The organism is Candidatus Poribacteria bacterium (genome assembly GCA_021162805.1).
Taxonomy (GTDB): domain Bacteria; phylum Poribacteria; class WGA-4E; order B28-G17; family B28-G17; genus JAGGXZ01.
The window spans coordinates 1-56930 of the sequence record JAGGXZ010000224.1 but is presented as its reverse complement, the minus strand read 5'-3'; the positions used below and the strand labels follow the sequence as shown (position 1 = coordinate 56930).

Here is a 56930-nt window from a genome sequence, read left to right as displayed (position 1 = left end):
CATATCGCTGTAAGGCAACAGTAGCGTTAGGTGACAAACCAAGACCCGCTGATAAACGTTAAAACGTTCAACGTTTGAACGTTCAACGTGTTTTCCTATCCCGCTTCATAGGGGATTGCGACACCACGGCCTCTACGCGCTTGTGGATGGGCTTCCGCGTGACAAACCAAGACCCGCTGATAAACGTTAAAACGTTCAACGTTTGAACGTTCAACGTGTTTTCCTATCCCGCTTCATAGGGGATTGCGGCGGGCATGGTCGAAGAAGAGAGATGTATCCGCTTGACATCGGAGGGGTTTTTAGGATAAACTTAATATCGCTTACAGGGTGCCGAGGTGTTGGAATTGGTAGACAAACCAGATTCAGGATCTGGGGGGCATTTCGCCCGTAGGGGTTCGAGTCCCCTCCTCGGCACCATTTTTTTTCTCCTCCTTTATCCTATATCTCCCCTTTCAGCGTCCGATCCGCTTACCCTCGTCTGCGTCGGAGATATTATGCTATCACGTGGAGTAGGCGATAAGATCGAATCGTTCGGCCCCACGTACCCGTTTGAGAGACTCAGAATCCTTTTGAGCTCAGCCGATATCACATTCGCAAACTTGGAATGTGTCATAAGCTCAAACGGCGATCCCATGCCCGAGAAGGAGATCAGATTTCGAGCCGTGCCTGAAGCGGTTGAGGGGCTGATGGAGGCTGGGATAGATGTCGTATCGCTGGCCAACAATCACTCCTTCGATTACGGTCGAAAGGCGTTGTTCGAAACGATGGATATACTCGCCCATTCAGGTATAGCCTATGTCGGAGCTGGGTTCGATGATCTCTCCGCATCCAGACCGGCGTATCTGTCGGTTAAAGGCTACAAGGTGGCTTTCCTCGCATACTCATGGGATTTCTTCCTGACGGTTAAGGCGGGGGAGGATAAACCCGGGGTAACCGTATTAGCCGAGGAGAAACTCAGGAAAGATCTGCTGATGGCGAGGAGATGGGCCGATCTGATCGTGGTCTCCGCCCATTGGGGATGGGAGTACGTCGATAGACCTACGCAGAGGGATAGGAAACTGGCTCGACTTGCTATCGATCTGGGGGCGGATCTGGTCGTCGGCCATCATCCACATGTCGTTCAAGGGGTCGAGCGATACAGAGGAGGGCTTATCTGCTACAGCCTTGGAAATTTCATCTTCGATCAACGCTCCCCAAGGACCAGGGAGGGGATTATCCTCAGATGTTCCTTCCAAGATCGAAGACTGGAAAGGGCTGAGCTCATCCCTATCGAAATAGATCCCAAGGAACACCGCCCATATCCGGCCATAGGTCTCAGGGCTTTCTCCATTCTCAGCAGGATCAAGAGGCTCTCTGGAAAGATGGGGACAGAGGTTATAATCTGCAGGGATAAAGGTCTAATTCCGATTGAGAAAGGAGATGAGGAAGCTGGAATATCTGAGGGAATTTCGCAGTGCCCAAGTCGTTAAGAGGCTTTCAGAGATCATACATGACCTCTCCTCATCGCTGAGGGAGAGAACCACGTTGATGGAAGTCTGCGGCACACACACGATGACGATCGCCCGGTTTGGGATCAGATCCCTCATGCCGGAGGAGGTCAGGTTGATCTCAGGGCCGGGGTGTCCGGTGTGTGTGACGCCGAACGAATATCTCGACAGGGCCATAGCGTTGAGCAGGCTTCCCGATGTGACGATAACGACGTTCGGCGATATGATGAGGGTTCCGGGATCAAGCTCCTCGCTTGAGCGGGAAAAGGCCTTGGGAGCCGACATCAGGGTGGTTTATTCCACATTGGACGCCTTAAAGGTGGCCAGAGACAACCCGTCGCGCAAGGTCATCTTTCTGGGAGTCGGGTTTGAGACGACGGCGCCGACGATCGCCGCAGCCATAAAGATCGCCTACCAGGAGGGACTGAGCAACTTCTACGTTCTCTGCGCCCATAAGATCATCCCCCCGGCTATGGAGGCGCTCGTCCAAACTGAAGATCTGGAGCTCAGCGGCTTTATCTGTCCCGGCCATGTGAGCACTATCATCGGATCGAATCCCTATAAACCGATCGCCCATAGATACCACATACCGTGCGTGATATCGGGATTTGAGCCGACAGATGTGATGCACTCGGTGGAGATGCTTCTACGGCAGATAGTTGAGGGCAGAGCCGAGGTGGAGATCCAGTATGATAGGGTCGTCAGGCCGGAGGGGAATCCGAAGGCATTGAGGCTTATGGAGGAGGTATTTGAGGTGTGTGATTCCAACTGGCGGGGTATAGGGGTGATCCCTTCGAGTGGACTCAGGATAGGGGGGAAGTTCTCCGAGCTGGACGCCGATCTGGCGTTTGAGGTCGAGGTCGAACCGACTAAGGAACACCCCGGCTGTATCTGTGGCCAGATCCTACGAGGCGTTAAGGAGCCGACGGACTGCCCTCTCTTCGGCAAAGCCTGCACTCCCCGCTCGCCTGTGGGGGCATGTATGGTCTCATCCGAGGGAACCTGCGCGGCATATTACAAATATGGGGTGATCCGATGAAAAGCGTGCTTCTAGGACATGGAAGCGGAGGAAGGCTCACACACGAGCTTATAGGCGATCTGATACTTAAAAAACTCCAAAACCCCATCCTGCAGAGGCTTGAGGATTCAGCCATATTCAGCTTCAACGGCATAAGATTGGCTTTTACCACCGACTCATATGTGGTCAAACCCATCTTCTTCCCCGGCGGAGATATCGGGAAGCTGGCGGTCTGTGGCACGATAAACGACCTCGCCGTAAGCGGTGCCGTGCCGAGATACATCTCCTGCGGTCTGATCCTGGAGGAGGGGTTCAGTATAGGGGATCTGGAAGGGATACTGGATTCGATGGCGAAGGTCGCGGCTGAAGCGGGGGTGGAGGTCGTGACGGGCGATACCAAAGTGGTCGAACGGGGCAAGGCTGACGGGATCTTTATCAACACCTCAGGAGTGGGATTCATCCCGGAAGGGATAAGGCTGGGTATGGAGGAGATCCGGGCCGGAGACCTCATACTTATAAACGGCCCCATAGGCGACCACGGGATAGCCGTGCTCTCCATGAGAGAGGGGATGCAGTTCGAGACGGAAATCATAAGCGACTGTGCCCCCTTGAACGGACTGATCACTCGACTTATCTCAGAGGTGGGAGATGTGATACGGTTCATGCGCGACCCGACCAGAGGAGGACTTGCCACGACGCTGAAGGAGATAGCCGAGGGAACGGGATTGGGCGTGGAGGCGGATGAAACGGCCATACCTATAAATGAGGCCGTCAGAGCCGCCTGTGAGATATTGGGACTGGACCCGATGTTCGTGGCTAACGAGGGGAAGGTGGTTCTGGTGATCGAGCCCGAATCGGCCCCAAAAGCATTGCAGATCATGAGAGAGCATCCGTTGGGAGCTGGAAGCGCCATCATCGGGGAGATAACCGCCGATCACCCCGGACAGGTGCACCTCAAGACAGAGATAGGAAGCAAAAGGATGATCGACATGTTGGTGGGCGAGCAGTTGCCGAGGATATGTTAGACCCTGAAAAAGGGTCAAAAAAGCTTACCCATGAGCCATCAGCATACTGAGGATCGCCGTCAGCGGTGAAGAGACGGCGGACATCGTTTCATCTCAGGTATTTATTCGCCATCCTGAACATCTCGAGGAATCCCGCTCCTGCCCCCAGGATCGTTCCGATCACAGCCCCCAGGGTCTCCTCGCCGAGCTTAACGCCGATGTATCTGCCTATCAGAAACCCTATGACCGTGGAGACGACGAGCACCATCCCTATGGTGCTCATCTCCCCGAAGGCCTTCCACCCCTCCCCCTGATTCTCACCCCGTCTCCTGAAGAACATCGTATCATCTCCTCTGCTCCTTTCACTTGGCCAAAATTATCGTCCCGACCTTGTACTGATCGCCGACTCTGATTTGATAGATGTATATGCCGCTTTCAACCACCTGTCCGTTCACCTTGCCGTCCCATGAGACTCTCCCCTCGCCCGTTTCATCCTTAAGCTCGACGATCAATCTGCCCCTGAGGTCAAAGATCTTCACCGAGAACTCCCCCTCAGCCCCTTCGATGGCCGCTGCCGAGAAGATCACCTTATTGAAGGCCGGATCGGATGAAAGAGGCGTGAACGGGTTGGGATACGGCTCGAGCAGAGCGTGTCTCTCCTGGAACAGCCTCTGCGACCTCAGCCCCACCTCGTCGACAGCCTCGACAGCGAAGACGAAGGATTTAACATGACGTGGTGGGGTGTGGAAATACTTGTATCCCTCCTCATCGCCGATCTGGGATCTTTCAAGGGAGGTTATGATCTGCAGGTCTGATCTGGAGGTTCCAAAGTAGAGGTTATATCTGACCACGTCCTCCGATCGACTGGCGGACCAGTATATCTCGAACCCATCCCTTGACTCCTTTATCTTGAAGTCAGCGGGTGGATATGGCGGGGAGGTATCCTCCTTGACGATCAGCTCGACCTTGTTGGAAGGCTGAGAGCGTATCAGCTCCGTCTTGAACGCTTCGACATGGTATATATGTCTCCCGGGGGGAACGTTAATCTCCTTCCACTCAACCTTCTCGCTTTTCGGGTTCGGCACCTGAGCTATCTTCTCGCCGTCCCGATAGACGTAATATCCGCGGACATCCGGGTCATCGGATCGTCTCCAGGTAAGCAGGACATCGTTCTCACCCCTGAGATCGAGCTGAGCGTTGAAATCGGCGGGCGGCGGCGGAGGGATGTTGGGTTTAACGGCGACGGCGAAGCTGTCGTTGTTATCCCTGCCGTCGGCATTGCCGGGTTTGACGAACTCCCCTATGGGTTTATCCTCGAAATTCAACAATAACACATCAAACACAACCCTCTGCGGAAGCTCATGCGGCGGGGTCTCGACCTTAAATGAGATCTCGGCATATGTGTTGACGTCCGTTATCAGCTCCGGCAGAATCACCCTCAACGAGATATCGTCCGCGATGGCCTTAACGCCTTTGATCTCCTTGCCGTTGAGTTTGACCGATTTTAGGTAATCAGACTTGACGGTGAACCCCGCCGGGATAAAGATCTGAATCGTCTTGATCTCCTCGCCCGGTTCAGCCTGAGATCTGTCTATGATGAGAGCGACCGTCATAACGGCACTTGAGCTGGCGAATACCACCCCCTCATCGTTCCCCTCTACGTTTATCTCACCGGTTGAGCTGACGGCGCCAAGAGAGAGGGACGATATCGCCAGAAAGATCGGAATTGCAAATATCAGCCCTTTCACCCTTCCCCTCCGTTAGAAGATGAAAGTTGATGATATCCTGTGGGAGGTGTTGTCCACCAGGTCCCCGATAACTGTCTGATAGGCGTAATCCAGGGTCAACCTCACACCTCCCAGTTTCAAATTCAATCCTCCTCCCAAGGAGAAGATAGTTCCCCCCTGCAGTTTGCCCCCGCAGTAGGCGTATCCGAACCTGACGGCCAGCATATCGCTCGGCCATGACTCCACACCCAGCCTTATCGTTGTATCGTTGGATCGCTGCGAAAGCTCAAAGTTCCCCTGGCTTCTGGAGAGCAGCTTCCCTATGAACTCCTGCTGCACCCCCGAGGCTATGGAGGAGAACTTATAAGAGATCGAGGCGCGGGCGATGACGGGCACCTGATCCTCACCCGAGGAGGAGACCGAAACGTCGGTCGGGATCACGTTCTGCAGCGAGATGCCGATGAAAAGCCCTTCAGACGGATTGACCGCCACACCGATATCACCCGTGAAAGCGGAGGCGGATGTCTTTGAGAAATAGGGGTTGGCCTTGATAGCCTCGTCCTCGAGATCATAACCCGTCCTCAGAAACTTCACCGCCAGTCCAAGGGCAAGATTGGAGGCGGGTTTAACGGCGTATCCGACCGAGATCATCCTCTCCGAATATACCCCCTTGGCATCTCCCAAGATCGAACCCCATAGTCCAAGGGAGGCGAGCTTCCCAAACGGCAGGGATATCCCGATGAACTCCGCCCGAACCAGATCGGCGAAAATGGAGGAGTGGGTCAGCCCGATCTGGATATCATCGGCGAAGCCCAAGGCGGCGACGTTGTTCGAGGCGGCCGTAAGCCCCCCGTCCACAAGCCCAGGCGCCCCGCCCATGCCCGCGCTTCTGGCATCAAAATCCACATCCTGAAAAGCGCCCTCCGAAGTCGAGACAAACATGAGGGCGAAAACGATAAGGATCAAGGGGAAGATCTTCGACATAACCTCACCTCGTTTCAGATCTGGATTCCGAAAAGCTTAACGGCGTTTTGCGTGGTGATATCGGCGAGTTTTCCGAACGGCATTCTCCTCAGCTCGGCCACCTTCCTGGCGACGAATTTCACATAGGCCGGCTCATTCCGTCTACCCCTCCTGTGTTGTGGTGCGAGCCAAGGGGAATCGGTCTCCACGAGAACCCTATCGATCGGCACCTTGGAGGCGACTTGTCTCAGATCGGCCGAGTTCGGATAGGTCACCGGCCCCGCTATCGATATGTAAAATCCAACGTCCAGACATCTTTTGGCCAATTTCCAATCGCCCGAAAAGCAGTGCATCACCCCCGAGATGTTCACCTTGAACACGTTTATATACCGTTCGAGCGTTATCGCCACATCCTCATGAGCGTCCCTATCGTGGATCACCACCGGCAGCCCCAGCTCTCCCGCGAGCTCCAGCTGTCTTTCAAAGGCATATCTCTGTTTTTCCCTCGGCGAGAGGTTCCTGTAGTAGTCGAGCCCTATCTCACCGATCGCCACCACCTTCTCCCTTCGAGCCAATTTCCTGAGCTCGTCGATCGTCCTCTCGTTGAATTCTTTGGCGTCATGGGGATGAACGCCGACCGTGGCGTAGATCTGTTCGAATCGGGAGGCCAGCTCCACGGCAAGACGGCTTGTTTGGAGGTTGAATCCGACCGCTATCATCCTCACCACATTGGCCTCCCTTGCCCGTTTGAGCACCTCATGGAGATCGTCTCTATAATCATCGAGTTGTAGATGGCAGTGTGTATCCACGAGGGCGCCGCTCATAGATCACCTCACCCTGGTGCCTGTGGGCACCTCTCTATCGACGGTGGCCACCGCACATCCCCTCTTGCCTACGGCTGCTAGGATCATCCCCTGCGATTCGATCCCACGGATGGTGGCCGGCTTCAGGTTCGCCACCATGATGATCTTCATCCCTATGAGCTCCTGGGGCGAATAATACTCGGCGATTCCGGCCACGATCTGCCTTTTCTCATGGCCGATGTTGACGACGAGCCTCAGGAGCTTATCTGTCCCTTCGACCTTTTCGGCCTCCAAAACCTCGGCCACCCTCAGATCGAGCTTACGGAAGTCGTCTATCGTTATGAGCTCCTCCTTTTTAGGCTGCCCTTTTGCCTTTTTCGCCTTTTCAGCCTTGATCCTCGGGAAAATCGGCTCCGGTTTCCCGAGGGGCGTGCCCGGTTTAAGAGCTCCCCAGGATTCGAGCGAGCTGTAATCCTCGTCCAGCCCCTTTAATCCGATCTGCTCCCTTATCCTCAGGGCCGATTCGGGCATGAAGGGGTATATCATCACCGATATGAACCTCAGTCCTTCGAGACAGTTATATATGATCGTCCCTGCTCGCCCCTTTGTATCTTCATTCTGAGCCAGCCGCCACGCCTCGGTCTGCTGGACGTATTTGTTCAGCCTTCGTATGAACTGCCAGATCGTCTCCAGGGCCTCATCGAAGGCCAGATCGTCCAGTTGCTTTGAGGATCGACGATGCGCCTCGATCGCCATTCCGATTATCTCTTCATCATGTTCCCCGGGGTGATCGTTAGGGGGAACGGATTGGAAGAACCTGCGGGCGAGATTCACCGTTCGATTAACCAGGTTGCCCAGGTCGTTTGCAAGGTCCGCGTTATAGCGGGTTATAAAGGCGCTATCGGTGTAATCGCCGTCCTTGCCGAAGCTGAACTCCCTCATGAAGAAGTATCTGACAGGGTCGACGCCGAACCTGTCCACCAGCTCGTCTATATCTATAACGTTTCCGGTGCTTTTGCTGAGCTTCTTCCCGTCCTTGGTCAGCCACCCGTGGGCGAAGATCCTTTCAGGTAGAGGGAGCCCTGCCGACATCAACAGTGCGGGCCAGATGATCACGTGGAACCTTATTATCTCCTTGCCTATCAGATGCAGATCGGCGGGCCAGTACTTGCGGAAGGTCTCAGGGTCATCGCCGTATCCGATGGCGGAGATATAGTTACAAAGCGCGTCCATCCAGACATACATGGTCTGTGAGGGATCTACGGGGAGCGGTATGCCCCATCGAACGGTGGAACGTGATATGCTGATGTCCTCCAGCCCCTCCCTCAGGACGCTTAAAACCTCGTTACGCCTGGATTCGGGCTGGATGAAATCGGGATTCTCCTCGATGTGTCTGAGCAGCTTATTCCTATACTTCGACAAGGCGAAGAAGTAGTTCTCCTCCTTGATCCATTCGACCGGCATATCGTGTATGGGGCATTTTCCGTCCTGTAGCTCCTTTTCCAGATAAAACCTCTCACACCTGGAGCAGTACCACCCCTCATAATGTCCCTTGTAGATATCCCCGGATTTATAGACCGCCTCAAAGAACTTCTGCGCGGCCTTGATATGTCTTTCGTCCGTGGTTCTGACGAAATAATCGTTGGAAATGCTCAACTTCTTCCAGAGCCTTTTGAACTCCTCGGCGATCATGTCGCAGTACTGCTTTTCGGGCATGCCGTGTTCCTCGGCCGTGCGCTGGATATTCTGTCCATGTTCGTCCGTCCCTGTGAGGAAGAACACGTCATCGCCTTTTAATCTATGATGTCTCGCGACGATATCGGCCGCCATTGTGGTATATGCATGCCCTATGTGCGGTCGAGCGTTGACGTAGTAGATAGGCGTTGTGATGTAGAACTTTCCTCTATTCATCTTCCAATCTCCTCGGATTATATCTCCATTTTCCCCTGATCGCTTCCGAGGCCTCTATTTTGACCTCGGTTTCGTCCTCAAGCCTGATCTTAAGGGTCTCCCTGAAGATGTCAACCTCCAGTACCTCCCCGACGCCGTAGGGCGTTTTGACCACTTCGCCCTGTCGAGGGAGGGATCTTTTGACATCACAGTACCAGTTGTCCTCGAATCTAAGGCAGCAGAACAATCTGCCGCACAGCCCCGATATCTTGGACGGTATGAGGCTGAGATCCTGATTTTTCGCCATTTTGATGTTAACCGCCTTGAACTGATCCATGAATAAGGAGCAGCAAAGGGGTCTCCCGCAAACGCCGCATCCACCCAAGAGCTTGGCCTCGTCCCTTACCCCGATCTGTATAAGCTCTATTCGTTTCCTAAAGGTTCTGGCCAGGTCCCTGACCAGTTCCCTGAAATCCACCCTCCCATCCGCCGTAAAGAAGAAGAGGATTTTATCGCCGTCAAACGTGTATTTCACCCTCGATAGCTTCATCGGCAGGTTGTGCTCTTTGATCTTCTGAAGGCAGATCTTAAATGCCCTTTTCTCGCTCACCCTGTTTTCGTGAGCCATTATCAGATCCTCGTCCGTCGCTTCCCTGAGCACTTTAAGCGCCCTGCCGCGGACGGAGGACCTGGGTATCGTCAACTTCCAGAGCGCCTCCCCGACATCTCCCCCATAGGGGCTTTCAACGACATACCAGTTTCCCACGTGCACTTCACACTCACCGATTTCGAAATAGGTCGAGTATTCCTCAGGCACCCTTATCTTGGCTATCTTTATCCCCTCATTCCTTTTAAACATCCCCTATCCCCCTCAGCCTGAGACATAGGACCTCCATGGCGAGCATGGCGTTGATGTTATGTTGGATCATGTCGCGGGTGAGCATAATCTCTCGCATCGCTTCCAATATGCGTCCTCTGGGGATCTTCTTGGAGATCTCCTTCAGCTCCTCCCAGCTTTCCGGGTGGGTGAGCTTATCAGACGTGACCCCCTCTTTGACGAGCATCAGATCCCTGTACCACGTAAGCAACCAGTCCAGCTTTTCGGGGTTGGAGCTCAGCTCATCGGCCATCTTAAAGATCTCTAAAATCTCCATTCCCCTGAGCACCTTGGGGATCTCCTCATCCTCGATCGAACCGGGATTTTCAGCCATTTTTAGAGCTTTCTCGATCCTACCCCCACATAGAAGCGCTATCCTGGAGGCCGTCGCCTCGCCGATCAGAAACCTCTCCTGAAGGGCCTTACTGATCGTCTCGCGAGGTATACGGTGGAATCTGAACAGTTGGCATCTGGAGAGAATGGTGGGCAGGATCATGCTCATGTCCGTCGCCACCAATATGAAGACCGTATCCGAGGGGGGCTCCTCAAGGGTTTTGAGCATGCTGTTCGCCGCCTCATCGGTCATCCTATCAGCCTTTAACAGAATAAAGACCTTATACCTCCCCTCCATCGCCCTGAAGGAGGCTCGCCTCTGCATCGCCCTTATCTGATCTATCTTCAGCCAGTTGCCGGACGGCTTTATCACCTGGACGTCAGGATGGTTGCCATCATCTACCTTCCTGCAGGAGATACAGGAATCGCACGAATCATCGGGAAGCTGGAGGCAGTTCAGGGCCTTGGCGAAGGTCACGGCTACGAGGCGTTTGCCGACTCCCTCCGGACCGGCGAAGAGATAGGCGCCTGCCACCTTCCCCGCCCTGATCTGTGACCTTAACATCTCTATTATTCTTCCATGTCCTATGACGTCTTTAAACACGCCTCGACCGCCTCCCTTATGAAGCGTTGGATTTCCTCCATGCTCCTGGTAGCATCCAGAACGAGAAACCTATCGGGATCGGATCGGGCTATCTCCAGATATCCTTCTCTGACCCGCCTGTGAAACTCCAAATTCTCTCCCTCAATTCTGTCCGTTTTTTTCGATGTCCTCACCCTTTTCAATCCCTCTTCGGGAGACAGGTCTAGGAGAACCGTCAGGTTCGGCCGAATTCCGCCCGTGGCCCAGTCGTTGAGCCTTTTTATCATCTCGATAGATAATCCCCTCCCGTAGCCTTGATATGCCACCGATGCATCGATATACCTATCACACACCACTATATGTCCCTTCTGTAGGGAAGGGCGGATCAGCTCGTCAGTGTGCTGTGCCCGTGAGGCCAAAAACAGCAATAGCTCCGCTCGGGGGGATATATCCAGGCCCGTCTCTATCAGTATGGATCGTATCCTCTCCGAAAGCTCCACCCCCCCTGGCTCGCGAGTCAGGATTACGTTTAATCCCTTTCCCCTGAGATATTCGACCAGTAACTTGGCCTGTGTGGATTTACCTGAACCTTCTATTCCCTCGAAGGTGATGAACATGCGTTTGCCTTTAAATCTCTTGGTTTCTACGGCTTCATTATATCATAAAGGGCGAGGAAATTGCAATTTTGCCCTGGAACATACAGAAATTCCCTATGTAGATTTACGAGAGCCGCCGGGAAAGCCCATCCTTTTAAGGGTGGGATGAAAGGCAGTCTGTGTACACCATCTTGCGTTCCCGCGTTATGCGTTATTGCGTTCGTTGCGTGAAAGAAAGAGCACGCAAGTAACGCAATATTAGAGGTGGGAGGGGGTCACAGGGTAGGAGAAGATCTTCCAGCGAGATCACCCTTCAAGGGGCGCTGTGGTTCGCGCCCCCTGATTGTGTCTCTCATTGATTATCGGCGATTAATCTTTATCTCACCCCATAATGTGGCGAGTTTATCCTTTGAGGAAACGCTCAGCGCCTTTTCGCTGAAGATCAGATCGCCGAACCTTGATGGCGTGTGGAAAGAGGGACCTGTCTCGCTCCATCCCGTCCAGATATCCACCCCGGAGACGATATGTCTGTTGAAATTCCATCCCCATGTCTTGCCAACCGGTGTCTCATTCACCTTGAGGTCTGTGAAGGCTATCTTCAGCTCCAGCACCCAGTAGGTATCCCCTATGGAGGTGGCGCTCTCCAAGCTCTTCGGCTCCCATGCGCTTTCCGCTCCACCGTTTTCATCGTCCTGCGTCACGTTGGCTGCGTTTATCATGATGTGGAAATAAGGTTTTGATCCGGCATGGTTTGGCTCGATGAAGAGTTCGTTCTCATCGTCCTTCCAAACGTTCTTATCGTGTCCCGGAGAAGCGGTCGTGATCTTCTTCGGATTCGGCTCTCCGTTCTTGAAGGCGACGTAGATGTAGGTGTCGTCGTATACCGCCCATGCTAGGCTGACATACTCCTCCTTCACCTTCCCCCCTGTGTTTATGTTCTCCAGCCTCACACTCGGTGCGAGCTTCCAGACGATATCGTCCAGCTTGCCATCGATCTTAGGAGGGCTTTTCGTCCTCATCGCCTCATAGACATAACCCGGTTCGTGCGCCGATGCGAGGGCACATATCGTAAATACCGCCAGGATGATAAGAATGTTGATCTTCCTCATGATTCTCCCCCCTTGGTTGATTTCGCAGGAACAGGGTATCCGGATCAACGAACATCCTGCTCCTGCTGAGCTTTACATTTACCGTGCCTCGATGCACGTCAGTAGTATACGATTATGTCGGTGTATACGTCAAGGGCATTTGCACAAAGGAATGTGGGGGATACTTGACATAAGCTCATTTTGTCGTTAAAATAAAAGAGACCAGCCGAAGTTCGGTTATCGTAATTCTCAGCTATGTTTCTTCCTGCCGCTAGGGTTTAGGAGATAAAACATAATACAGGGAGGTGATGCCGTTTGAGGCGGTCGCCGAGGTTTTGCGTTATGGGAGCGGGAAACGGCGGCCTGGCGATGGCCGGCCATCTGGCGATTATGGGATTCGACGTCATCCTTTGGAACCGAAGCGAGGAGAGATTAGAAGGGGTGAGGAAACGAGGTGGAATCGAGGTCATGGGAGCGATTGAGGGTTTCGGTAGAATCAGGACCGCCACAGCCGATGTAGAAGAGGCGTTGTCGGAATCGGACGTCGTAATGGTGGCGATCCCCGCCACAGGTCACGGCTACATAGCCAGGATATCGGCGCCCTATCTAAATCCGAATCAAATCGTCATCCTCAACCCTGGTAGAACTGGCGGAGCGCTGGAGTTCGTCAACATCCTGGAGAGGTTTGAGGCATCCGAGGGTGTTATAATAGCGGAGGCCCAAACTTTCCTCTACGCTTCCCGGACCGTAAACCCCTATAGGGTGATGATAAGAAGGATAAAAAATAGCGTTCCGCTGGCCGCTTTGCCGGCTTATCTAACTCCTCAAGTCTTAAGGGTTGTCAGAAAAGCTTTCCCGCAGTTCGTCCCCGCCGATACGGTGCTCAACACCAGCTTCAACAACATAGGCGCCGTTTTCCACCCGGCTCTTCTGCTCCTTAACACGCCAAGGGTCGAGCTCAGGGAGAAATTCGACTACTACACCGAGGGGGTAACACCATCTGTAGCTCGTGTGCTTGAGGAGATAGACAGAGAACGAGTCGCAGTGGCCGCAGCGCTGGGTGTGAGAACCTACACGGCCAGGGAGTGGCTTTATCTGGCGTATGACGTAGCGGGTAGAACGCTTTACGACGCGCTGCGAAAAAATTCGGCCTACGAGGGGATATCTGCACCGGATACCCTGAACCACAGATACATCACCGAGGATGTCCCCACAAGCCTTGTCCCCCTGGCCTCGATAGGGGAGATGTTGCAGGTTCCAACCCCTACCATCCGCTCCATCGTTCATCTCGCTTGTATCGTGCATGGCGTGAATTATTGGGAGATGGGTAGGACGGCCGAGACCCTCGGCCTGAAGGGACTTTCCATCCGGGAGATAAGACGCCTCGCCCTGGAAGGGCCTGATGCCGTAACCTCTTTCAAACTCGTGCTCCCTCAAGGCGAAAAGCCTTACGTCACGGCTACTGCCTAGCCCTCGACAAATCCTGATATGAAAGGGGGGATACTATGCCCGAAGGGAGACTTATACTGGGAGCGTGCTTAGGGGAGTGTGTGCACGTGGCGGGAATCCTCTCTTTCCTCCAGCTGGCAAGAGAGGAGGGATATCGGACTATCTTCATAGGCGCCGCCGTAAAACCTGAAAGGGTGGCGGAGAAGATAGAGGATACCAACCCCGCTATTGTGGCCATAAGCTACAGACTCAGTCCCGAAACGGGAGAGATCTGGCTGAGGAGATTAGCCCAGATTATCGAGGGGAAGAGGTTAAGGGAGAACAGGATATATGTCTTCGGTGGGACTGAGCCTGTGGCCCAAATAGCCAGAAACATGCATTTCTTCGACGTCGTCTTCGGGGGAAATACGAACCTGGAGGATGTTCTCTCCTTTCTCCGAGGTGAAAGGAGCCGTATGGTAAGGAGGTACCATGCCTCCACCCTCTTGGGCAGGATCGCCCAGAGGTATCCATATCCCCTTATCAGACATCATTTCGGCCTTCCGTCCTTCCAGGAGACACTTGAGGGAATCAAACGCATTGCTGAGTCGGAGGTTCTGGATATCATCTCGATAGCGCCCGATCAGGATGCTCAGGAGAACTTCCTACATCCCGAACGACAGGATCCATCGCGTAGAGGAGCGGGAGGTGTGCCGATAAGGAATGTAGAGCAGCTCAGGATGCTCTATGAGGCCTCCAGATGCGGAAATTATCCCCTTTTGAGGATCTACGCCGGAACGAGCGATCTTGTGGAGATGGCCCGTATATTCCTCGATACCATAAACAACTGCTTCGCCGCCATACCCATATTCTGGTTCAACAGAATCGATCGCAGAGGGCCGATGGAACTGGAGGAGTCCATAAGGGCACATATGGAGGCGATAAGATGGCATGCTGAAAGGGGGATTCCGGTCGAAGTGAATGATCCACACCATTGGACGCTCAGAGGTGCACATGATGCTGTATATGTGGCCGATTCATTCCTCAGCGCCTACATAGCTAAAAGGTTAGGCGTCAGGGATTATGTCATGCAGTTGATGTTTAACACCCCACCCGGCCTCTCCTTTAAGATGGATCTGGCGAAGATGCTGGCCGCCGTGGAGATGGTGGAGGCGCTCGAGGAGGATGATTTCACGGTGCATCGTGAGACGAGGGCGGGATTGATGAGCTTCCCGTCGGATCTGGATATGGCGAAGGGGCAGCTCGCCTCCTCAGTTATGCTTCAGATGTCCCTTAGACCTGAGATACTGCATGTGGTCGGATATTGTGAGGGCGACCACGCTGCAAAAGCAGAGGAGGTCATCGAAAGCTGCCGAATCGCCCATAAGGTGGTGGAAAACGCCATTAACGGCATGCCTGAGATGACCCTTGATCCCGACGTGCAGCGAAGAAAGGAGGAGCTGAAAGCCGAGGCAAAGGTGATATTGGGCGCTATAAAAAGGCTCGGCGAAGAACGATGCGATGACCCGTTCACGGATCCGAAGAACCTCGCCGATGCCGTGAGAACAGGTATTCTGGACGCGCCGCAGATTCTGCCATCAAAGGATACCAGGGGAAGTGTCCTGACTAAAATCATAGACGGTGCATGCTATGCCGTGGATGAGAACGGGAACATCCTCTCTGAGAAGGAAAGGGTGGGAATAATATGGAAAGAGATAAAGATAGAAGATATAATGAGCTCTTCGCGATATACTGTCGGATAATATACGATAGGATAAGGGACAGACAGGCTGAGGTCGATTTCCTGGACTGGGCGTTCCGAAGTCTCGCTCACAGGGAGGTGAATCTCGTCCTAGATATTGCCTGCGGCACAGGGAGGCTTGCCATACCTCTCAGGCGGCTCGGATATGATGTGATCGGTGTCGATTTCAGCTCCGCCATGCTCTCCTGCTGTCTTCAGGAGGGCGGAGATCTCCCGGTGGTCCGAGGTGATATGCGGTATCTGCCCTTCAAATCAGGAACCTTCGATGCCATGTTCTGCATGTTCAGCTCGCTCAATCACCTCAACGAAAACGATGAGATAGTCGCCGCCCTGAAGGGTTTCCATAGATCCCTCAGGCCGGGCGGGATTTTGATCCTCGATCTGATAAGCCCTTTCAAGTTCTTCAGGGTGGGATTTCAAAGCGAAGAGGTGCATAGAGGAAAAGGAGATGGCATCAGCGTCGAACGTAGATTGAAATACCGTATAGATGAGGTCAACGCCATATGGATTCAAACTGAACATGCCACTATAAAGATCGGATCGGAAACGCTGGAGAACAGAGAGGTTCATCATATAAGATTGCTGACGTATCCGGAGATACGATACCTGCTCGAAGGGACAGGATTTAAGGATGTGAAATGCTTCGGAAATTTCAGGGATAGGGAGATCGCCGCGGATAAAGCGGACAGGCTCATAACCGTCGCTCTTAAACCGAGGGAGGGATGAAATATGAGGATGATCATCTTCAGCTCTCAATTCCCCGAACTCTACGGCGGCAGCAGGCCAAAGGAGTATAAGAGAATGGCAAGGGCGCTGGAAAGGATGGATATCGAACCTATCCATAGATTTGTCACAACCCTGGATCGTCTGATCCGGGATATAGAGGAATACAAACCCGATCTGGTCTTCGCCGCCATAGATCATACCACCGATGAGGACGGAAGACAGAGGATAAGCCCCTTACTGGAAAAGATGAGGATCGCATATGTGGGGTCAAATCCCGATGGCCTGAACAACGCCCTTTCGAAGGTCAAAGCTAAGGAGATATGGGCTAGATATGGAATCAGAACGCCTCGGATCTTTAGACTCGAATCCGTCTCAGATATAGATGATATCCCTCTGGAGAGCTATCCTTTGATCCTCAAGCCGATTATAGGAGGAGGCAGTAGGGGCATAACGGAGGATAACGTGTTCTATACCGGGGAGCAGCTCAAAAGGAGGCTCGAAGAGCTCATCTCACAATCGAAATCGGGCCTGTTTGCTGAACGATACATCCACGGCAGGGAGTTCACCATATCGATAATGGGGAACGGAAAGGGGAAGATCATAGCACCCTCGGAGCTCGTTCCTCGGAGGGGGTCCAAGCCGATCGTTATAACGCATCGCATGAAAGAGGGAGCTCCTGGCACCAGACCGATTGAGCCCGAACCCCTTCATGATAAGCCGTTGAGGGACAGGCTGGCGGAGTTCGCCGAGCGGATGTACGACGCCTGTTCGCTGAGGGATTATGGCAGGGCCGATGTCATAATGGACGATGAAGGCAGATTATACGCCATCGAGATCAACGGCCAGCCGGTTTTCGAAAGCTACTATCTGACCGGTTTCAAGGGACTCGGCATGGATTATGAAGCTGTGGTGGCGGGCGTTATATATGCCTCGATCCGTAGATGGCGATCTGAAGGTATGGATCTGCCCGTGCCGTCTTCCCTGAAGGAAATACTCCCACCTGAGATTCTGAGGAGGCTTTCGAGGGGATGAAGGGCATCTGGGTTATAATCGCCAGACGTCTTATCAGACTGATCCCCACGATGTTCGGCGTGGCCTTCATCGTGTTCATGCTGATGCATCTCGCCCCTGGGGATCCCATAGAGCTGATGATAGGCGAGGCGGGACACGTCACGAAGGAGGAGATAGAGGCGCTCAGGAGAGAATACGGACTTGATAAGCCTCTGCACGAGCAGTTCGCCGCCTTTCTCCTCAACGCTCTGAGAGGCGATTTCGGCCGATCCTTCTCCGAGCAACAGCCCGTTATATCTCTCATAAAAAGCAGGCTACCGGCGACGGTGGAGTTAAGCCTTGCTTCCTTTCTGATAGCTGTGGTCATCTCCATCCCTCTGGGGGTTCTCTCCGCCGTGTATCGCGACTCCATTTTCGATAGGATCGTCACGTTTCTTTCGTTGGGTGGGATATCCTTCCCCAGCTTTTATCTGGGGCTTATCTTGATACTGATATTCGGCGTGGGCTTGGAGGTATTGCCGATTTCAGGCAGGAGCACCTTCGGCGCCGAACCACACAGGATCACCGGCCTCTATCTGCTTGACAGCCTTATCACGCTTGATGTAAGGGCCCTTCTAAGCTCGATCCGCCATCTGATCCTCCCGGCCATCACGCTTGGGGGAATAGCCGTGGCCGTCACGGTCAGGATGATAAGGGCGAACATGCTGGAGGTTTTGGAGCAGGATTACATCCGAACGGCCAGAGCCAAAGGCCTTCCGGAGTGGAAGGTGGTTATGAAACACGCCCTTAAAAACGCTCTGATCCCCACGGTGAGCGTGCTGGGCCTGCAGATAGGGGTGCTCTTAAGCGGCAACATGATCGTCGAGACGGTTTTCAGTTGGCCGGGGCTCGGATCACTGGCGGTTAACGGCATCTATGCCCGCGATTATCCACTCGTCCAGGGGATAGTCATGGTCTACGCTGCGACCTATGTGCTTGTCAACCTTGCGGTGGACATACTTTACATATGGCTCAATCCGAGGGTCGAGGTGACATGAAGGGGTATCACTGGAGAAGGCTTAAAAGGGATAAGGTCTGTCTGGCAAGTGGGATCATAGTCCTATCCTTCATCCTTATGGCCATCGCTGCCCCTCTGATAGCGCCCCATGATCCCAAGGACGGCGATCTCACACGAAGGCTCAAACCACCGGCCTGGATGGAGGGAGGAAGCTGGAGATATCCGCTTGGGTGCGATCAAATGGGGAGGGATATACTCTCCAGGATCATCTACGGCTCCAGGATCAGCATATTCATAGGCGTAACGGTGGTTATGATCGCCGCTGCCGTTGGGACGGTATTGGGACTGATCGGTGGATATTACGGGGGATGGATAGATACGATACTCTCGATGATCGTCGATATCCTCCTGGCCTTCCCGCTTCTGATCTTCTCCATAGCCCTGATGGCGGCTACCGGTCCGGGGATAAGAAATCTGATCCTCGCCCTCGTCTATAAGGAGTGGGTTCCGTTTTATAGGCTCGTGCGAGGGGAGGTCCTGGCCGCCAGGAAGATGGAGTATGTCGAGTCGGCCAGATCAATAGGCGCCGATGATCTCTACATCATATTCAGACATATCCTTCCGAACGTGCTGACGCCGGTGGTGGTTTTGGGCACGCTGGACGTGGCAAACGTTATTCTCTCAGAGGCCTCATTGAGTTTTCTCGGATTGGGCGTTCAACCCCCGACTCCTGCATGGGGATTAATGGTCAACGAGGGCAGGGCTCACATAATGACGGGATGGTGGATTTCCACCTTCCCCGGAGTGGCCATCGTTATCCTCGTTTTAACCTTGAACCTGTTCGGCCAGGGACTAAGGGAAGCCTTTGAGCCGAGATTGCGTAAAAGATAAATTCAATAAGGAGGTGTTCTAAGGATGCCTAAGCGTATCGCCGCTCTGATGATTCTATCATCCCTCCTCCTCTTCGTCGGTTGCGCTGGCGAGAAGGTAGAGGAACAGAGATTGGTTGTCGGAATATCCCAGACGCTCCCCACGCTCGATCCGGCCATGCATAGGGATAGGACCGTCGAGTCGGTCCTCAGGAACATGTTCGACTGCCTCGTGGCGAGGGATTCGAAGATGAACCTCGTTCCCCAACTGGCCGAGTCATGGGAAAAAGTCGACGACCTGACATGGAGGTTTAAGCTCAGGAGAGGGGTGAAATTCCACAACGGCGATCCCTTCACCGCTGAGGACGTGAAGTTCTCCATCGAGCGTGTGATAAAGCCCAACATGATAGGGGGTAGATCATCGCCACGTAAGGGATTGATCGCGCCCGTAAGTGAGGCTGTGGTAGAGGACGATCATACCGTTCTCATAAAGACCTCCAAACCATGGCCGATCTTGCCGGTTATGCTCACCTTTATCGAGATCGTGCCTGAAAAATATATCAGGGAGAAAGGGGACGATTACTTCGCCGAGCATCCTGTTGGAACGGGCCCGTTCAGATTCGTCGAATGGGTGAAGGGGGAGAGGCTCGTGATGAGGAGGTTCAAGGGTTATTACGGCGGATCGCCGCAAAGACCCCCTGTAGGTCCGGCAAAATTGGATACCCTGATATTCAAACCCATACCTGAATCCGCGAGTAGAATAGCCGCTTTGAAGGCGGGAGAATGCCACATAATCCAGAATCTGCCTCCACATATGGTATCTCAGATCGAGTCCGATCCCGGAACGAAGGTCTTATCGTGCGAGGGAACCCGATCCTTCCTCCTCGGCATGAACTGCACAAGGTCGCCTTTTAACAGCCTTAAAGTGCGTCAGGCGGTGAGCCACGCCGTAAACGTCGATCTCATCATCAGCTCTATCCTCGAAGGTATGGCCGTCAGGCTCTCCGGACCGCTCGTCTCCGTCGCCTTCGGATATAACGACCGGCTGAAGCCATACCGGTATGACCCCGATCTGGCAAGGAGGCTTTTGGAGGAGGCGGGATATAGGGACGGATTCGAGGTGGAGCTTGATACCGACAGCGATCTCAAGGAGATAGCCGAGGCGATAGCATCGGATCTGGCGAAAATAGACATCAGAGCAAAGGTGAGGGTATGGGAATGGGGCGTGTTAAAACCCCAACTGCAAAAACATGAAAGGGATCTCTTCCTCTTCAGTTGGGGTAACGCCAGCCTCGATCCGGTCGGCATACTGATACCGGTGTTCAAAACGGGCGGAAGGGGTAACTATATGGGATACTCCAATCCGAAGGTGGATGAACTCCTCGGGAAAGCTGAAACGGGAATGGACATGGAGAGGAGAAGATCCTACTTCCGCGAGGTGCAAAAGCTGATATATGACGATCTGCCGGTCGTTCCCCTCTACAGCCCCAAGGAGATATACGGAGTTAGACGATCGGTCAAAAACTGGACCCCGACGCCGGACGGAAGGATGGATATGCACGATGTCTACCTGGAAGGACGATAAAACTCTGCTTGAGGTGAAAGATCTAAGGACCTGCTTCTTCATCGAGGAGGGGGTTGTAAAGGCGGTGGATGGTCTCTCCTTCATCCTCAACAGAGGCGAGACAATGGCGCTTGTAGGTGAAAGCGGATGCGGGAAAACCGCAACTGCCCTTTCCATAATGAGGCTCCTCCCCCCTCCGGGCAGAGTCGTTGGCGGTGAGATAAACTTCGACGGCCGAGACCTGCTGAAACTGAGCCCTAAGGAGATGAGAGGGATCAGGGGGAACGAGATAGCAATGATCTTTCAAGACCCCATGACCTCGTTGAACCCCGTCCTTACGATCGGCGATCAGATGGTGGAGATGATCAGACTGCACAAGGAGGTCTCGAAACATGAGGCCAGGGAGATGGCCTTGGAGATGCTAGCTAGGGTGAACATACCCGACCCGCACATAAGGCTCGGCGAATATCCATATCAGATGTCCGGCGGAATGCGACAGAGGGTTATGATAGCTATGGGCCTCTCCTGTGATCCCAAGCTCCTGATAGCTGATGAGCCCACAACCGCTCTCGACGTGACAACTCAGGCGCAGATACTGGATCTGATGTGTGAGCTGCAGGAGGAATACGGCATGTCGATCCTTTTCATCTCACATGACCTGGGTGTGGTGGCCGAGATAGCGGATCATGTCGGAGTGATGTATGCCTCGAAGATGGTGGAGTGCGCTCCCAAAGGCGATCTCTTCCGTGATCCAAAGCATCCATATACCATCGGCCTGCTTAAATCGCGGCCTAGGCTGGATTACCCCGGTGGTGAGAGGTTGTACACGATCCCCGGAATTGTGCCCGATCCCCTGGATTATCCGCCGGGATGTAAATTCCATCCCCGCTGCCCTTACGCGGCGGAGAGGTGTAAGGCAGACGAGCCTGAGCTCAAAGAGATTGAGGAAGGACATATGGTGGCATGCTGGAGATATCATGATGGATAGATCGCTGCTGGATGTCATCGGACTCAGAAAGTATTTCCCCTTAAGAAGAGGGCTTTTCTCCAGGGTGAAGGGATTCGTGAAAGCGGTGGACGGCGTTACCTTTACCGTCAGGGAGGGTGAGGTTGTGGGATTGGTCGGGGAAAGCGGCTGCGGCAAAACCACGCTCGGCAGAACTGTGCTCCGCCTGATAGAGCCGACCTCCGGTGATATCCTCTTCAAGGGGAAATCCATCCTTAAACTGAAAGGAAAAGAGATGCGTGGGATGAGAAGACACATGCAGATGATCTTCCAGGACCCCTACAGCTCATTAAACCCTCGGATGACCCTGGGAGATCTGGTGGAGGAGGGGTTAAAGATTCATGGCCTCATGTCGGGAGAGGAGAGAAACAAAAAGGTGAGGGATCTGCTCGATAGGGTCGGCATCCCCTCCTCATATATCGATAGATATCCGCACGAGCTGAGCGGAGGACAGAGACAGAGGATCGCCATAGCGAGGGCGATAGCCTTGAATCCAAGCTTCATCGTCTGCGATGAGCCGGTTTCGGCGCTGGACGTCTCGATACAGTCCCAGATACTCAATCTACTCATGGAACTCAAGGAGGAGATGAACCTATCCTACCTTTTCATCTCACATGACCTCTCCGTTGTCAAACACATGTCGGATAGGGTTATGGTGATGTATCTGGGAGAGATTGTGGAATCGGCAAGGGCGGACGAGCTCTATGCTGAGCCGAAACATCCCTACACCCTTGCGCTTATGAGCGCCATACCGATGCTGGAACCCAACACCGGAAGGAGGAGGATACTCCTTCAAGGAGACCCCCCATCCCCGGTGAATCCGCCTGAAGGATGCCGGTTCCACCCCAGATGCCCTGAAGCGATGGATATCTGTAAGACAGTCCCGCCGCCCGATGTGGAGATATCCCCCGGACATAGGGTTAGATGTCATCTGCATGTGGTCGCGGGCTGAGGGTGTCTCCCCTGAAGGGGGAAGTTGACTAACGGACACGGTTTTTGTAAACTTCCCTATCGGGAAGATCAAGTCGAAACGCTCATATTATCGCTGAGTGTAGTGGGATGCAAAAACAGGTTAAGGTTTAGGTTGAGGTTAAGATGGTCAAGGGTCGAGGGTCAAGAGTCGAGAGACAAAAAAGGACTCTAGACTCTCGTCTCTCGACCTTAACCTCAGCCTTAACCTCTGATCGTGAAAGGGATAGGACGTTGATTGCTACCTAACTACACTCAAGGGAAATAAGAGCGAGTCGAAAAGGGCGAGGCTGGTGATGGAAGATGAGAAATCCGACATTTGAGGAGCTCCAAAAGGATCTGGAACGGCTGCGTGAAAAATACGGCGGTACCGTTCACTTCGGCTTCTATCCCCCCGGAGCCGCCGAGACCGGTGAAAAGGAGAAACAGGAGGAGAAACCGATACAGCTGAACTTCAACTTCAAGCCTAAGGACATAAAGGAATATCTCGATAGATACGTCATCAAACAGGATGAGGCGAAAAAGGCGTTGGCGATCGCCATATGTGACCACTACAACCATATCATGGAGTGTGAACGCGATCCCAGTTTGAGGGACGAGGAGTATTCAAAGCAAAATATAATCATCATCGGGCCAACCGGTGTGGGCAAGACCTATATGGTCAGGCTCATAGCCAAGTTGATCGGCGTCCCCTTCGTCAAAGCCGATGCCACGAAGTTCAGCGAGACGGGATATGTAGGCGGTAACGTGGAGGATCTTGTTCGGGATCTGGTCATACAGGCCGACGGGAACATCAAACTGGCCCAATATGGGATCATCTATCTGGATGAGATAGATAAGATCGCAACGGCGCCCAACATCATAGGCCGTGACGTCAGCGGCAGAGGTGTGCAGATGAACCTGCTCAAGCTCATGGAGGAGACGGAGGTGGACCTTAACGCCTTCTATGACGTGGGATCGCAGCTCAGGGCGATCGCCGAATTCCAACGCAAGGGCAAAGTCGAAAGACGGGTGATCAACACCAAGCATATCCTTTTCATCGTCAGCGGCGCCTTCACAAACCTCAAGGAGATAATCAAGCGAAGGCTGAATAAAAGGAACATCGGTTTCGGGGCGGATATAAAGTCGAGGGATGAGGAGGATGACTATCGATACCTCAGACAGGTGACCTCCCAGGATTTCATAGAGTTCGGCTTCGAACCGGAGTTCATCGGAAGGCTTCCCGTCCACGTGGTGTGCGAGGGACTCAACGAGGAGGATCTGTATCAGATCCTTAAAACCTCCGAGGGTTCGATAATAAAACAATACCGGCGGTCCTTCAAGGCATACGGCATCGAGGCCATCTTCTCGGACGAAGCGCTCAGGGAGATAGCCAGAGAAGCATATAAGGAGGGAACGGGCGCGAGGGGATTGATGACCGTGTGTGAGAGGGTGATGAGGGATTTCAAGTTCGAGCTTCCGTCAACCGATATCAAAAAGTTCGTGGTGACCGATAAGGTCGTGCGCGATCCTCAAGGGGAACTCAGTAAGATCCTATCCGATCCGGAATACAACGAGGAGATGGTGGTAAGGGAACTCCTCAAGAGCTATTCGACGGAGTTCTTCGATAAATACGGCATCACGATCTCGTTTGACGATGAGGCCGTGAGGAGGATCGCTAAGATCTCATCCGAGAGGAAGGCCGATCCGAACGATGTGTGTAGGGATATCCTCAGAGATTACGAATACGGCTTGAACCTCATCAAAAAGAACTCCGGCAGGACTGAGTTCACCATAACGGGGGAGGTCATAGAAGATCCGGATGGGACGCTGGAGAGGTGGATAAAGGAGTCCTATTCACATCGGGCGGGCTGATCACCCGCTTTATCTTCCTCTCCAGCTTCTCACGTCTTATCTTTACCCTTCTGCCGCAACCGAGACATTCAATCCCCACGTCCAGACCCAGCTTCCATACACGCCATTTCCTGCTTCCACACGGGTGCTCCTTTTTCATATAGAGGATATCACCTATCCTAAGCTTAAACGTCCTCGATGGAAGAGGTGATCTCATACCATCACCGGCCCGTTAAACCTGCTCATAGCCCGTTCTACCCCATCGGTCAGCATGAAAAGGACGGCGTCCGCCGCCCTTTTGACCGCCGTCGTGAGGATCTCCGCCTCCTGGGAGGTGATCTCCCCCAGCACATAGTCTATGAGATCCATATCATCCGGCCTGCCGATTCCTATCCTCAACCTGGGGAAATCCCGAGTCCCAATCGACTCGATTACAGATCTTACGCCGTTATGACCGCCATCGCTTCCCTTCGCTCTGATCCTCAAAACTCCGGGATCAAGGTTGACGTCGTCGAATATGACCAGCATCTGTTGAGGGGAAAGGTCGTATCTGTCCATGAGGGCTTTAACCGCTCTGCCGCTGGCGTTCATGTAGGTCATCGGCTTAATGAGTAAAAGGGGCTTATCCGCGGCTTCAACCTTATAAACTAAAGCCTCATCCTGAAGGATAGGGGAAGGAGGATCGAGCCTGCCGACGAGCTCATCGATCACCCTAAAACCCAGATTATGTCTGGTCATGGCATATCTTTCACCCGGATTTCCCAATCCGACGACCATCCGGAGATCCATCACAACACCTCCTTCAGGAAGTCATCTATCGGTATGGGAAGCGATACGTCCAGATATCCCGTCAGCGTCTGAGCGTTATGCCCGTCCACCAATATCTGCACCTCTTTTATGTGAGGCAAATTCACCTTGATGGAGCTGAGGATCGCGGAGAGGAACTCGATCTCCGATTCAGGGGATCTTGGAATCTTGAGCATAGCAGCGGAGGGGAAATCCAGATATATTCTATTGGCTCTATCTATAAAGATGGCTCTTAGGGTAAGTTCAGGGGGGACGGGACTGATAAGCCCCTTCTTCGATCCGGCGGAGAGCTCTGAGATAATCGTTCTTGCCGTTTCGGCCGGATTTTGCTGAGCCGGAATCAGGCGCTCCTCCATCTCCAGGTTTCCCGTGGATGGCGAGAGGAAATATAGTCTCACCTTCACCTTCTTTCCTTCAGATGGCGGATTTTCAGGGGGGAGATCGGTCTGAGGTTGATATGTAAACTCAGATCGCTCAAGCCCTCTGGAGATCAGAAAGGCCATCACCGTTGAAAGGGCCGCCACCAGGACGAATATCGTTATTATCAGCCTATTGGCTTTCCCCTCTTCCCGACACATCGCCTTTCATCTCCGATATCACTTCGGCCACCACATCGCCGATGGAGTTAAGGAAATCTTCATCCGTCAGCAGAACTCTATCGGCATCGTTGGAGAGAAAACCCGGCTCCAGGATCAGAGCTGGCATGGTTAATTCGGAGAATCGATGTATCGGCAATCTATAAACCCTTCCGGCCAGCCCGATCCCCTCGAATCCACTCGCTATCTTGGTGGCCAGCTCATAGGCCGTCTGAAGCCTCTCAGCGCTAAGTGGAGGGCTGGCAGCCACGATCATCCCTTCTCGCCTCTCTCTCCAGATCCTATCGACCAGGATCCTATAACCTCGTTTTTGCCGTATCGCTGAACCGTCACAGTGGATGGAGAAGTAGAGATCGCAGTGAAGGGAGTTGGCGAAACGGATTCTCCTATCAAGGGATAACGGGATGTCCTTACCTCTGGTCAACCTGACCTCAACTCCCTTTCCCCTTAACTTTGAGGCGATCACCTCGGCGATCCTCAGGTTAACGTCCTTCTCACGGAGGTTTCCCATCACCAATCCCGAATCGGAACCCCCGTGTCCGGGGTCGATTACGACCGTGAACTTGCCTTCGGATGTTGTCGGAGGTGGTGTGGGGATAGAGGAGAGCAATCTGAGCACCATTCCTTTTGAGTCGAACTCCCCCTTGAGACCCAGGAGATCGGGCAAAACGGTCGAGACGAATTCAACGGGAAGGGCCGGTCTATCCGAGATAAGCTGAACGGGATAGGGTAGAGGTTTGCTCCACGCTCTATCGTCCACCAAGAAGGATCTCTCGCCGATATGGAGATCGACCCTGTGTTTGCCGACAAGGATCTGAAGTTTATGGGTTATCGGGATGTAACGCTGTTTGGCGTTAAAGGCCGAACACAGATCATCCGACAGCACATACCCTCTTCCGCCGATGCGGTAAAGTCGAAGGGATGCGATTTCCCCCCCTACCTCGTCCAGGACTCTGAGCGTATCAGAGCCCCCTGATATCTGGGCCGATAATAACAAAACCGCCGTTAAAATGGCGGTTTTGCTGTGAATCATCGGTGTTAGTCGTATCGATTGGAGCAACAGCTTCAGCTCTCCTCCTCTTCTTCTTTTTTCTCCCCGACGAGTTCCGGTTCTTCCTCTTCAGCTTCCTCTGCCGCCTCTTCGACCTCCTCGATCTCCTCTCGCACGACGGGAGCAGCGATCAGAACTATGACGGTATCCGGATCGTCCAGAACGGTTATGCCCTCTTTCAGCTTCAGATCACCAACTCTGAGGGAATCCCCTATCCTCATCTGTGATATATCTATGGCGATATGTTCGGGTATTTCTGTGGGCAGACATCTTATCTCAAGCTCTCGGAGCAGGAACTCGAGGATACCACCCTCCTTAACGCCGATCGATTCTCCGACGAGTTCAACGGGAACTCGTGTTGTGACCTCCTCGGTCAGGGAGACCCTATGGAAATCGACATGCAGGATATCATAGGTAACCGGATGTCGCTGGATCTCCTTGATCATAACGGTCTCTTCCCTGCCGTTGAGCTTCATCCTTATAAGCATGCTTTCGATGGATTCGTGGTGTAAAAGTCGTTTGAGCTCCTCGAGTTCGACCTGCACGGGTATGGGACCGAAGTTATGGCCGTAGACGACGCCAGGGATCAATCCCTGTCTCCTAAGAGCTCTAGCGGCGCCTTTTCCCAGTCCCTCTCTGGGTTGAACCTCTATCCTCTCCTGTAACATCTCTCTCCTCTACATGAATTATCTACGCTCATATTCCCCTTGAGTGTAGCGGTTATCCATGAGGAGGAACGAGGAGAAGAGAAATCCGTTGCACGTTCAACGTTTAACGTTGTAACGTTTTCCATCCTGGTTTCTCGTTCCTTCCTCTCAGATCTCTGCTACACTTAGCGATAATATAAGCGACTATCTGTAATGGCTGGGCGGGCAGGATTCGAACCTGCGAATGCGGGATCCAAAGTCCCGTGCCTTACCAGCTTGGCGACCGCCCAACCCGATTCAGGAAATCTTTACAACTCCCTCATTCACGGCGCACACGACGAAGCAAAAGGGAACCTCACCTCGCAGAAGTTCACACGCCGTCTCGGCCTCCTCCCTCGACCTGAAGATCCCGAAAACCGTGGAACCGCTTCCGCTCATCAGAGCTCCCAGCGCCCCCGATTCCTGAAGCCTCACCTTTAACCTGGCCACCTCGGGATATTCAGGGAAAACAACGGTCTCGAAGAGGTTATACAACAGCGAGGAGACCGATTCGGGGGAATTAATCCCTTTAAACCGCTGAATTAAAATATTAGCATTTCCTCTCGGTTTAGTCAACCGTAAGTTCCTGTATGCCCACCCTGTGGAGATATGGATCGCTGGGTTGAGCAATAGAAACCAGATCTCGCCGATGAAGGGGATCCTCGTCAGTTTGTCGCCGATTCCCTCTCCGAGGGCGGTGCCTCCCAGGATACAGAACGGCACATCGGCGCCTATCTCAGAACCGAGTTCCATCAAAGTTCCACGGGGAAGGTTGAGGTTGAAAAGCTCGTTCATTCCGACTAGGACTGCGGCTGCGTCCGCGCTCCCTCCCCCAAGCCCGGCGCCGATCGGGATCCGTTTGTGTATCTCAATCCTAACTCCGGCTTTAAGACCCGCCGTCTCTTTGAGCAACTTCGCCGCCCTGTATGCCAGGTTCATCTCGCCCGAGGGCAATCCCGGAACATCGCACTCCACCCATATACCTTCAGATCTCTCGATCACAAGCTCATCGGCAAGGCTTATGGATTGAAAGATCGTCAGTATGTCGTGATATCCGTCTTCCCGCTTCCTCAAAACATCCAGATAGAGATTCACCTTAGCATGTGCAGCAAACCTCATCGCACACTTCGAACCGTGACACCCGGAGGTATCTCAACTGAGAAGATGGAATCCGGTATGTCGGCATTCACCTGTGGATTTGACGCCGAGAAGATCACCTTCGTCCTTTCTCTCCTCCTCAAAACCTCAACCTTGAGAGGTCTAGGAAGGCCGTCGACAATGGAATAGGAGGAGAAGGAGACATCCTGGATCAGCTTCCCGCTCTTATCGTAGATGACCCATCTTGAAACCACGTATCCTCCTTTAAACTTTCTCACTCTGGTCTCCTCCAGAGTCTGATCGGAGTTATATCTGATGGCATATCCGCCATCGATGCGAGCGCCGACCCTCAGCTTTCCCCTGTTCTTTCCGAAAATGGGATTGGCCAATACGGCCCCACGCACGTCGGAGATCCGTATCCCGATCCCGAAGATCTCCTCCAGCAGTTTATCCGAGAGTTTATCGGATATCGCCTCCCTCTCCTGGGTGAGGAGCATCAGGAAATCGTCGCCGTTGGCGATGATCACCGCCCGAAGCTCATTTAACGCTCCGAGCAGATCAAGCCTGAACTTATCGGGATATTTATATCGCAGATATCCTCTTAGCTCCTGATGCGATCCGGGGGAATCCACTGAGAGGGTCAAAGTCGTCCTGAAACTTCCCATGAGCAGTGTGGTGGAGTTAAGGGATGAAATGATCTCATCCGCAAGGGAGGCATCGACGGGGCGAAGCTCCTCCAATCTCAGATTCGAGCTGCCACATCCGGACAGGATGGCGATGGAAAGGAGAATCACATATATCGACCTTCTCATATCTCGAATTATAACACCGCTCCTGTCAAAGGGTCAAGCCTCTTCGAACCCGACGTACGTTGACTGATCGATGTGATGATGATATTCTATTTACAAGTTTCTAAAACCTAATCCGAGGGCTGCTAGGATGGAAAGGAAAAGGATTTACGGTATTGTTCCCCCTATGGTGACACCGTTTGGGGAAGACGAGGAGATCGACGAAGAGGCATTCAAGGAAGAGGTTAGATATCTGATTAAGGTTGGTGTCCACGGCCTTGCCGTCGGCGGGAGCACAGGTGAAGGGCATACCCTCAGCACGGATGAGCTGAGAAGGTTGGTGGCCATAGCGGTCGAGGAGGCGAAGGGCAGGGTGCCGATCATCGCCGGGGTTATCGCCGATTCGACCAAAGAGGCCATAGAGCGATCTAGAGCAGTGGCGGACCTTGGGATTTTGGCCCTGCAGATCACACCGGTTCATTATCTCTTCAAACCCGACGACGACTCGATGCTTCGGCATTTCGCTTCCATAGCCGAGGCTGTGGGGGTTCCGATACTGATCTATAACGTCGTGCCATGGAGCTACTGCTCGTCACAGCTTCTGGTGAGAATAATTCGTGAGGTCGATCTGGTGGTGGGGGTCAAACAGAGCGCCAGCGATATGAAGGCGCTGGCCGATCTACTGCTGATGCTAGATGAGGGCGAGGCGACCGTGATGAGCGCCGTTGACGCGCTGTTATATCCGAGTTTCATCTTAGGGGCACACGGCGCGATAGCCGCCATACTGACGGCTGTGCCCCAGTGGTGTCTGGAACTGTGGGACGCCGTGCAGGAGGGAGATCACCCCAAGGCGCTTCAGATACATAAGAGGCTATTGCGGCTCTGGAACGCCATGAGCGGCGATAACCTCCCCGCATGTGTCAAATACGTCATGCAGCTTCAAAACAGATCGGGCGGAAGGCCCCGATCGCCGATGCCTCCCGCTTCACAGATTCAAAGGGAGGCGATCAGGATGGCTCTGGAGGCGTAAACCGTCGAAAGCGATGATCCGTTTCCAAGCCCACGGAGATGTGAAGCGAGGGGTGAGAGATGATCGAAGTCAACGGGATAAGCAAACGGTTCGGTCCCATTGTAGCCGTTGACGATGTTTCGTTCAACATAAGCAGGGGTGAGATATTGGGTTTCTTGGGGCCGAACGGAGCGGGGAAAACCACCACGATGAGGATCCTCACCGGATATATCTTCCCTGACACCGGCACCGCAAAGGTCGCCGGATACGATATCTTCGAATCACCCATCGAAGTCCGAAAACACATAGGATACCTCCCGGAGAACAACCCTCTCTACACCGACATGAGCGTGTGGGATTACCTCGAATTCATCGCCCAGGTGCGCGATATACCGAAGTCCGAGCGTAGGAAACGCATAGATGAGGTGATCCAGATCTGCGGGCTCGAGAGCGTGATCTACAGGGATATCGAGGAGCTATCCAAAGGGTATCGACAGAGGGTAGGACTTGCGCAGTGCATGATCCACGACCCGGATATACTGATACTCGACGAGCCGACCTCAGGCCTTGACCCGAACCAGATCGTCGGTATACGGGAGCTGATAAAGGAGCTCGGCAGAGAGAAGACGGTCATCATCAGCACCCATATTCTCCCCGAGGTCTCGGCCACCTGCAACAGGGTGATCATCATCAACCGAGGCAAGATCGTGGCCGATGGCTCGCCTGATGAGCTGTCGGATATGGCAAAGGGGAAGCTCTCCATCTTCGTGAGCCTCAAGGCTCAGAAGGAGGATGTCGAAGCTAAACTATCCGAACTGCCTTGGATCGAGAGCTTCATCGAGGCGTCGTCAACTGAAGAGGGAGCCCTAAGATATAAGATAACCCCGTCGGATGGCGATGGAAGAACTGAGGAGCTTTTCAAGCTCGCCGTTCAAAACGGATGGATTATAACCGAGCTTTACAGGGAGAAGGCCACCCTGGAGGACGTCTTCAGACAACTCACCACACGGGATGAGGTGGCAGCATGAGCAACGTTATGGCCGTTATAAGGAAGGAGCTCAAGGGATATTTCAACTCGCCGATAGCCTATATATTCATCATCGTTTTCCTGACGCTATCGAGCTGGCTTTTCTTCAGGGGATTCTTCCTGATAGGCCAGGCCGATATGCGCCCCTTCTTCTCGCTTATGCCCTGGATCTTTCTATTCTTTGTGCCCGCCGTATCGATGAGGTTGTGGGCTGAGGAAAGAAAATTGGGAACGGTCGAGATCCTCATGACTTTGCCTCTTAAGGATTGGGAAACTGTGTTAGGCAAGTTCCTGGCCGGATTGACCCTGATCGGTATCGCCCTGCTGCTTTCGATTTCAATTCCGATAACTGTGTCCTATCTGGGTAATCCCGACCCAGGGCCGATAGTAGGGGGATATGTTGGAACTCTGTTGCTGGGAGCGGCTTACCTCGCGATTGGACTGTTCGCCTCCACGCTGACCGAGAACCAGATAATCGCCTTCATCATAGGCGTTGTGTTCTGCTTTATCATGTTGATCGTCGGTGAGGAGATAGTGCTCTTTTCGGTTCCCAGCTTTCTAACCCCCATATTCAGATACATCGGTCTCGCCGTGCACTTCTCCAGCATCGGCAGAGGCGTTATCGATTCCAGGGATATCATCTACTATCTCTCGGTTATCTCCTTTTTTCTTTATCTAAGCGTCCACGTGGTGCAAAGCCGGAGGTGGAGGTGAGGTATGGCTTCGAAGAGAATAAGATACGGGGGCTATTCGACGGCCTTTGTGTTGGTGGTGTTATGCATAATAGCCGTCTTGAACTTCATCTCCTCCCGCCACTTCCTGCGCGCGGATCTGACGGAGACGAAGGATTTCACCGTGTCTGACTCCACAAAACAGATCCTGGGATCACTCGATGATGTGGTGGACGTGAAGGTGTATTTCTCCAAGAGACTCCCACCGCATCTCATCGGACTGCGCAGACAGGTTAAGGATATACTGGACGAATACAAGGCCTATTCACACGGCAAGTTAAAGGTCAGATTTATCGATCCCAAGGGCGATCCCAAGGAGGAGGAAAGAGCGAGATTTCTCGGCATCCCTCAAGTTCAACTTCAGGTGATCGAGAAGGATCAGGCTCAGGTGATGAACGCCTACCTCGGTATAGCCGTGCTGTATGGCGATAAAAAAGAGGTTATACCGGTGGTAAGGGGCACGGAAAATCTGGAGTATGATCTGACATCGGCCATATTGAAGGTCTCCAGCAACGAGGAGAAAACCGTGGCCTTCCTCTCAGGACATAATGAGAGGGATCCATATGACGAGGAGGCCAACGGCTGTAGTATCCTACGTCAGGAATTGGAGAAACAGTACAGGGTGAGAAAGGTGGACACGTCCAGGGGGGACAAGATCCCCGATGATGTGGATACGCTCATAGTGGCAGGACCGGAGAAGCTGTCCGAGAGGGATAAATACGAGATAGACCAATTCATCATGCGGGGCGGCAGAGTTATATTCCTGATCGATCCGATCAAGATGGAATACGGCCTTTACGCCCAGCCGCTTGAGACGGGATTGAATGACATGTTGGAGCATTATGGCGTGAAATTGGGAAAAAACCTGACCTTGGACAGGTTCAACGAGAACGCCTCCTTTAGATCCGGATTCGTGACCTATTCGCTGCCATATCCGTTCTGGGTGAAGGTGATAAAATCGGGATTGAATAAAAACCATGTCGTGACGAGTGAGCTTGAGGACATCGTTCTGCCGTGGACCAGCTCGCTTGAGCCCAAGGAGGGGAACCCGAGCGTTAAAGTCGAAGTCCTAGCAAGTTCCTCCAGGTATTCCTGGACGATCAGGAGCCCGTATAACCTGAGTCCCAATCAAAACTTCGCCTCCAGGATCAAGGAGAGGAAATCCTATCCCCTTGTGGTAGCGTTAAGCGGTAAGTTTAAAAGTTTCTACGCTGACAAGCCGATCCCAAAGGTCGAAGGCGAAAAGGAGACCGGCAAGAACAAGAAAAAAGAGGAGAAAAAGCGGGAGACGATAAAGGAATCACAGAAGGAAACGCAGATCCTGGTGGTGGGTAGCTCTCATTTCGCCGCCAACAGCTTCGTCTCCCAATTCCACGAGAACCTCGTCTTCTTGCTCAACGCCGTGGATTGGATGACGCTGGGCAACAAGCTCATCGGCATCCGATCTCACTCCGTCACCGATAGGCCCCTTAAGGAGCTCTCCCCGGAGGGCAGGAATGCCGTCAAATGGCTTTCCACCTTCGGCATGGCCGCCCTCGTGGCGGTGGGGGGAGTGCTCAGGTTCTGGTGGAGAAGAGCTCGCGTTAAAGCTGGAGGTGTGGCATGAGGAGAAACCTTTACGTGCTTTTGATCATCCTCGCCTTCCTCGTTATAATCGCCCTTGTAATGGAAAGGCCTTTCGGCAAGGGGGAGAAGAAAAAGGAGGAAGCCCTGTTCCCAAGGTTCGACAGAGCACAGGTGGAGAAGGTCGAGATAACGGAAAACGGCGAGACGGTCGAGCTGAAGAGGGAAGGGGACGAATGGATCGTCCCCACGGCGAAGGGATATCCGGCGGATGAAACAGCCGTCGATAAGATGTTCGACGAGATGGATGAGATGACCACGAAGGAGCTCATATCCGAAAATCCCGACAAACACCCGAAGTTCAAGGTGAACGAGGACGGGATAGAGGTGAAGATGCTGGGTAAAAACGATAAAACGCTGGCCCATTTCTTTGTGGGTAAGATGGGTCCGGATTTCATAAGCACATATGTTCGCAGGGCCGATTCGAAAAAGGTATATCTCATCCCTAGAACGCTCAGGCCCGTCTTCGGCAAGGGTAAAACGGGATGGTGCGATAAAGAGGTGCTTTCCTTCAACGTCGATGACGTCTCAGAGGTTGAGATCGAGGATTCAGGTAGTTCGATCTCCCTTAAAAAGACGGATAAAGGATGGGAGATGACCAAACCGGAGAAAGCTGAGGCGGATAAGGATGCTGTCGAGGGAATCCTCAGGACGCTTTCCAATTTCAAGGCCGACGATGTGGAGATAAAGAAGAGCGAGAGCGAATGCGGACTTGATGTCCCTTCATCCAAAGTGATGATCAAGCTGAAGGACGGAACGGAGAAGATCCTGCGCTTCGGTAAGGAGCAGAACAGCAGGAGATATCTTAAGGTCGATGGCAAGGACCAGATATTCGTGGTCTACAAATATAGGGTAAGTAAGATCTTCAAGAAACCGGAGGATCTAAAGGCGAAAAAAGAGGGTGAAGAAAATGAAAAAACAGGAGGAAAGAAAGGAAAGTAAATCGAAGTGGGATGAAAGGATAAGCCGTTTTAAGGGTTCGTCAGCTTACGAATACGTTCAGGTTATATTCGTGGCCTTCGCCGTGGTTTTCGGTTTCCTGAGACCCTTTATCATAGAGGCATATGAGATCCCCACCGGCTCGATGCGCGATACGCTTCTGGAAGGAGATAGAATACTGGTGTGTAAGTTCATATACGGGATCAAGATCCCGTTCACCGACTGGAGGGTCTTCGATTACCACAAACCACAGCGGGGCGACATCTTCGTCTTCATTCCCCCCCATGAGCCAAATCGGAATTTCGTCAAAAGGATCGTCGGCGTAGGGGGGGATGTGATCGAAACGCGCGGCAGACATCTCTATGTCAACGGCAAGCTTATCCACGACGAATCCTACACCAGACATGAGCCGAGGCCGCTGCCCGATTTCGGCCCATATCGGGTTCCAAAGGGGTATGTGTTCGCCATGGGGGATAACAGGGACCGAAGCAACGACAGCAGGTTTTGGGGGCCGGTCCCGCTTAATAACATCAAAGGAAAAGCCTTCATCATATATTGGTCTCAGGGCGGAAAGCTCTGGCAGTTAAATAAAATCAGGTGGAGGAGGATAGGGAAAATCCTCCACTCTCAGTTCTCGGTGGGTGAGGATCTAGCGCTTAAGCGAGATCCTGTAGGAATATGAATCGTTAGATATCTCGATGTTCAGCTTGTCCTCTCTCGCCAACCATCCAAGCCCCATCATCAGGAGCGTGGATGAGAGGGATAGATTTTTCCTGAGGGTTGAAAGCGTTACCGGAGCGGTCTGTTTATCGAGGAATCTCCAGATCTCGCCCGCGGCGTTTCCGATGGTTTCTATCATCTGATTCACCTCTGAGGTGGGATGGTATTTCTTCCTAGAGTGTATCATATCATCCCCCCTTTTCGTCAAGCTTCAAGACCACCCGATCCACCCTCTAGTTTGAATATGAAACAGATAAAATTGCGAGCGCTCTTATTTCCCTTGAGTGTAGTATCTATGGCTAATTGTCCGCCGTCCACCGTCCGCGGTCCGCAGCGGAATAACGGCGGACGGCGGACTGCCGACTGCGGACGGTAGCTTTAAAAATCTCCGCTACACTCAGCGATAATATGAGCGAGGCTATTTTGTAGGTCAGCTTCCAGTATTTCCGATATAATACCTCCAGGTTCTTCTTATCCTCTGACGAGGAGATCTTGATAAGTTGAGCGTTACGATCGAGCATATCCTTTATCCCTATCCTACCTTCGGTTATCCGGATCAGTAATTCATGGAGATTCCCAGCTCAAACGAGGTCTTGTGTATGGTCTCATATCCCTCGCCGTCCTCGCGCTGACGGAACCTATATTCGTGCACTAAAACCAGTTCTAAGGGCGGGAAGACCTCAAATCCTATCTTAAGCGTGAAGGCGGATTTTTCGTCCAGATCGAATGTATCTTTGAAGTTTTCTATCCCAAGCTTGGTATACCTGCCTCGAATGGAAACCCTCTCTATAAGCCCTGTTTCGATGATCTCGGCCTGTACCTTTGGGATGTCTCCGACGTAATCCTCGAAGCTCGCCCATGTGAATACCTTCCGAGGTAGACCCCAGGCAAACAGGGAGTAGATCCCTTTCTTACCCTCCTCCTGGAGGATCAACTCGACGCCATCCGTCGTCTTGATCCGTTCGTAAAGATAGTTAAACGGTGTGGGGGTGAAATCTTCACCGAACATTCTGTATTCCACCTTCAGCCTTGCTCCCATGGGCAGTTCAAATCCCAATCCCGTCGCGTTTCCCCTACCGTGCCCGTTTATAAAGGCGGCTTCATCGTAAAGCGTCACCTCGGTCAGTTCGTTTCTCAAAAGGGGCAGGCTTACGTCGAATCCGTAAACCGTAAAAGGCTCCTCATCCTCCCTGTTGGGGTTCGGGTCCACATCCGTGATGTATGTCCCGCCTATGGTTAATCTATCGATGAGAGGTAGATCCATACCAACAAGCGGCCTGACGTAGGCCCTTCCGCCGAAAAGTGAGGGTTCGGAGACGTTATTCAACACCGTTTCCACACCGGCGATCTTTGAGTTCAGATCTAACCTCAGTCCTCGTCTATCGTAATTGGAATATCCGCCCATTATCAGTCCGTGGCCGATGAAGACGTTATCCAGAGCGCCGTAGACGAAATAGATCCTCTCACGCCTGTATCCATATCTGAGATATCTCACCATCCTCAGGTAATCGCCCGGATCGTCCCATTTCTCGCCGTCCTCCCCCCTTATGCCCTCGTCGGGATTGTAGAGGAGGACGACGTCGAAGCCGATGCCTATCTTATCCAGGTTGAGCTCGGGCTGAAGCTGAAATCTGTAGAATGGTTTCAGCTCGCCGTTTTCATCCTTGATCATAGTTAGCCCTGTTAACCCCGAGATTCTCCCCTTCGGGTATGATATGAACTCATCAGGGATGAGCTGAGCCCAGCTTATCCCCACCAATATGACAAGTGATAAGAGACATACAAAAAGCCTTGATATCCTCCCCATGATTTCCTCCTTATTACTCCTTCTCCTCCCCCGTCCGCAGGTACCTCCAATAGATCGCTATCCTATCCCGTTTCCATATCAGAACTGGAATGGAGTACCCGACCAGAAGGGCGAGGATGGAGTATCTGAGTTTGAGGTTGGAGATATTGAAGATAAGGATAAGCGGCACAGCGGCCAGCGTCACGCCGTAGATCATCGTCCTGAGCCCAGCCGCCATCCCCAGGTATCTGTTGGTGAACCTCAGCGGCAGAAACCACGTGATCAGACAGTAAGACAATCCGAGTATGAAGAGCCAGAGAGGCAGCAATCCCGTACGAACGAACCCCAGCCATACCATTCCCATCATGAACCCATCTGCCACGTGCTCGAAAGCTGCCCCGAACCTTGTCTTGGCGTTGAGCCTGCGCGCCATCGTTCCGTCTATCCAATCGGCCGTCTCACCTATAACGAGTAAAATCAGCGCTAGGAAAAACCTTCCATTCGTTATACCGTTGTATATCGCCACGGCGATCGGTATCCTAGAAGCAGTTACCAGATTAACCGTTATTTTGGCTGCGCTACCTCCTCCTTTTTTCCCCCTCACTCCTTCACACCTGAGGTGCGGCCGCACCTTAATAATGCATGCAAGCTAAAGGTTACGGCTACGGAATTGAAAAGCGACAAAATCATACCATTTGTCCCCCACGGTGTCAATAAGCGATATATCCTCACTATCTCAGCAGGTAATCCGTCCCAGGATGGCCCATGTGCTTGATCGTCTCCCCCCTCACCATAAAAACGACATCCTCCGCAATGTTGGTTGCTAGATCTGCCACCCTCTCCAGATCCCTAGCAATTAATATCAGGTTCAACCCCCTCTCTATCGTCGAGGGATCGCTTATCATGTAGGTTATAAGCTCCCTCGTTATCTGATCCCTCAGGTTATCGACTGTATCATCTCTGGAGCAGACATCCACGGCAAGTTTGGGATCCCTGTTTGTGAAGGAGTTGAGGCTATCCCTGAGCATGCCGGCCGATTCCTGAGCCATTCTCGGGATATCTATAAGCGGTTTGACGGGCGGTTTTGATATGAGGAAGATCGCCCTTTCGGCTATGTTCACCGCGTGATCTCCCACCCTCTCAAGGTCGTTGTTGATCTTCATCACCATCGTGACCGTCCTTAGGTCGGATGCCTTAGGCTGATACAGGGCCAGTGCGTTGATACACATCTCGTCTATCTCTATCTCGAGCTCGTTCACCTTCGGCTCCTGCTTCTCCACGACGCTGCGAGCCAGATCCTCATCCCTTTCGACGAGTGCCCTGATGCTCTCCCCGATCATCCTCTCGACGATTGATCCCATGAAAAGAAGCTTCTCCTTGAGCTGAGACACCTTCACCTCAAGCATGTCAAGCTCCTCCTCATCCGAATTTCCCTCTCAGGTAATTTTCGGTTCTTTCGTCCTTCGGGGCGGTAAACAGCTTTTCGGTTTTATCGAACTCCACCAGCTCTCCCAGCATCAGGAAGGCCGTGTAATCGGCCACTCGGGCCGCCTGCTGGATGTTATGTGTGACGATGACGATCGTGTAGTTCCTCTTAAGCTCCTCTATAAGCTCCTCGAGCTTTGCGGTGGAGATAGGGTCAAGCGCCGACGCCGGCTCATCCATCAGAAGCACCTCCGGCTCGATCGCTATCGCCCTGGCGATACAGAGCCTCTGCTGCTGCCCTCCCGAAAGATCAAACGCCGATGCGTTGAGCTTGTCTTTCACCTCATCCCACAGATTGGCGCTTCTGAGGGCCTTTTCGACCTTATCGGCGATCACCTTTCGATCCTTTACCCCGTGGATCTTCAACCCGAAAGCCACGTTTTCAAAGATGGATTTGGGAAACGGATTGGGTTTCTGAAATACCATTCCGACCCTTTTGCGCAGCTCATATACGTTCGTATCGTCCGAATAGATATCCCGTCCATCCAGCAGCACCCTGCCCTTGACTCTGGCGTTCGGGATCAGGTCGTTCATCCTATTCAGGCATCTCAACAGAGAGGATTTCCCGCAGCCGGATGGCCCGATTATGGCGGTCACCTGATTTTCCTCCACGACGAGATCGATATCCTTAAGCACATGTTCCTGGGCATACCAGAGGTTCAGACCCTCGATGACGATCTTAGGAGCCATTCTCACCACCTCTTAATCTTTACATACCTCGCCCTCAGGTAAAAGGCCATCATATCGAGCGAAAGCACCATCAGCAAAAGCACAAGAGCCGTCCCGAAGGCTATGGGCCTTACGGCCTCTATGTCCTCATGCTGGGTCGATAGCACGAAGAGATGATATGGCAAAGCCATAAATTTTTCAAGTGGCGATCTGGGCAGATGTCTCAGATAGAAGGTGACCCCGGTGAAGAGTATCGGGGCTACCTCGCCTATGGCCCTGGCCATCGCCAGCAGAACCCCTGTGACTATCCCCGTGAGCGAATAGGGAAGGACGTTATGCCATATCGCCTCCCACCTCGTCGCCCCTAAAGCCAACGCCCCCTCCCTGAAAGATGAGGGAACCGATCTTATCGCCTCCTCGCTGGCCGTGATTATCCAGGGAAGGTTCATCAATCCCAAAGTCAAACCCGATGCGAGGACAGATGGGCCGAAGTTGAAGAGTTCCACGAAGACTGCTACGCCGAAGAGACCGTAGACCACAGAGGGTATCCCCGCGAGGCTCCTTATGGAACTGCGAATCAATCTGGTGAGGAGGTTATCCGCGGCATACTCTGAGAGGTATATTCCCGCACCCACCCCGACAGGGGCGGAGAACAGAAGGGAAATCAGGGCCAGATAGAGCGTTCCGATGATGCAGGGGAATATCCCTCCCTCTTTCATCCCCTCTCTGGGAGGCCGGGTGAGGAATTGCCAGCTCAAAACCCCTATTCCGTGGCTCACGAGATAGAAACCTAGGAACAGGGTGAACCCGATCGTGAGGATAAGCGGAAGGCTTAATATGGCGAATCCGATTCTTTCACCTCTCTCCGTCATATCTGAAACCTCGCTCGCTCCCTTTTAAGCATCGATTCGGCTATCAGGTTGGTCATAAGGGCCACGATGAATAGCAGCAGGCCCAGGGCGAACAGGGCATAGAAGTGGGTCGTCCCGAACGGCACCTCACCCAGTTCTATTGCTATCGTCGAGGTTATAGTTCGGACGGGATCGAATGGGGAGAGAGGTATGATTGGAGCGTTGCCGGCGACCATCAATACGGCCATCGTCTCGCCGATCGCTCTTCCGAAGCCTAGCATCAGAGCAGCGATTATACCGGGTTTAGCGGCCGGCAGTATAACCTTCATTGAAGCCTGCCAGTTGTTGGTGCCGAGAGCGAGGGCCGCCTCCCTATAGCTCATGGGAACCGCCCTGAGGGCATCCTCGGAGATAGAGATTATCGTTGGAAGGGCCATCACCCCCAAGAGTATCCCTCCGTTGAGCAGATTCAAACCGGAGTAGACCTTGAATATCTTCGCTATCAAAGGCGAGATAACCGTCAACCCGAAGAAACCTATCACCACTGACGGGAATCCGGCGAGGATCTCGATCAAAGTCCTGACAAACATCCTTACCCTCCCTTTGAGCCTCTCCGATATAAAGAGAGCACTCGCTATGCCGGTCGGAGCGGCTATCGTGAGGGCGATGGCCGTGGTGAAAAGCGATCCGACCGCCAGCGGAACTATCCCATATTTCGGCTCTCCATAGGCCTCCGGATTCCAGACCGTCCCAAGAAAGAACTTCAAGGGGCTGATCTCCTTGAAAGCCCGACCACCGTAAAAGAGAAGCAGACCGAGGATGCCGATCAGAACCGATGCTGCCAGGAGAGCGGAACCGAAGAGAGAGAAGCTGACCAGCCTTTCCTTGACCAGCCTCGTCCTCAATCCTTTCATCGATTCCCCTCTAAAACCCTGAGCTCCTTCGCCTTTTGCTTCTCGGCTATCCTCAAAAACCCGACCTTCTCAACCACTTTTTGTCCCTCATCGCCGATCTCGAACAGGATGAAATCCCTGACCATGCCTTTTGGGACTCCGTTCGTATACTGCTGTAGCGGCCTTATGAGCGGATAATCCTTCGGATCGGGTTTCCTCACGCCGGGTTTAGATGGGGTCAGGAAGAGAAGCGGGGAGAGGTATCTTAACGGCCTGCCCTTTTCCCGTTTTCCGATCTTCAACACCTTGATCCCTTCCGCTCCTTTAACGTATCCCAGCCCGACGTATCCTATACCGGATCTGTCATGCTTGACGGCTTCTACGATCTGAGCATTTCCGGCCATCTGTCGCATTCTAGGGGAGTAATCCCCCCTCAGGACGTGCTCTCTGAAGAAGATGAACGTCCCGGAAGAGGGCTGCCTGCCGTAGAGGTTGATCCTCATCTTCGGCCCGCCTACATCCTTCCAGTTCCTGATCTCACCCCGATATATCGCTCCCAACTGCTCCATCGTGAGTTTATCGACGGGATTTTCGGGATTAACTATGATGGAAAGTCCGTCCATGGCTATGATGAACTCGACGGGGTTAATTCCGCGTTCTTCGGCCCTTTTAATCTCCCCGGGTTTGATCTTCCTGGAGGAGTTAGCTATATCGACCTTGTTGTCGATCAGAGCGGCGATTCCGACGCCCGATCCACCGCCGACGACGGATATCTCCGCGTCAGGATGGCTCTCCATATATCTTTCAGCGAGCTGTTGAACCAGGTTCAGAAGCGTGTCTGAGCCTTTAATCAGGATCTCATCCGCCGATGCGACGGATAAGGCGAACCCGATCACAAGCAGCGAAAACACGAAACCTTTCATCGCAACAACCTCCAAAACGGTTGATCTCCTCGATATTATACAAACCTAAGGTTAAGAATCGGTAAAGACCGGGTTATTTCTCAGTTAAGATACGGTAATGTCGCTTGATCCGTCGGCGGATTTCCCATCCGGAGGGGAACCTTGTCTCGGAAGGAAAGATATGGTATAACCTTCCAAAGCCGTAACGAGGGATGCGGTCCACCGTCCTGATTGGCCTCTGGAACAAGTTAGGGAGGTGAAGATGGAACCCGATCTCCCGGAGGAATTGGAAAAAGCCGTAAGGAAAATCGTGCACGAGATAAACGATACGCTCGGCGCTATCCTCTCGGTCGTTCGATTCCTTCAGCGGGAAAGATCCGAAGATAAGCTGGAGAGGGGTTTGAAGATCATAGAGGAAATAGCCCGGAACGGGATCGAATTCGCCTCAAAGCTGAGGAAGATCATACCGGATGAGCCCCAGGAAAACGAGTTTAAAGAGATAGATCTCATAGGTGTCCTGAGAAAGTTGATCTCCCAGCTACGCTATCCCGATCTGATCGACGCCGAGGTCGTCCTCAACACCGGACCGCTGGAACGCTTAATCGTGAGGGGAAATGGGAGAGAACTTTGCATGGCCTTCGAGGAGATAATCAGAAACGGCCTGGAAGCCATAGACGAAAACGGTATGATCGAGGTGAGGATCAACCGTTGTGGCGATGAGGCGATTGTGGAGTTCATCGATACGGGCTCAGGTATGGAGGAGGAGACGATGGCCCAATCCTTCAAGCCCTTTTTCTCAACGAAAGGTGAAGGACATCTGGGATTAGGACTCAACGTGGCGAGAGGGATCGTGCTTAAGCATGGGGGCCGCATAGAGGTGGAGAGCAGAGTGGGATTGGGGACAAGGGTGAAGATCGCCCTACCGCTTAGTCGCCGTTGAACTCCCTCACCGCCTCAAACATGGCGACGATGTTTTCCGGTTGTATTCGTCCACTTTTTCGGGCTTAAGCCCGATCACCATTCCGTATCGATGAACCTTTTAACCCATATGCGTTCACCTCCCGATTTGGATCGGCACCTCATATCTCTGACCTGTGGATTTATCGATCAGTATGATTTTGTCGCCTATCCTCTTGACGTTGGGCAGTTTTCTCCCAAGGGCATCGATCGCCATCACGTCCCCCACGGCGTTTGAGATAAAGGGGTTAAGCCTGGAGAATCTGACGGCGAAGTCCTCCTTCGAAGTAATCGGTTTGAACTTCGGTGTATGGCAGGTCGAGCAGGTTACGGCCCGTTTCTCCCCGAACATAACCTCATCGCCGAGATGACAGTTAATGCAGCCTAGCTCCCTCACGCATCTGGGTGAGCGACGATGCTCCTCCGACGGTGAGGAATGGCATCTCAGGCAGCGGAATGATGGGATGGCCGTCGTGATCCTATGGCTTCTTCCGATCCCATCCTTTGAATCCCTCATGGCCACATCACCACCTTCATACCTGCCTGAATCGCTCAGATCGTAGTGACATTCAAAACATCTTCTGATCTTTTCGTGCTTGATCGAACCGACTATGTCCTTATGACACGAGCTCCCGCCGCAGCTTTCCTCATCCGATCTCACGAGCCCTTTATGGGCTGCTTTCACATCAAGGGCGAGCCGGTCTCCTCCGTGACAGGCGATACATCCGGTCCTTTCAACAGGGTGATTCGGCGATATCCCCTCCAGGCCGAGATGACATGTCAGACATCTCTCGCTCTCCCCCCTTTCGTTCCTGAACTGTATGATCAACTTCTTACCCCTGGCCGCCATTTCGATCTTCCTTTCAAGAGGGGATCTTTCGGGACGGCTTATCCTAACTTCCCCTTCTCTAAGCTGAGCTCTCATGATCTGGTGATACCTCGACTGGTATCGCTTCCAGGGTTTGAGCTCCTCCTTCAGCAAGGCAGCCGCTACCGAGAGGATCATCAATGTCGATAGGGCGATGGGGATTATTCTCTCCCTCATCCCAGTAACCTCACCGCTGAGAGCCCGATGGCCAAGGCACCGATCAGGGCTGTTACGGCCAGAGGCAGAAAACGGTTAAACCTGTAAAGCTTAGGCGCCAGGAGGAGAAGCCCGAAGGTTAACGCCGGCAGAATCACCCCGCCCACAAGCGATGAGGTATGAAACAGCATCTCCTGTATCCAGAGGAACATCCACGGGGCGTTCGCCTCCTCCGTCGGCGTTCCGTATTCGTGTCTTGCGCCTATGGGTGGGATCAGAAGGAAGGAGAGCGCCAGAAGTATCACCAAGGCGAGGGTCATGTAGATCAGCTCCTGCCCGATCATCCCATAGACCTCCTCATCGTTCTCCCTTCCGGATATCCACCTCAGATATAGGCTCAACCTTCTCCTGGTGCAGGGCCAGCATTTCGAATTCAGGAGGGCGAAGATCAGAAGCGGGATGCCGAAACAGTGCCAGACGAAAAACCTTGTCAGAGCGGGTTGGCCGATATCATCTTCGCCGACCGCCATCCGGTAGAGCTCCCCTCCCACCAGCGGCAGATGCTTGATCAGATTCACGCCCACCGATAGCGCCCAGTACGTGCTTTCATCCCATCTCAAAAGATATCCGGTGAAATCCACGGCCATCACCGCGATCAGGATCAACACGCCCAATCCCCAGCTATAGCTACAGCTCAACCTGAACCTGCCGATGATAGCCATCCTGAGAAGATGCAGCGCGGATGAGATGACCATCAGTTGAGCGGCCCAATAGTGGAGTGATCTGACCAGCCAGCCGAACCGGACGACATAGGTTATATCCTTAACCGATTCGTTGGCATCCTCCACATGTGGGACGTAATAGAAGGCGAGCAGGATTCCGGTGATGACTTGCATTAGAAAGAGGGCGAAGGCAAGCCTGGAGAAGCAGAACCCACCGATCATCTCTTGTTTATCTCACGTCTCATCCGGCGCATTCTCTCCCGCCTTTCCATCTCGTCCTTTATCGAGAGCGCCTCGCGCCGATACGACCGCATCAGGATGCCAAGCCTTTCGGCCTCCTCCTCTTTCCCCTCCTCCCTCAATGTTGCTATCCGCTGATTGAGCACCTCAACTCCCCTTTGGTATCCCATCAGCTTTATGCGCTTGATCTCCATCATATCGACGATCTCGTTTATGGCGTGGCTGTGGTTTATGACCATCTCGATCGCCATCTCCATGCCCGATACGTTCCCATCCTCGGCGCATTTTCTGGCGTATTCCATGTTCTCGCGGATCAACTCCCGTCTTTCCCCCTCGGTTAAGGGGGATTGAGGTTTTTCCCTCCTTCTGCGGAACATAGCATCACCTTAGACATGGATGATGTTTCCTATGCCCTGTTCATCCAGACCGTCATGGGGCCCGGATCTCTATTGGCCCAGGCGTAGTACGGAATGGCGGTTATCCTCACCGGCCTTTCGGTTTGGGAGACAGATCCGATCGGCAGATAGAGCTTGTCCTCCCATATCCCCATCTCAGAGGCGATCCCGTCGCACTTGACCGTCATCACGCCGCCCAATAGATCGGGCCTGAATTCGGCGATGGGTTCGGAATTAACCCTGATCCCGGCACACCAGACGTCGAAGCCCGGATTATCCTCATGCTCCAGACAGAAGATGATCGGTCCCCGCTTGAAGGCTATCCTGTTCCAGCTCGATTCGACCCTGGGATGAGCGGTCAACATCTGAACTCTCATCGGGATCGAAAGCTCGACTTTGTCCCCTTTACGCCATGACCTTTTAAGCTCGAAATATCGGCCCGGCTGGACATCTGAGGCGATCTTCTGACCGTTCACCGAGATATCCGCGCCGTCGCACCAGCCCGGTACCCTCAACATCAGCGAAAATTCGGGTTCGCTTTCAGGCTCGATCGTGATTTCCACTTCGCCATCCCAGGGATACCTTGTCCTCTGGGTCAATCTGATCCTATTCCGGTCGAGCGATATCTCAGCGGTGTTGGAGGCGTAGAGGTGAACCCAGATCCCTCCCTGAGATGTGGAATAGATCTCGCCCGGAACGGCGCCGATGAGCCTGATAATGTTGGGGGGACAACATGCGCAGCCGAACCATCTCTGTCGACGATGTTCCCCTCTATCTGAGAGGGGATTGACGTAGAAGTAGCATTTCCCGTCGAGGGATATGCCCGATAGCGCCCCGTTATAGATCGTCAGCTCCATCACATCAGCGAATTTCTCCTCTCCGCTTGCGAGCAACATTCTCCAGTTCCACATCGCGTTCGCCACGGCGGCGCACGTCTCGGCGTAGGCATGCTCATTGGGCAGTTCGTAATCGCCGCCGAACGCCTCGCCCTGATGTCTTGCCCCGACGCCTCCCGTCACGTACATCCTGCGTTGAGTCATATTGTGCCACAGGCGCTCGAGGGTTTCCATCAGGGCGTTTTCGCCCGTCTCCATATAGATATCGGCCGCGCCGCAGTTGAGGTAGATGGATCTGACGGCATGGCCCACCACCTCGTCTAGCTCCCTGAAGGGTTTATGGTCTATGTGATATGGGCTCCCGCCTATCACGCCTCTTCCGCGCTGATCGACGAAGAACTGTGAGAGCTCCAGATATCTCCGATCGCCGGTCTCCCTGTAGAGCTCTACCAGTGCCATCTCTATCTGCGGATGGCCGGGCGTTCCGGGTCGTTTATCCGGGCCAAAGGTCTCATAGATGTGATCCGCGAATCGTATGGCGACATCCAGCAGTTTCCTCCTGCCGGTTGCCCTGTGATAGGCCACGGCGGCGTGGAACAGATGTCCGGCGCAGTAAAGCTCATGCATATCCCGCAGATTGCTCCATCTCTCCTCCCCCTTCTCAAAGGTGTAGAAGGTGTTCAGGTATCCGTCCTCACGTTGTGCAGCGGCGATCTCGTCTATCACTTTATCGGCCATCTCCTCGATCTTCGGGGCTCTCTCATATGCCAGCGAGTAGGCGCATCCTTCGATCCACTTGTAGACGTCTGAATCGTTGAAGTATATCCCCTTGAACTCGCCCTTGATCTTGCCTGAGGCGCGCCTGAAGTTATCTATCCTGCCTGTCTCCTCCATAAGCTCATACTGCGACGGCAGGGTTACCTCCCTCATCTGACGCAGTCTCGCCGCCCAGAACTCGTCTGTCATCCTCACGGCGCCTATGGGAACCGGCTTAAGCTGCGCCGCGGGGCTTTCAGTTGTATCGACGACGACCGATCTAAGCTCTCCCACCTCTCCCTCCTCATTAGCGTCCGCAGTCGGCAGTCCGCCGTCCGCCGATATTTTACTGCGGACAGCGGACGGTGGACGGCGGACGAATTGGTTTTAAGTAGAGGCTACACTCAAGGGAAATAAGATCGGTTCTATTCCATAATTTTCCTTACAATTCGGATTCTCTCTTCATCATCTCGAGGAATATGTGGCAGTTTATATAGCTGCCATGATATGTCGAACGCGAAGCTTTCACCCTTTTTCGGCCGATGTATAGGGCTTAAAAGCTCAAGCTCGACGTATTTCAGCGGATCAGGGTTGGTGTAGATCTCGATGTTACAACCTCCATCCGGATATTCGGCCTTCGGATAGAAGCTGCAGCGCTGTATGAAGAGCAGGTCGCCATGGAAGGATGCCAGCCATCCCGCGGGTGAATCCGCTCCCACCTTGGTCGCCTTTTCAGGATGACGTCGTATCAGGAGCAGATCTCCGCGTCGAGATCGATATGTCTCCTCCACCTCACCACCGCCGAGCAGCTTGAAACCTTCGGGGAATTCGCTTTTCGGGTTTAAGGGCATAAGCGCCAGATCGGGGGTTTTTATCTGAGTCACGCTCCATATGATCATATTCATCACCGGCGGGCTGAGTTTCTTCACCCTCTGTCTGATCAGCAATCGGGAGCTATCGGATGAGAGACGAAGCTCGCGTATCACCTGAGCGCCGTAGTGAGGGCTTACCGGTGAGGTCAGGCGAATCCCATCCGGCAGGACCTCGAACGAGAAGGTACCTCCGTCGAACGCCTCATCTGGAGGCCATCTCCTTCCCATCACATCGGCCCATTCGTTTTGAGGCGCGGGCCAGACCTTATCGCCGCCGAAATTGGCCCAGACGCCTTTTGGGGCATCCGATCTCAGCTTGCCGCTCCAATCGGGATTATCCCATAACACGTTCTCCCCATCCAGGAAGCGATACAGCATGATACGGCCGATCCGCGGCACCGCTATCACCTCGACGATGCCATTGGTGATCCGACAGGAGTCGGGCCAACCGTGATAGGTCAACCTCTCCACCTTCACCCTAGCGTCAGCCGGAAGGACGAAGGCTATCAGCAACAACATCAAAAGCGGCCTCAGATGCCCCACATACATCCTCATCATCCGATGTCCTTCTCTCTGCCCAACATGCCCTTTATGATCACATCCACTGCCTCATCCTCCCTCAGCCCCCGCGCCATCAGGGTCAGAAGCTGTTTCCTGTCGACGCTTCCTATGGCTGCTTCATGCGTCACCTGGGCGGTGGGATGTGTGACGGTGGCGATCGGAACCATCTTTATCCCTTCCCTCCGAGCACTTTATGTGCATATCTCCTGACGGGTGATCTGGGATCGTCCAGATATCTTCTGACGATCTCCTCTCCCATGGGATCGCCGAACTTCATCAGAACCTGACCGGCGGCGATATCCACGCTCCAACGCATGGAGCTTTCCACGGCGCCTCCGCTGAGTTTAACCGGCATGTCGGGAAGTTCGCTTTGGACGTATTCTCTGATCGGGTCGACGCACGAGGGATCTCCCATCTTGCCAAGGGCCTTTATGAGGAAGGTGGCGGAATGCGGATCTATATCCGGTTCGCGAAGGATATTCGCGAGGTCGGGCGCGGCTTCACTATACCCTATCATCCCCAGAAGTATCGCCGCCGCTATACGCCTGGGAACGGCCCTCGGATCGCTCAGTTCTCTGTGTTCCTCGGTTAAAGCCCGTCTCAGTTCAGGGGCGGCTTCGACACGCCTCAAGATTCCGAGGGCGATGGCGGCGGAGAACCGAAGCTCCTTATCGTCTGATGAGAGAAGCTCAAGAAGCCTGGGAACGGCTTCACCGCCGTATCTCGTGATCTGCCATATCGTTTCGGAGTTATCCTCCTCCGCCAGTTTCCCGATCAGTTCGTTAAGCCCCGGTTTTGGCGAGACGGGTTGTTCCATATAATGGGCTTTATCCAGGACGGTGGGCTCGAGCACCCCGCTTTGCACCAGTATGGCCTGTATTTTCTTGGGATCGAGCTGTCTCGGAGGTATACCCTGCTTGGCCGAAAGCGCCGCTGCTATCCCTGCCGCCTCACCGATGACCTCCATCGTTTTCTGCATCCTCAACGCCATCTGAGCGTCATGATCGGCTGAGATCGCCCTACAGGCGACGATCAAGTTCTCAATCCCTTTAGGCAGGAGCGATCGGTATGGCACATCACATCCTATCTCTTTACCCCATAAGCCCAGGATCGACACCCATATCTGGGCCAGTTCGCTCTCGTTTTCATAATCGACGGCGTGATTGTCGTAATTCGCCCAGCATCGAGCGATGACATCGGGGAACCTCCTATTTTCGATCTGATCCATGAGCGTCAGCACATAATCGCCGATCACCCATCTGCTCTCGCGGACGCCGAGCATGGTGGCGATTTCGATATATCTATCGGATTCCCTGTATCCTTCATCCTTCCACAGGTGTGATCTCGCTTCCAGGAGCGCTTTTGATATATCCCTTATATCCGAAGGATCAAGCCATCCTGCATCGAAGTTAACATATCTCAATCCTTTCTCCTCCAGCTTCACCGGCGGCAACGAGTAGGGCTGTGTGAACCCGTCCGTTTCCCTGCCCACTCTAAACTCCGCCCCGGCCATGGCGGCTATATCCCCATCACCTGTGGCATCCACGATCACCTCAGCCATTATAGCCTTTCGTCCTGATATGTTTTCGACTATAACGCCTCTGACGGTATTTCCCTCCATGATCACGCCCACGGCTAAGGTCTTCAGATAGGTTCTGACCTTCGCCTGACGCGCCATTTCCTGTAGCACGAGTTTCTTGCATTCGGGATGTAAGCCGAAGGATTTGATCTCGAATCTCTCCTGAAGCTTGAGGGTTTTTCTTTCGATCTCAGCCTGCAGTCCGCCTCCTACGCCGTAATAGTATACGTGTACCTTGCCGGCTGTGGCGGTTCCACCGAGGAAAGGATTACTTTCCACAAGCACCACATCGGCCTCTCGCCTCCCGGCGGCGATCGCGGCCGGAACGCCTGCCGTTCCACCACCCACAACCAGCACGTCGGCTTTATCGACGATCTCGATCTCCCTTGAGGGGAGATCGATGGATCGACAGTCATCTCCGATCCATACCGGCTCTCGAACCTCCATCCCTGTTATCCTCCCCTTCGGAGCACGCCAGTTATAAATCTGCCGGTGCTTTCCCCAAGCTGGATAGCGTTTGAAAATTGATACAGGAACGGCTGTATCACCTGATCGACGGAGATATGAGGGCTGCAGACCAGTATACCTCTAAGCCCGCGAGGTCTAAGACATCCATATGGGATATAGAACAATGCGGTCTCCTCGTTCATATCCTCCATATAGGTCACAGCACATCCCACCCCCGGCGGAACGATATGCTCGGCTATAGCTTCATGAAAGGTCACCATATCCTGGCCGACGATCCTGGGGCCGTTGAGGAACAGCGGTTCATCGCTGATCCCCGTGAGCATGGCGTTTTCAAATCCAGGCACGTTTCCCTTCAGATAGTTCATGATCTCGAAAACCTTTCTCATCGAGTTGAAGCTGGCCGTGGAGAAGGATCTGGGATTTGTGGGATTGTATCTGCCGTAAAGGTAGAAGGTGACGATCAGTTCGCCGTTCCAGAGGGTCGGATCGATATAGACTCGATCGTCAGCGAGCTCCATCTCAGAGGGCACCCTGACGACGACGGGCGTTTCCAGAGCGGAGTTATTGACTACGAATGAGCTCCTGACCGTTATAAACTCGTCCTCCCTCTGAAAGCGAGCACCCGCCAAACGGGCGACCACGGCCCCATCTGAGGCATCGACCACCAGATCACACGAGATGATCTGCCTTCCGGATTTATTGGCGATTATGACCCCTTTAACGGCCCCGTCCTCGACAACCGCCCCGCTTGCCTTGGAGAGGAAATAGATCCTTACGAGGGATTCCCGAAGGAGCCTATCCAAAACAAGCTGTAGTATAGAGACATCGATCCTATTCCTCTTATACCCCCCCGCTTCCTGTAATATCCCGATTATCTCCTCCTTTATCGCCGGCGAGAGGACCTTATCGGTTTGGTCCAGAATACAGGAACGGGATGAGACCACCTCCTTACCGAGGTAACTCCTTTCGGCAACCAGGACCGTATCCATCCCTTTCCTCGCTGTGGCCACGGCGGCGGCAACTCCCGAAAGCCCTCCGCCCACGACCACCACGTCGCATTTATCCAACATCGGCAGAGTAACCCTATCCTGAACGATCACATCCACGGTTGTCTCACCCTCCAAGCTTTACACACCGCAAAAGGATACCAAACTTGGGGATACAATGTCAAACGTAAAATGTCGATCATACGGCGTCAGCCGACTGCCAGCGTTGAACGTTATATTCCTCTGCTTCCCCCATCAGGGGAGGGTTTAAATCCCGCTTGAGATCAGGAGATTCAAAATGGATGTTCTGATACGTGGAGGACAGGTGATAGACGGAAGTGGAGGAGAACCCGTGAAGGCCGATCTCCTCATACGGGGAGAGAGGATCGAGAGGATCGGTCGGTTGCCCTCGGAGATCTCGGATAAGGTTCAGACCGTCATAGATGCCACCGGCCTGATCGTCGCCCCCGGGTTCATCGACGCACACGGGCACACGAGCTATGAACTTCTGGTCGAACCCTCGGCGGAGAGCAAGGTCGCCCAGGGTATCACGACCGAGATATCCGGCAACTGCGGTTTCTCGCCCGGACCGCTGCTGATCGAACCCCTCCGGCGTGAACGGGATGATTGGTGTTCCAGATACGGGGTTGAGGTGAGGTGGCGGAAGATCGGGGAATTCCTGGATATACTGGAATCGCAGGGGATAGGATACAACTACGCCACGATGGTCGGTCACGGCGTGATCCGAGCCGATGTCATCGGATATGAGGCGAGATCGCCTAGGGGAGATGAGCTGGACCGCATGGGATACCTACTGGAGGAGGCGCTGGAGCAAGGGGCCATCGGAATGTCGTCAGGGCTCTTCTACCCGCCGGGAAGCTACTCGGAGATCGATGAGCTCTCCTCGCTCTGTCGGATACTGCAAAGGTTCGACGGGGTCTACGCCACTCATATACGAGACGAGGGGGATAACCTGATCGAATCGGTTCAGGAGGCCATCGAAACGATCCGAGATTCGGAGGTCCCCCTTCAGATCTCCCATCATAAAGCCACCAGGAAACGCAACTGGGGGAAGGTGAGACGGACGCTTCACATGATCGAAGAGGCCAACGCTCAGGGGCTGGATGTCTCATGCGATCAGTATCCGTATACTGCCGGGGCCACCTCACTCAAGATGCTGATACCGAAATGGGCTCATGAAGGCGGAGACGAACGGCTGCTCCAGCGGCTCGGCGAGCCCGATGCCCTGGAGAGGATCCGATCATACCTGGAGGATCTGTATCCGACACGGGATGAATGGCATACCGTCATGGTTTCTGAGGTCGTCAGCGAGGAGCTTAAAGGGTTTGAAGGCAAAAGATTGGATGAGGTGGCCGATGAGTTGAACACCTCTCCCTTTGACGCCCTGATACATCTGTTGCGCCGGGACAAGGTTCGAACCTCCATGATCACCTTCCTCATGTGTGAGGATGACGTGATCGAGGTGATGCGGTTCCCGATGACGATGTTCGGGACGGACGGATCGGTGAAGGGGTTCAGGGGGAAGCTCAAGGTCGGCAAGCCACATCCGCGCTGTTTCGGAACCTTCCCTCGCATACTGGGAAGATATGTCCGTCAGGGCGGTGTGATGGATCTGCCGGAGGCGATCAGACGGATGACCTCCCTCCCTGCCAGGAAATTCCGTCTGAAGGGAAGAGGATTGATACGGCCGGGGTATTTCGCCGATATCGTGATATTCGATCCCGATCGCATCATCGACAGGGGAACATACGAAAATCCCCAACAGAAGCCGGAGGGAATCCATCATGTTCTGGTGAACGGGACGCCCGTGATTCTAAACGGCGTCCTCACGGGGGCGCTTCCGGGAAAGGTGCTGAGATCCAAGTAGTAGGGATAGAGAAAGGAGGAATAAGGTGGAGATTATCCTCATACGGCATGGTGACCCTGACTACGCGAACGATACCTTAACCCCGAAAGGCCACGAGGAGGCGAAACGATTGGCCGAGTTTCTGGCCGATGTGCCCATAGATGCCATCTTTCAGAGCCCGAACGGGCGGGCACGCCATACCTGTCAATATACGGCCAGGATAAAGGGGATTGAACCCGTGACCCTGGAGTGGCTCCGCGAGGTTGGGATCATGAGGGGGGATCTCTATCTGTGGAACGCCCCGGGAACCCTTTTCCTCAGCGGATCGTCGCTGCCGACCTATGAGGACTGCCTCGAACCTCACGGCGCTATGCCCGAGGGGAAGGCGCAGTTCGATCGCGTCTCCAATGGGTTCGATGAGGTCATGAGCTCCTTCGGTTACGTGAAGTCGGGTCATCTCTACCGGGTCGAGAACCCCAGCGACAAGACGATAGCCTTTTTCTCCCATCACGGGGTTATCGTGACCTTGCTGAGCTATCTTCTGCACTGGCCCTTACCTCTGGCCTTCGTTCATTGCACCATCGATCCAACGGGGTTAACTCGGCTGCGGATGGTGGAGCATGATGGCTTCGCCCAACCGAAGATGATCGCATTTAACTGTCTCACCCATTTAGTAGGGGCGAGGCATTCCTCGAATGCCTCGCCCCTACCGGGAAGCTCGGCGGACGGTTGATTTAATTTGCGATTTGTGATAAAATGAAAATTGGAACTCCGAAATGAGATAGAGGCGAAGAGATGAGGATCATATCCCTTATCGTCGTCGTTCTGGCTCTGTTCATCGCCGCATGTGGCGGCGATAAACCCTCCATGTCCCCCACCAGGGAGACGGTACAGTTGAAGGCCGAAGGAGGGACTGTCCGCCTTCAAACCGCCTCCCAGACCGCCCCTTCCCGCGAGAGGGGGAGGATCAGATCCAGGATGGCCAGAAGATCGGGGAACGGAGCCGTTCTGTTGAACCTCTCCACCTCAACCCCGAACTCCCGGCCCGCCAAACCCTATCCCTGGGACATCAACGGCGACGGCGAGGTGAACATATTCGACCTGACGCTGCTGGGCAAGAGCTACGGGAAGGATATCACCGATAAAACCCGATCCTGCGACGTCAACGGCGACGGCAGGATAGATATCTTCGACCTCGCCCTCGTGGGCAGACATTACGGGGAGAAGATAACGTATCCCAAAGCGAAGATCGTCCTGAGAAGAGGCAAGAAGACGCTCTACGACGAAGACCTCGGCCTGACGCCTCAGAAACTGAAGCTCTACACGGGCGAGGAGATCCTGATCGACGGATCGGGATCGAAAGGGGATCTCGTGGATTTCAAATGGGATGTGGACGGCGACGGAGCTGTCGATTCACATGATCCCACTCTGACGAGAAAATTGACGAAGGTCGGCAGGGATACCATATCGCTTGAGGTGGTCGATAAGAACGGCTTCGCCGATCGCAAGGAACTGGAGCTTGAGGTGCTGGACGGCACCCCGGTTATAAATAAACTGAGCTGGAAGGCAGAGGGCGTCACCCTTCCCGTTAAGGTCGAACTATCCGCCCAGGTAAGCGATCCCGACGATAACCTGTTAAACGTAGCATGGGATATAGACGGAGATGGAAAGGCGGATTATACGGGAATTAAGGTGGAAGCCGCGTTCGATAAATACGGCAAACAGAAGGTTATCGCCACGGTGAAGGATCCGCACGGCCTATCAAGCAGTAAGAGCCTGGAGTTCGAGTTAAAGGGTAGTGCACCGAAGATAGAGTTAAGTATAGAAGGGATAAAGGAAGAGATGTATACACCATACACTCTTACCCTAGTTCCAAAGGTAGTAGATAGTGGTAGTGGCAAGATAAAAGAAGTGAGATTTGATTTTGAGGGAGATGGTAAGATAGATTTAGTTAGTAAAGAGGTAAAGCCAGTAGAACATGAGTATAGGAAGGCAGGTAAATTAAGTCCCACTATAATAGTAAGTAATAGCTCAGGTTTAGAGAGTAAGATAAGTAAAGAAATAGAGCTAAAGGATGGCAGTCCGCAAGTTTTAGGGATTTACATAGGCCCTAAAGAAATAGCCCCCCCGTAGAATTTTTAGGTCCAATAGCTTTTAGGTTTAATAATGTTGTGGACCCAAATAATTCAAAAGATGAGTTAGAAGTAAAGGTGTATATAGATGGTAAAGAGTATAAATATTACAATGTTTCTTGGAAGACTTATGTTGGTAGATTTAATATACTTACAGTAGGTCCAAAAATAAAATATCCAGGACGTTATAATATAAAAAGGTAGTAATAACAGATCCCACAGGATTAAGTTATACTGCAGAAAGAGAGGGTGTATTAAAAGGCTACACCTTTTCAGGGATAGTAAAAGACATGTTCAAAGAGATTCCCTTAGATAATGTATATGTAAAATTAATGCGGTTAAATGAAAATGCGATGGGTAGTATAAAGAGTTTACTTAACCGAGCACCAGAAAGGATAGTAGGAGAAAGATTTTACACATATAAAGCACATACAGATTCCTCAGGGGAGTTTAGTATAAATTTATTTGGTGGTAGTTATGTATATGTATTTTCCAAGGATGGCTATATAACTCATGGAGGATGGATACTAATAGATGAAGACCTAAGATGGTATATGCCCTTAGCCTCAGAAGAGGATATAGATGTACAGTACTTAGGTTTATACAGGACAGGAGTAGGTACAGGCTGGTGGACTTTAGGAGGTAGTCAACGCTTTTGGGAGCCAGGAGACACTATTTTCACAAAAGGTAGAATAGTAAACTATTACATAGTAAAAGACGGGAGTGGTCTAGGCATACCCCAGATAGCAAAGATACCGCAGGCAATGATAGATATAACTAAGAGGATAATAGAGGAAGATATTCCTAAAGCCACAAATGGTTATATAAAGCCAGTAGTTCATGTAGGAGTGAATCCACCAACCAAGAAGATATCAAAAAGTAAATACGATGCTCATCTGACACCACTCGAGAATTGGGTTATAATATACAGCACAGGGATGCCAGTTTCAGGATTAGGAGGAATATTCTATGATTGGGATGGAGATTATACAACTGCTGATGCAGGTGATGTTGAATATCAACCAAATTTACCAGGATCTGATAGGATACATTTCCTTAACGAACTTGCTACAGAGGAGTTGTTTCAGACACTTATTACGAACCAGGACCCACCAAATGTTGGCTTACCAGAGGACAGGTTTGGGCCTGATGGAAGGATTTCAGATAGATTTATGAAGAGGCTAAGGTTTTTCTACTGAGAATTCCCGGAAGCTATGAGATGGTTCATCGAAGGCTTGACAAATAAGAAGAAAAAAGGTTTCCTTGTAGGAGGGGGCGATGAAAATGCTACCTACCTACAAGGAGACCAAAATGCTACTGACATTTCCCAAGATCTGGAG

General features: G+C 53.0%; 56 protein-coding genes, 2 tRNA genes and 1 CRISPR repeat array (1 of these 59 running past the window's edge). Of the genes, 25 read left to right on the top strand and 33 right to left on the bottom strand.

Features of this window, described 5'->3' with window-relative positions; translation table 11 throughout:
• A CRISPR array of direct repeats spans nucleotides 1-67; the repeat unit is 37 nt (it extends 412 nt beyond the left edge of the window).
• 262 nt (nucleotides 68-329) lie between these two features.
• From J7M22_18575 to hypE, 4 genes are all read left to right on the top strand, one after another.
• Nucleotides 330-417: transfer RNA gene (locus tag J7M22_18575), tRNA-Leu, on the top strand.
• Between the two features lie 77 nt (nucleotides 418-494).
• Nucleotides 495-1469 carry a CapA family protein gene (locus J7M22_18570; GenBank protein MCD6508611.1) on the top strand — a complete coding sequence of 325 codons (975 nt, stop codon included), beginning with the start codon at nucleotides 495-497 and terminating at the stop codon, nucleotides 1467-1469.
• Nucleotides 1420-2526 carry a hydrogenase formation protein HypD gene (gene hypD, locus J7M22_18565; protein MCD6508610.1) on the top strand — a complete coding sequence of 369 codons (1107 nt, stop codon included), beginning with the start codon at nucleotides 1420-1422 and terminating at the stop codon, nucleotides 2524-2526. Before J7M22_18570 ends, hypD begins: the two co-directional genes overlap by 50 nt.
• Nucleotides 2523-3530, top strand: a complete 1008-nt coding sequence (gene hypE, locus J7M22_18560) for a hydrogenase expression/formation protein HypE (protein ID MCD6508609.1) — start codon at nucleotides 2523-2525, stop codon at nucleotides 3528-3530. Before hypD ends, hypE begins: the two co-directional genes overlap by 4 nt.
• An 88-nt stretch (nucleotides 3531-3618) precedes the next feature.
• On the opposite strand, the gene J7M22_18555 is transcribed toward hypE, so the two are convergent.
• The 9 genes from J7M22_18555 to J7M22_18515 form a co-directional block, all read right to left on the bottom strand.
• Nucleotides 3619-3849: an AtpZ/AtpI family protein gene (locus J7M22_18555; GenBank protein MCD6508608.1), complete on the bottom strand. Its 231-nt coding sequence runs from the start codon at nucleotides 3847-3849 to the stop codon at nucleotides 3619-3621.
• Nucleotides 3850-3871: 22 nt separating this feature from the next.
• Nucleotides 3872-5257, bottom strand: a complete 1386-nt coding sequence (locus tag J7M22_18550) for a T9SS type A sorting domain-containing protein (protein ID MCD6508607.1) — start codon at nucleotides 5255-5257, stop codon at nucleotides 3872-3874.
• A 12-nt stretch (nucleotides 5258-5269) separates the two neighbouring features.
• A complete protein-coding gene (locus tag J7M22_18545; GenBank protein MCD6508606.1) occupies nucleotides 5270-6220 on the bottom strand; it encodes a type IX secretion system membrane protein PorP/SprF in 951 nt (316 codons plus the stop codon).
• Between the two features lie 14 nt (nucleotides 6221-6234).
• Nucleotides 6235-7023, bottom strand: coding sequence for a TatD family hydrolase (locus tag J7M22_18540; protein MCD6508605.1), 789 nt, complete (start codon nucleotides 7021-7023; stop codon nucleotides 6235-6237).
• Nucleotides 7024-7026: 3 nt separating this feature from the next.
• Nucleotides 7027-8913 (bottom strand): methionine--tRNA ligase, encoded by a 1887-nt coding sequence (metG, locus tag J7M22_18535; protein MCD6508604.1) that lies wholly within the window; start codon nucleotides 8911-8913, stop codon nucleotides 7027-7029.
• Nucleotides 8906-9751, bottom strand: a complete 846-nt coding sequence (locus tag J7M22_18530; GenBank protein MCD6508603.1) for a stage 0 sporulation protein — start codon at nucleotides 9749-9751, stop codon at nucleotides 8906-8908. Before J7M22_18530 ends, metG begins: the two co-directional genes overlap by 8 nt.
• Nucleotides 9744-10706 carry a DNA polymerase III subunit delta' gene (gene holB / locus J7M22_18525; protein ID MCD6508602.1) on the bottom strand — a complete coding sequence of 321 codons (963 nt, stop codon included), beginning with the start codon at nucleotides 10704-10706 and terminating at the stop codon, nucleotides 9744-9746. The genes J7M22_18530 and holB overlap by 8 nt, the downstream gene beginning before the upstream one ends.
• Nucleotides 10688-11302, bottom strand: coding sequence for a dTMP kinase (locus J7M22_18520; protein MCD6508601.1), 615 nt, complete (start codon nucleotides 11300-11302; stop codon nucleotides 10688-10690). The genes holB and J7M22_18520 overlap by 19 nt, the downstream gene beginning before the upstream one ends.
• A 338-nt stretch (nucleotides 11303-11640) precedes the next feature.
• Nucleotides 11641-12390, bottom strand: a complete 750-nt coding sequence (locus J7M22_18515) for a hypothetical protein (GenBank protein ID MCD6508600.1) — start codon at nucleotides 12388-12390, stop codon at nucleotides 11641-11643.
• 321 nt (nucleotides 12391-12711) lie between these two features.
• On the opposite strand from J7M22_18515, the gene J7M22_18510 reads away from it, so the two are divergent.
• The 10 genes from J7M22_18510 (at nucleotide 12712) to clpX (ending at nucleotide 24555) form a co-directional block, all read left to right on the top strand.
• On the top strand, nucleotides 12712-13839 hold the full coding sequence (locus tag J7M22_18510; protein MCD6508599.1) for an NAD/NADP octopine/nopaline dehydrogenase family protein: 1128 nt from the start codon (nucleotides 12712-12714) through the stop codon (nucleotides 13837-13839).
• A gap of 35 nt (nucleotides 13840-13874) precedes the next feature.
• Entirely contained in the window at nucleotides 13875-15560 is a 1686-nt protein-coding gene (locus J7M22_18505) for a cobalamin B12-binding domain-containing protein (protein MCD6508598.1), read from the top strand.
• On the top strand, nucleotides 15503-16285 hold the full coding sequence (locus J7M22_18500) for a class I SAM-dependent methyltransferase (protein MCD6508597.1): 783 nt from the start codon (nucleotides 15503-15505) through the stop codon (nucleotides 16283-16285). The genes J7M22_18505 and J7M22_18500 overlap by 58 nt, the downstream gene beginning before the upstream one ends.
• A 3-nt stretch (nucleotides 16286-16288) precedes the next feature.
• A complete protein-coding gene (locus J7M22_18495; GenBank protein MCD6508596.1) occupies nucleotides 16289-17317 on the top strand; it encodes an ATP-grasp domain-containing protein in 1029 nt (342 codons plus the stop codon).
• On the top strand, nucleotides 17314-18333 hold the full coding sequence (locus J7M22_18490; GenBank protein ID MCD6508595.1) for an ABC transporter permease: 1020 nt from the start codon (nucleotides 17314-17316) through the stop codon (nucleotides 18331-18333). Before J7M22_18495 ends, J7M22_18490 begins: the two co-directional genes overlap by 4 nt.
• Nucleotides 18303-19184, top strand: a complete 882-nt coding sequence (locus J7M22_18485) for an ABC transporter permease (GenBank protein ID MCD6508594.1) — start codon at nucleotides 18303-18305, stop codon at nucleotides 19182-19184. Before J7M22_18490 ends, J7M22_18485 begins: the two co-directional genes overlap by 31 nt.
• A gap of 24 nt (nucleotides 19185-19208) precedes the next feature.
• Nucleotides 19209-20747, top strand: a complete 1539-nt coding sequence (locus J7M22_18480) for an ABC transporter substrate-binding protein (GenBank protein ID MCD6508593.1) — start codon at nucleotides 19209-19211, stop codon at nucleotides 20745-20747.
• Nucleotides 20725-21714 carry an ABC transporter ATP-binding protein gene (locus J7M22_18475; GenBank protein ID MCD6508592.1) on the top strand — a complete coding sequence of 330 codons (990 nt, stop codon included), beginning with the start codon at nucleotides 20725-20727 and terminating at the stop codon, nucleotides 21712-21714. The genes J7M22_18480 and J7M22_18475 overlap by 23 nt, the downstream gene beginning before the upstream one ends.
• Nucleotides 21707-22684, top strand: coding sequence for a dipeptide ABC transporter ATP-binding protein (locus J7M22_18470; protein MCD6508591.1), 978 nt, complete (start codon nucleotides 21707-21709; stop codon nucleotides 22682-22684). The genes J7M22_18475 and J7M22_18470 overlap by 8 nt, the downstream gene beginning before the upstream one ends.
• Before the next feature lie 320 nt (nucleotides 22685-23004).
• Nucleotides 23005-24555 carry an ATP-dependent Clp protease ATP-binding subunit ClpX gene (gene clpX, locus J7M22_18465; GenBank protein ID MCD6508590.1) on the top strand — a complete coding sequence of 517 codons (1551 nt, stop codon included), beginning with the start codon at nucleotides 23005-23007 and terminating at the stop codon, nucleotides 24553-24555.
• Here the strand turns inward: clpX and J7M22_18460 are convergent.
• The 8 genes from J7M22_18460 to J7M22_18425 all read right to left on the bottom strand — a co-directional run bounded on the left by J7M22_18460 (nucleotide 24488) and on the right by J7M22_18425 (nucleotide 29584).
• Nucleotides 24488-24751 carry a DUF951 domain-containing protein gene (locus tag J7M22_18460; protein MCD6508589.1) on the bottom strand — a complete coding sequence of 88 codons (264 nt, stop codon included), beginning with the start codon at nucleotides 24749-24751 and terminating at the stop codon, nucleotides 24488-24490. The genes clpX and J7M22_18460 overlap by 68 nt on opposite strands.
• Complete coding sequence (locus J7M22_18455; protein ID MCD6508588.1) at nucleotides 24748-25323, bottom strand: aminoacyl-tRNA hydrolase; 576 nt, start codon at nucleotides 25321-25323, stop codon at nucleotides 24748-24750. The genes J7M22_18460 and J7M22_18455 overlap by 4 nt, the downstream gene beginning before the upstream one ends.
• Nucleotides 25323-25919 (bottom strand): GerMN domain-containing protein, encoded by a 597-nt coding sequence (locus J7M22_18450; GenBank protein ID MCD6508587.1) that lies wholly within the window; start codon nucleotides 25917-25919, stop codon nucleotides 25323-25325. Before J7M22_18450 ends, J7M22_18455 begins: the two co-directional genes overlap by 1 nt.
• Nucleotides 25891-26997 carry an N-acetylmuramoyl-L-alanine amidase gene (locus J7M22_18445; protein MCD6508586.1) on the bottom strand — a complete coding sequence of 369 codons (1107 nt, stop codon included), beginning with the start codon at nucleotides 26995-26997 and terminating at the stop codon, nucleotides 25891-25893. The genes J7M22_18450 and J7M22_18445 overlap by 29 nt, the downstream gene beginning before the upstream one ends.
• 5 nt (nucleotides 26998-27002) lie before the next feature.
• Nucleotides 27003-27656: a 50S ribosomal protein L25/general stress protein Ctc gene (locus J7M22_18440; protein MCD6508585.1), complete on the bottom strand. Its 654-nt coding sequence runs from the start codon at nucleotides 27654-27656 to the stop codon at nucleotides 27003-27005.
• A 193-nt stretch (nucleotides 27657-27849) separates the two neighbouring features.
• Nucleotides 27850-27925, bottom strand: a tRNA-Gln gene (locus J7M22_18435).
• Between the two features lie 7 nt (nucleotides 27926-27932).
• Nucleotides 27933-28793, bottom strand: a complete 861-nt coding sequence (locus J7M22_18430; protein MCD6508584.1) for a 4-(cytidine 5'-diphospho)-2-C-methyl-D-erythritol kinase — start codon at nucleotides 28791-28793, stop codon at nucleotides 27933-27935.
• Complete coding sequence (locus tag J7M22_18425) at nucleotides 28790-29584, bottom strand: hypothetical protein (protein ID MCD6508583.1); 795 nt, start codon at nucleotides 29582-29584, stop codon at nucleotides 28790-28792. Before J7M22_18425 ends, J7M22_18430 begins: the two co-directional genes overlap by 4 nt.
• A gap of 127 nt (nucleotides 29585-29711) precedes the next feature.
• Between J7M22_18425 and J7M22_18420 the strand changes: the two genes are divergently transcribed.
• From J7M22_18420 to lepB, 6 genes are read left to right on the top strand one after another with little or no spacing between them, the layout of a single operon-like run.
• On the top strand, nucleotides 29712-30590 hold the full coding sequence (locus J7M22_18420; protein MCD6508582.1) for a dihydrodipicolinate synthase family protein: 879 nt from the start codon (nucleotides 29712-29714) through the stop codon (nucleotides 30588-30590).
• Between the two features lie 59 nt (nucleotides 30591-30649).
• Nucleotides 30650-31597 carry an ATP-binding cassette domain-containing protein gene (locus J7M22_18415; protein ID MCD6508581.1) on the top strand — a complete coding sequence of 316 codons (948 nt, stop codon included), beginning with the start codon at nucleotides 30650-30652 and terminating at the stop codon, nucleotides 31595-31597.
• On the top strand, nucleotides 31594-32310 hold the full coding sequence (locus J7M22_18410) for an ABC transporter permease (protein ID MCD6508580.1): 717 nt from the start codon (nucleotides 31594-31596) through the stop codon (nucleotides 32308-32310). Before J7M22_18415 ends, J7M22_18410 begins: the two co-directional genes overlap by 4 nt.
• 3 nt (nucleotides 32311-32313) lie before the next feature.
• Nucleotides 32314-33933: a GldG family protein gene (locus J7M22_18405; protein ID MCD6508579.1), complete on the top strand. Its 1620-nt coding sequence runs from the start codon at nucleotides 32314-32316 to the stop codon at nucleotides 33931-33933.
• Entirely contained in the window at nucleotides 33930-34892 is a 963-nt protein-coding gene (locus J7M22_18400) for a DUF4340 domain-containing protein (GenBank protein ID MCD6508578.1), read from the top strand. The genes J7M22_18405 and J7M22_18400 overlap by 4 nt, the downstream gene beginning before the upstream one ends.
• Entirely contained in the window at nucleotides 34861-35571 is a 711-nt protein-coding gene (gene lepB / locus J7M22_18395; GenBank protein ID MCD6508577.1) for a signal peptidase I, read from the top strand. Before J7M22_18400 ends, lepB begins: the two co-directional genes overlap by 32 nt.
• Here the strand turns inward: lepB and J7M22_18390 are convergent.
• The 8 genes from J7M22_18390 to J7M22_18355 all read right to left on the bottom strand — a co-directional run bounded on the left by J7M22_18390 (nucleotide 35539) and on the right by J7M22_18355 (nucleotide 42216).
• Entirely contained in the window at nucleotides 35539-35796 is a 258-nt protein-coding gene (locus tag J7M22_18390; GenBank protein ID MCD6508576.1) for a winged helix-turn-helix domain-containing protein, read from the bottom strand. The two genes, lepB and J7M22_18390, sit on opposite strands and share 33 nt — an antisense overlap.
• Before the next feature lie 369 nt (nucleotides 35797-36165).
• Entirely contained in the window at nucleotides 36166-37416 is a 1251-nt protein-coding gene (locus J7M22_18385) for a hypothetical protein (protein ID MCD6508575.1), read from the bottom strand.
• Between the two features lie 13 nt (nucleotides 37417-37429).
• The gene (locus tag J7M22_18380; protein MCD6508574.1) at nucleotides 37430-37999 is read right to left on the bottom strand and encodes a CDP-alcohol phosphatidyltransferase family protein; all 570 of its coding nucleotides are present in this window, start codon (nucleotides 37997-37999) and stop codon (nucleotides 37430-37432) included.
• 127 nt (nucleotides 38000-38126) lie between these two features.
• A complete protein-coding gene (phoU, locus tag J7M22_18375; GenBank protein MCD6508573.1) occupies nucleotides 38127-38801 on the bottom strand; it encodes a phosphate signaling complex protein PhoU in 675 nt (224 codons plus the stop codon).
• 13 nt (nucleotides 38802-38814) lie between these two features.
• Nucleotides 38815-39570, bottom strand: coding sequence for a phosphate ABC transporter ATP-binding protein (pstB, locus tag J7M22_18370; GenBank protein MCD6508572.1), 756 nt, complete (start codon nucleotides 39568-39570; stop codon nucleotides 38815-38817).
• 2 nt (nucleotides 39571-39572) lie between these two features.
• A complete protein-coding gene (gene pstA / locus J7M22_18365; protein MCD6508571.1) occupies nucleotides 39573-40421 on the bottom strand; it encodes a phosphate ABC transporter permease PstA in 849 nt (282 codons plus the stop codon).
• On the bottom strand, nucleotides 40418-41314 hold the full coding sequence (pstC, locus tag J7M22_18360; GenBank protein MCD6508570.1) for a phosphate ABC transporter permease subunit PstC: 897 nt from the start codon (nucleotides 41312-41314) through the stop codon (nucleotides 40418-40420). The genes pstA and pstC overlap by 4 nt, the downstream gene beginning before the upstream one ends.
• Complete coding sequence (locus J7M22_18355; protein ID MCD6508569.1) at nucleotides 41311-42216, bottom strand: PstS family phosphate ABC transporter substrate-binding protein; 906 nt, start codon at nucleotides 42214-42216, stop codon at nucleotides 41311-41313. The genes pstC and J7M22_18355 overlap by 4 nt, the downstream gene beginning before the upstream one ends.
• Before the next feature lie 241 nt (nucleotides 42217-42457).
• Here J7M22_18355 and J7M22_18350 point away from each other — a divergent pair, with 241 nt between their 5' ends.
• Entirely contained in the window at nucleotides 42458-43135 is a 678-nt protein-coding gene (locus J7M22_18350) for a HAMP domain-containing histidine kinase (GenBank protein MCD6508568.1), read from the top strand.
• Between the two features lie 114 nt (nucleotides 43136-43249).
• Here the strand turns inward: J7M22_18350 and J7M22_18345 are convergent, their stop codons facing one another.
• The 8 genes from J7M22_18345 to J7M22_18310 form a co-directional block, all read right to left on the bottom strand.
• Nucleotides 43250-44197, bottom strand: coding sequence for a hypothetical protein (locus J7M22_18345; protein MCD6508567.1), 948 nt, complete (start codon nucleotides 44195-44197; stop codon nucleotides 43250-43252).
• Nucleotides 44194-45120, bottom strand: a complete 927-nt coding sequence (locus tag J7M22_18340; protein MCD6508566.1) for a cytochrome b N-terminal domain-containing protein — start codon at nucleotides 45118-45120, stop codon at nucleotides 44194-44196. Before J7M22_18340 ends, J7M22_18345 begins: the two co-directional genes overlap by 4 nt.
• Entirely contained in the window at nucleotides 45117-45515 is a 399-nt protein-coding gene (locus J7M22_18335; GenBank protein MCD6508565.1) for a hypothetical protein, read from the bottom strand. The genes J7M22_18340 and J7M22_18335 overlap by 4 nt, the downstream gene beginning before the upstream one ends.
• A 29-nt stretch (nucleotides 45516-45544) precedes the next feature.
• Nucleotides 45545-47335 carry a glycoside hydrolase family 127 protein gene (locus J7M22_18330; GenBank protein MCD6508564.1) on the bottom strand — a complete coding sequence of 597 codons (1791 nt, stop codon included), beginning with the start codon at nucleotides 47333-47335 and terminating at the stop codon, nucleotides 45545-45547.
• 215 nt (nucleotides 47336-47550) lie between these two features.
• The gene (locus J7M22_18325) at nucleotides 47551-48555 is read right to left on the bottom strand and encodes a DUF4380 domain-containing protein (GenBank protein ID MCD6508563.1); all 1005 of its coding nucleotides are present in this window, start codon (nucleotides 48553-48555) and stop codon (nucleotides 47551-47553) included.
• Nucleotides 48552-48725, bottom strand: coding sequence for a SufD family Fe-S cluster assembly protein (locus J7M22_18320; protein ID MCD6508562.1), 174 nt, complete (start codon nucleotides 48723-48725; stop codon nucleotides 48552-48554). Before J7M22_18320 ends, J7M22_18325 begins: the two co-directional genes overlap by 4 nt.
• A 2-nt stretch (nucleotides 48726-48727) precedes the next feature.
• On the bottom strand, nucleotides 48728-50584 hold the full coding sequence (locus J7M22_18315) for an FAD-dependent oxidoreductase (protein MCD6508561.1): 1857 nt from the start codon (nucleotides 50582-50584) through the stop codon (nucleotides 48728-48730).
• A 5-nt stretch (nucleotides 50585-50589) separates the two neighbouring features.
• A complete protein-coding gene (locus J7M22_18310) occupies nucleotides 50590-51711 on the bottom strand; it encodes an FAD-dependent oxidoreductase (GenBank protein MCD6508560.1) in 1122 nt (373 codons plus the stop codon).
• A gap of 178 nt (nucleotides 51712-51889) precedes the next feature.
• Between J7M22_18310 and J7M22_18305 the strand changes: the two genes are divergently transcribed.
• The 4 genes from J7M22_18305 to J7M22_18290 all read left to right on the top strand — a co-directional run bounded on the left by J7M22_18305 (nucleotide 51890) and on the right by J7M22_18290 (nucleotide 56789).
• Nucleotides 51890-53479, top strand: a complete 1590-nt coding sequence (locus J7M22_18305) for a D-aminoacylase (protein MCD6508559.1) — start codon at nucleotides 51890-51892, stop codon at nucleotides 53477-53479.
• A 25-nt stretch (nucleotides 53480-53504) separates the two neighbouring features.
• On the top strand, nucleotides 53505-54191 hold the full coding sequence (locus J7M22_18300; protein ID MCD6508558.1) for a histidine phosphatase family protein: 687 nt from the start codon (nucleotides 53505-53507) through the stop codon (nucleotides 54189-54191).
• Nucleotides 54192-54253: 62 nt separating this feature from the next.
• Nucleotides 54254-55591 (top strand): hypothetical protein, encoded by a 1338-nt coding sequence (locus tag J7M22_18295; protein MCD6508557.1) that lies wholly within the window; start codon nucleotides 54254-54256, stop codon nucleotides 55589-55591.
• 289 nt (nucleotides 55592-55880) lie between these two features.
• Complete coding sequence (locus J7M22_18290; protein ID MCD6508556.1) at nucleotides 55881-56789, top strand: hypothetical protein; 909 nt, start codon at nucleotides 55881-55883, stop codon at nucleotides 56787-56789.
• The last annotated feature ends 141 nt before the right edge of the window (nucleotides 56790-56930 follow it).

What these genes read in the sequence shown, in the direction of transcription:
- J7M22_18400 (MCD6508578.1), top strand. Translation starts at nt 33,930, where the DNA reads ATGAGGAGAAACCTTTACGTGCTTTTGATCATCCTCGCCTTCCTCGTT.
- J7M22_18340 (MCD6508566.1), bottom strand. Translation starts at nt 45,120, where the DNA reads ATGATCGGTGGGTTCTGCTTCTCCAGGCTTGCCTTCGCCCTCTTTCTA.
- J7M22_18455 (MCD6508588.1), bottom strand. Translation starts at nt 25,323, where the DNA reads ATGGATCTCCGGATGGTCGTCGGATTGGGAAATCCGGGTGAAAGATAT.
- pstA (MCD6508571.1), bottom strand. Translation starts at nt 40,421, where the DNA reads ATGACGGAGAGAGGTGAAAGAATCGGATTCGCCATATTAAGCCTTCCG.
- hypE (MCD6508609.1), top strand. Translation starts at nt 2,523, where the DNA reads ATGAAAAGCGTGCTTCTAGGACATGGAAGCGGAGGAAGGCTCACACAC.
- J7M22_18530 (MCD6508603.1), bottom strand. Translation starts at nt 9,751, where the DNA reads ATGTTTAAAAGGAATGAGGGGATAAAGATAGCCAAGATAAGGGTGCCT.
- J7M22_18520 (MCD6508601.1), bottom strand. Translation starts at nt 11,302, where the DNA reads ATGTTCATCACCTTCGAGGGAATAGAAGGTTCAGGTAAATCCACACAG.
- J7M22_18480 (MCD6508593.1), top strand. Translation starts at nt 19,209, where the DNA reads ATGCCTAAGCGTATCGCCGCTCTGATGATTCTATCATCCCTCCTCCTC.
- J7M22_18555 (MCD6508608.1), bottom strand. Translation starts at nt 3,849, where the DNA reads ATGTTCTTCAGGAGACGGGGTGAGAATCAGGGGGAGGGGTGGAAGGCC.
- J7M22_18305 (MCD6508559.1), top strand. Translation starts at nt 51,890, where the DNA reads ATGGATGTTCTGATACGTGGAGGACAGGTGATAGACGGAAGTGGAGGA.
- J7M22_18350 (MCD6508568.1), top strand. Translation starts at nt 42,458, where the DNA reads ATGGAACCCGATCTCCCGGAGGAATTGGAAAAAGCCGTAAGGAAAATC.
- hypD (MCD6508610.1), top strand. Translation starts at nt 1,420, where the DNA reads ATGAGGAAGCTGGAATATCTGAGGGAATTTCGCAGTGCCCAAGTCGTT.
- J7M22_18325 (MCD6508563.1), bottom strand. Translation starts at nt 48,555, where the DNA reads ATGATGAGGATGTATGTGGGGCATCTGAGGCCGCTTTTGATGTTGTTG.
- pstC (MCD6508570.1), bottom strand. Translation starts at nt 41,314, where the DNA reads ATGAAAGGATTGAGGACGAGGCTGGTCAAGGAAAGGCTGGTCAGCTTC.
- J7M22_18335 (MCD6508565.1), bottom strand. Translation starts at nt 45,515, where the DNA reads ATGTTCCGCAGAAGGAGGGAAAAACCTCAATCCCCCTTAACCGAGGGG.
- J7M22_18290 (MCD6508556.1), top strand. Translation starts at nt 55,881, where the DNA reads ATGTTCAAAGAGATTCCCTTAGATAATGTATATGTAAAATTAATGCGG.
- J7M22_18490 (MCD6508595.1), top strand. Translation starts at nt 17,314, where the DNA reads ATGAAGGGCATCTGGGTTATAATCGCCAGACGTCTTATCAGACTGATC.
- J7M22_18425 (MCD6508583.1), bottom strand. Translation starts at nt 29,584, where the DNA reads ATGAGAAGGTCGATATATGTGATTCTCCTTTCCATCGCCATCCTGTCC.
- J7M22_18410 (MCD6508580.1), top strand. Translation starts at nt 31,594, where the DNA reads ATGAGCAACGTTATGGCCGTTATAAGGAAGGAGCTCAAGGGATATTTC.
- J7M22_18315 (MCD6508561.1), bottom strand. Translation starts at nt 50,584, where the DNA reads ATGGAGGTTCGAGAGCCGGTATGGATCGGAGATGACTGTCGATCCATC.
- clpX (MCD6508590.1), top strand. Translation starts at nt 23,005, where the DNA reads ATGAGAAATCCGACATTTGAGGAGCTCCAAAAGGATCTGGAACGGCTG.
- J7M22_18405 (MCD6508579.1), top strand. Translation starts at nt 32,314, where the DNA reads ATGGCTTCGAAGAGAATAAGATACGGGGGCTATTCGACGGCCTTTGTG.
- J7M22_18450 (MCD6508587.1), bottom strand. Translation starts at nt 25,919, where the DNA reads ATGTGTCGGGAAGAGGGGAAAGCCAATAGGCTGATAATAACGATATTC.
- J7M22_18460 (MCD6508589.1), bottom strand. Translation starts at nt 24,751, where the DNA reads ATGAGATCACCTCTTCCATCGAGGACGTTTAAGCTTAGGATAGGTGAT.
- J7M22_18475 (MCD6508592.1), top strand. Translation starts at nt 20,725, where the DNA reads ATGTCTACCTGGAAGGACGATAAAACTCTGCTTGAGGTGAAAGATCTA.
- J7M22_18470 (MCD6508591.1), top strand. Translation starts at nt 21,707, where the DNA reads ATGGATAGATCGCTGCTGGATGTCATCGGACTCAGAAAGTATTTCCCC.
- J7M22_18570 (MCD6508611.1), top strand. Translation starts at nt 495, where the DNA reads ATGCTATCACGTGGAGTAGGCGATAAGATCGAATCGTTCGGCCCCACG.
- J7M22_18485 (MCD6508594.1), top strand. Translation starts at nt 18,303, where the DNA reads ATGGCTCAATCCGAGGGTCGAGGTGACATGAAGGGGTATCACTGGAGA.
- J7M22_18415 (MCD6508581.1), top strand. Translation starts at nt 30,650, where the DNA reads ATGATCGAAGTCAACGGGATAAGCAAACGGTTCGGTCCCATTGTAGCC.
- J7M22_18540 (MCD6508605.1), bottom strand. Translation starts at nt 7,023, where the DNA reads ATGAGCGGCGCCCTCGTGGATACACACTGCCATCTACAACTCGATGAT.
- metG (MCD6508604.1), bottom strand. Translation starts at nt 8,913, where the DNA reads ATGAATAGAGGAAAGTTCTACATCACAACGCCTATCTACTACGTCAAC.
- lepB (MCD6508577.1), top strand. Translation starts at nt 34,861, where the DNA reads ATGAAAAAACAGGAGGAAAGAAAGGAAAGTAAATCGAAGTGGGATGAA.
- J7M22_18545 (MCD6508606.1), bottom strand. Translation starts at nt 6,220, where the DNA reads ATGTCGAAGATCTTCCCCTTGATCCTTATCGTTTTCGCCCTCATGTTT.
- J7M22_18515 (MCD6508600.1), bottom strand. Translation starts at nt 12,390, where the DNA reads ATGAGGAAGATCAACATTCTTATCATCCTGGCGGTATTTACGATATGT.
- J7M22_18500 (MCD6508597.1), top strand. Translation starts at nt 15,503, where the DNA reads ATGGAAAGAGATAAAGATAGAAGATATAATGAGCTCTTCGCGATATAC.
- J7M22_18295 (MCD6508557.1), top strand. Translation starts at nt 54,254, where the DNA reads ATGAGGATCATATCCCTTATCGTCGTCGTTCTGGCTCTGTTCATCGCC.
- phoU (MCD6508573.1), bottom strand. Translation starts at nt 38,801, where the DNA reads ATGCTTGAGGTGAAGGTGTCTCAGCTCAAGGAGAAGCTTCTTTTCATG.
- J7M22_18385 (MCD6508575.1), bottom strand. Translation starts at nt 37,416, where the DNA reads ATGGGGAGGATATCAAGGCTTTTTGTATGTCTCTTATCACTTGTCATA.
- J7M22_18320 (MCD6508562.1), bottom strand. Translation starts at nt 48,725, where the DNA reads ATGGTTCCGATCGCCACCGTCACACATCCCACCGCCCAGGTGACGCAT.
- J7M22_18420 (MCD6508582.1), top strand. Translation starts at nt 29,712, where the DNA reads ATGGAAAGGAAAAGGATTTACGGTATTGTTCCCCCTATGGTGACACCG.
- J7M22_18355 (MCD6508569.1), bottom strand. Translation starts at nt 42,216, where the DNA reads ATGAAAGGTTTCGTGTTTTCGCTGCTTGTGATCGGGTTCGCCTTATCC.
- J7M22_18345 (MCD6508567.1), bottom strand. Translation starts at nt 44,197, where the DNA reads ATGAGGGAGAGAATAATCCCCATCGCCCTATCGACATTGATGATCCTC.
- J7M22_18495 (MCD6508596.1), top strand. Translation starts at nt 16,289, where the DNA reads ATGAGGATGATCATCTTCAGCTCTCAATTCCCCGAACTCTACGGCGGC.
- J7M22_18430 (MCD6508584.1), bottom strand. Translation starts at nt 28,793, where the DNA reads ATGAGGTTTGCTGCACATGCTAAGGTGAATCTCTATCTGGATGTTTTG.
- J7M22_18390 (MCD6508576.1), bottom strand. Translation starts at nt 35,796, where the DNA reads ATGATACACTCTAGGAAGAAATACCATCCCACCTCAGAGGTGAATCAG.
- J7M22_18505 (MCD6508598.1), top strand. Translation starts at nt 13,875, where the DNA reads ATGCCCGAAGGGAGACTTATACTGGGAGCGTGCTTAGGGGAGTGTGTG.
- J7M22_18330 (MCD6508564.1), bottom strand. Translation starts at nt 47,335, where the DNA reads ATGACAGACGAGTTCTGGGCGGCGAGACTGCGTCAGATGAGGGAGGTA.
- J7M22_18510 (MCD6508599.1), top strand. Translation starts at nt 12,712, where the DNA reads ATGGGAGCGGGAAACGGCGGCCTGGCGATGGCCGGCCATCTGGCGATT.
- pstB (MCD6508572.1), bottom strand. Translation starts at nt 39,570, where the DNA reads ATGGCTCCTAAGATCGTCATCGAGGGTCTGAACCTCTGGTATGCCCAG.
- J7M22_18440 (MCD6508585.1), bottom strand. Translation starts at nt 27,656, where the DNA reads ATGTTACAGGAGAGGATAGAGGTTCAACCCAGAGAGGGACTGGGAAAA.